This is a genomic window from Mangrovicoccus ximenensis, from assembly GCF_003056725.1.
In the GTDB taxonomy this organism is placed as follows: domain Bacteria; phylum Pseudomonadota; class Alphaproteobacteria; order Rhodobacterales; family Rhodobacteraceae; genus Mangrovicoccus; species Mangrovicoccus ximenensis.
Genome location: NZ_QBKZ01000015.1, coordinates 112,418 through 169,910, shown reverse-complemented (window position 1 = coordinate 169,910; position 57,493 = coordinate 112,418). Strand labels below are relative to the sequence as shown.

The 57,493-nt window shown below is 67.8% G+C and carries 48 protein-coding genes, 2 tRNA genes and 4 pseudogenes (2 of these 54 cut by a window edge); 27 read left to right on the top strand and 27 right to left on the bottom strand.

Annotated features, from left to right (window positions below; genetic code table 11):
* The 4 genes from C7T91_RS16780 to C7T91_RS16765 form a co-directional block, all read left to right on the top strand.
* On the top strand, positions 1–276 hold the end of the coding sequence (locus C7T91_RS16780; RefSeq protein WP_108260244.1) for a cell division protein FtsQ/DivIB. 489 nt of this gene lie to the left of the window's left edge; only the last 276 of its 765 coding nucleotides appear in the window; its start codon lies off the left edge, out of view; the stop codon is at positions 274–276.
* A 9-nt stretch (positions 277–285) separates the two neighbouring features.
* A complete protein-coding gene (locus C7T91_RS16775; RefSeq protein WP_108260243.1) occupies positions 286–915 on the top strand; it encodes a Yip1 family protein in 630 nt (209 codons plus the stop codon).
* Complete coding sequence (locus tag C7T91_RS16770; RefSeq protein ID WP_108260789.1) at positions 908–2,128, top strand: cysteine desulfurase; 1,221 nt, start codon at positions 908–910, stop codon at positions 2,126–2,128. Before C7T91_RS16775 ends, C7T91_RS16770 begins: the two co-directional genes overlap by 8 nt.
* 72 nt (positions 2,129–2,200) lie before the next feature.
* Positions 2,201–2,277: transfer RNA gene (locus C7T91_RS16765), tRNA-Arg, on the top strand.
* Positions 2,278–2,365: 88 nt separating this feature from the next.
* On the opposite strand, the gene C7T91_RS16760 is transcribed toward C7T91_RS16765, so the two are convergent.
* Both C7T91_RS16760 and C7T91_RS16755 read right to left on the bottom strand, forming a co-directional pair.
* The gene (locus C7T91_RS16760; protein WP_108260242.1) at positions 2,366–2,956 is read right to left on the bottom strand and encodes a site-specific integrase; all 591 of its coding nucleotides are present in this window, start codon (positions 2,954–2,956) and stop codon (positions 2,366–2,368) included.
* A 179-nt stretch (positions 2,957–3,135) separates the two neighbouring features.
* Positions 3,136–4,014, bottom strand: a complete 879-nt coding sequence (locus C7T91_RS16755; RefSeq protein ID WP_269101871.1) for a LysR substrate-binding domain-containing protein — start codon at positions 4,012–4,014, stop codon at positions 3,136–3,138.
* A gap of 204 nt (positions 4,015–4,218) precedes the next feature.
* On the opposite strand from C7T91_RS16755, the gene C7T91_RS16750 reads away from it, so the two are divergent.
* The 3 genes from C7T91_RS16750 to C7T91_RS16740 are packed head-to-tail and all read left to right on the top strand — an operon-like array spanning position 4,219 to position 6,316.
* Positions 4,219–5,229 (top strand): hydroxyacid dehydrogenase, encoded by a 1,011-nt coding sequence (locus C7T91_RS16750; protein ID WP_108260788.1) that lies wholly within the window; start codon positions 4,219–4,221, stop codon positions 5,227–5,229.
* A 2-nt stretch (positions 5,230–5,231) separates the two neighbouring features.
* Positions 5,232–5,981 carry an RraA family protein gene (locus C7T91_RS16745; RefSeq protein ID WP_201742134.1) on the top strand — a complete coding sequence of 250 codons (750 nt, stop codon included), beginning with the start codon at positions 5,232–5,234 and terminating at the stop codon, positions 5,979–5,981.
* A complete protein-coding gene (locus tag C7T91_RS16740) occupies positions 5,942–6,316 on the top strand; it encodes an acyl-CoA thioesterase (protein WP_145962916.1) in 375 nt (124 codons plus the stop codon). The genes C7T91_RS16745 and C7T91_RS16740 overlap by 40 nt, the downstream gene beginning before the upstream one ends.
* Before the next feature lie 9 nt (positions 6,317–6,325).
* Here the strand turns inward: C7T91_RS16740 and C7T91_RS16735 are convergent, their stop codons facing one another.
* The 4 genes and pseudogenes from C7T91_RS16735 to C7T91_RS16720 form a co-directional block, all read right to left on the bottom strand.
* Positions 6,326–7,798 (bottom strand): MFS transporter, encoded by a 1,473-nt coding sequence (locus C7T91_RS16735; RefSeq protein ID WP_145962915.1) that lies wholly within the window; start codon positions 7,796–7,798, stop codon positions 6,326–6,328.
* 14 nt (positions 7,799–7,812) lie between these two features.
* Positions 7,813–8,832: pseudogene (locus C7T91_RS16730) on the bottom strand (acetyl-CoA C-acyltransferase); the annotation flags it as partial.
* A gap of 795 nt (positions 8,833–9,627) precedes the next feature.
* Positions 9,628–9,801 carry a DUF1328 family protein gene (locus C7T91_RS16725; RefSeq protein WP_108260237.1) on the bottom strand — a complete coding sequence of 58 codons (174 nt, stop codon included), beginning with the start codon at positions 9,799–9,801 and terminating at the stop codon, positions 9,628–9,630.
* A gap of 77 nt (positions 9,802–9,878) precedes the next feature.
* A complete protein-coding gene (locus C7T91_RS16720; RefSeq protein ID WP_108260236.1) occupies positions 9,879–10,268 on the bottom strand; it encodes a hypothetical protein in 390 nt (129 codons plus the stop codon).
* 86 nt (positions 10,269–10,354) lie between these two features.
* On the opposite strand from C7T91_RS16720, the gene C7T91_RS16715 reads away from it, so the two are divergent.
* The 3 genes from C7T91_RS16715 to C7T91_RS16705 all read left to right on the top strand — a co-directional run bounded on the left by C7T91_RS16715 (position 10,355) and on the right by C7T91_RS16705 (position 12,325).
* The gene (locus tag C7T91_RS16715; protein ID WP_108260235.1) at positions 10,355–11,086 is read left to right on the top strand and encodes a Crp/Fnr family transcriptional regulator; all 732 of its coding nucleotides are present in this window, start codon (positions 10,355–10,357) and stop codon (positions 11,084–11,086) included.
* Positions 11,086–11,649: a YqaA family protein gene (locus C7T91_RS16710; RefSeq protein ID WP_108260234.1), complete on the top strand. Its 564-nt coding sequence runs from the start codon at positions 11,086–11,088 to the stop codon at positions 11,647–11,649. Before C7T91_RS16715 ends, C7T91_RS16710 begins: the two co-directional genes overlap by 1 nt.
* Positions 11,650–12,046: 397 nt before the next feature.
* Positions 12,047–12,325, top strand: a complete 279-nt coding sequence (locus C7T91_RS16705; RefSeq protein WP_108260233.1) for a hypothetical protein — start codon at positions 12,047–12,049, stop codon at positions 12,323–12,325.
* 181 nt (positions 12,326–12,506) lie between these two features.
* Here C7T91_RS16705 and eutC read toward each other — a convergent pair whose 3' ends face one another.
* The 3 genes and pseudogenes from eutC to C7T91_RS32660 form a co-directional block, all read right to left on the bottom strand.
* A complete protein-coding gene (eutC, locus tag C7T91_RS16700; RefSeq protein ID WP_108260232.1) occupies positions 12,507–13,268 on the bottom strand; it encodes an ethanolamine ammonia-lyase subunit EutC in 762 nt (253 codons plus the stop codon).
* Positions 13,265–14,719 carry an ethanolamine ammonia-lyase subunit EutB gene (locus C7T91_RS16695; RefSeq protein ID WP_108260231.1) on the bottom strand — a complete coding sequence of 485 codons (1,455 nt, stop codon included), beginning with the start codon at positions 14,717–14,719 and terminating at the stop codon, positions 13,265–13,267. Before C7T91_RS16695 ends, eutC begins: the two co-directional genes overlap by 4 nt.
* A gap of 209 nt (positions 14,720–14,928) precedes the next feature.
* Positions 14,929–15,066, bottom strand: a pseudogene (locus C7T91_RS32660) (LysR family transcriptional regulator); the annotation flags it as partial.
* Positions 15,067–15,163: 97 nt separating this feature from the next.
* Between C7T91_RS32660 and ilvD the strand changes: the two are divergent.
* From ilvD to C7T91_RS16630, 12 genes and pseudogenes are all read left to right on the top strand, one after another.
* A complete protein-coding gene (ilvD, locus tag C7T91_RS16685) occupies positions 15,164–17,014 on the top strand; it encodes a dihydroxy-acid dehydratase (protein WP_108260229.1) in 1,851 nt (616 codons plus the stop codon).
* A 167-nt stretch (positions 17,015–17,181) separates the two neighbouring features.
* Positions 17,182–17,257 (top strand) — tRNA-Trp (locus C7T91_RS16680).
* A gap of 76 nt (positions 17,258–17,333) precedes the next feature.
* Positions 17,334–18,176, top strand: coding sequence for a hypothetical protein (locus tag C7T91_RS16675; RefSeq protein ID WP_108260228.1), 843 nt, complete (start codon positions 17,334–17,336; stop codon positions 18,174–18,176).
* A gap of 51 nt (positions 18,177–18,227) precedes the next feature.
* Positions 18,228–18,428 (top strand): preprotein translocase subunit SecE, encoded by a 201-nt coding sequence (secE, locus tag C7T91_RS16670; protein WP_108260227.1) that lies wholly within the window; start codon positions 18,228–18,230, stop codon positions 18,426–18,428.
* A 156-nt stretch (positions 18,429–18,584) separates the two neighbouring features.
* Complete coding sequence (nusG, locus tag C7T91_RS16665) at positions 18,585–19,118, top strand: transcription termination/antitermination protein NusG (RefSeq protein WP_108260226.1); 534 nt, start codon at positions 18,585–18,587, stop codon at positions 19,116–19,118.
* Between the two features lie 125 nt (positions 19,119–19,243).
* Positions 19,244–19,696 (top strand): 50S ribosomal protein L11, encoded by a 453-nt coding sequence (gene rplK, locus C7T91_RS16660; RefSeq protein ID WP_108260225.1) that lies wholly within the window; start codon positions 19,244–19,246, stop codon positions 19,694–19,696.
* 3 nt (positions 19,697–19,699) lie between these two features.
* Positions 19,700–20,410 (top strand): 50S ribosomal protein L1, encoded by a 711-nt coding sequence (gene rplA, locus C7T91_RS16655; protein WP_108260224.1) that lies wholly within the window; start codon positions 19,700–19,702, stop codon positions 20,408–20,410.
* Between the two features lie 405 nt (positions 20,411–20,815).
* On the top strand, positions 20,816–21,334 hold the full coding sequence (gene rplJ / locus C7T91_RS16650; RefSeq protein WP_108260223.1) for a 50S ribosomal protein L10: 519 nt from the start codon (positions 20,816–20,818) through the stop codon (positions 21,332–21,334).
* 66 nt (positions 21,335–21,400) lie between these two features.
* Positions 21,401–21,781 carry a 50S ribosomal protein L7/L12 gene (gene rplL, locus C7T91_RS16645; protein WP_108260222.1) on the top strand — a complete coding sequence of 127 codons (381 nt, stop codon included), beginning with the start codon at positions 21,401–21,403 and terminating at the stop codon, positions 21,779–21,781.
* A gap of 246 nt (positions 21,782–22,027) precedes the next feature.
* Positions 22,028–26,163, top strand: a pseudogene (rpoB, locus tag C7T91_RS16640) (DNA-directed RNA polymerase subunit beta).
* A gap of 69 nt (positions 26,164–26,232) precedes the next feature.
* Positions 26,233–30,516 carry a DNA-directed RNA polymerase subunit beta' gene (gene rpoC, locus C7T91_RS16635; protein WP_108260221.1) on the top strand — a complete coding sequence of 1,428 codons (4,284 nt, stop codon included), beginning with the start codon at positions 26,233–26,235 and terminating at the stop codon, positions 30,514–30,516.
* A 547-nt stretch (positions 30,517–31,063) separates the two neighbouring features.
* Positions 31,064–31,485: pseudogene (locus C7T91_RS16630) on the top strand (transposase); the annotation flags it as partial.
* 259 nt (positions 31,486–31,744) lie between these two features.
* On the opposite strand, the gene C7T91_RS16625 reads toward C7T91_RS16630, so the two are convergent.
* From C7T91_RS16625 to hisN, 8 genes are all read right to left on the bottom strand, one after another.
* On the bottom strand, positions 31,745–32,773 hold the full coding sequence (locus tag C7T91_RS16625; RefSeq protein ID WP_108260220.1) for an IS110 family RNA-guided transposase: 1,029 nt from the start codon (positions 32,771–32,773) through the stop codon (positions 31,745–31,747).
* Positions 32,774–33,029: 256 nt separating this feature from the next.
* Entirely contained in the window at positions 33,030–34,298 is a 1,269-nt protein-coding gene (locus C7T91_RS16620) for a pectinesterase family protein (protein ID WP_108260219.1), read from the bottom strand.
* The gene (locus tag C7T91_RS16615) at positions 34,295–35,575 is read right to left on the bottom strand and encodes a Zn-dependent hydrolase (RefSeq protein WP_108260218.1); all 1,281 of its coding nucleotides are present in this window, start codon (positions 35,573–35,575) and stop codon (positions 34,295–34,297) included. Before C7T91_RS16615 ends, C7T91_RS16620 begins: the two co-directional genes overlap by 4 nt.
* Positions 35,568–37,424, bottom strand: a complete 1,857-nt coding sequence (locus tag C7T91_RS16610; protein WP_108260217.1) for an ABC transporter ATP-binding protein — start codon at positions 37,422–37,424, stop codon at positions 35,568–35,570. Before C7T91_RS16610 ends, C7T91_RS16615 begins: the two co-directional genes overlap by 8 nt.
* 1 nt (position 37,425) lies before the next feature.
* On the bottom strand, positions 37,426–38,340 hold the full coding sequence (locus C7T91_RS16605; protein WP_108260216.1) for an ABC transporter permease: 915 nt from the start codon (positions 38,338–38,340) through the stop codon (positions 37,426–37,428).
* The gene (locus C7T91_RS16600; protein WP_108260215.1) at positions 38,340–39,320 is read right to left on the bottom strand and encodes an ABC transporter permease; all 981 of its coding nucleotides are present in this window, start codon (positions 39,318–39,320) and stop codon (positions 38,340–38,342) included. The genes C7T91_RS16605 and C7T91_RS16600 overlap by 1 nt, the downstream gene beginning before the upstream one ends.
* Positions 39,321–39,379: 59 nt before the next feature.
* Positions 39,380–40,960 carry an ABC transporter substrate-binding protein gene (locus C7T91_RS16595; RefSeq protein WP_236638294.1) on the bottom strand — a complete coding sequence of 527 codons (1,581 nt, stop codon included), beginning with the start codon at positions 40,958–40,960 and terminating at the stop codon, positions 39,380–39,382.
* A gap of 52 nt (positions 40,961–41,012) precedes the next feature.
* Positions 41,013–41,804, bottom strand: a complete 792-nt coding sequence (gene hisN, locus C7T91_RS16590) for a histidinol-phosphatase (protein ID WP_108260214.1) — start codon at positions 41,802–41,804, stop codon at positions 41,013–41,015.
* Positions 41,805–42,079: 275 nt separating this feature from the next.
* Here hisN and C7T91_RS16585 point away from each other — a divergent pair, with 275 nt between their 5' ends.
* Together C7T91_RS16585 and C7T91_RS16580 are read left to right on the top strand one after the other, a co-directional pair.
* Positions 42,080–42,847, top strand: a complete 768-nt coding sequence (locus C7T91_RS16585; protein ID WP_108260213.1) for a DeoR/GlpR family DNA-binding transcription regulator — start codon at positions 42,080–42,082, stop codon at positions 42,845–42,847.
* 192 nt (positions 42,848–43,039) lie between these two features.
* Complete coding sequence (locus C7T91_RS16580; RefSeq protein ID WP_108260212.1) at positions 43,040–45,199, top strand: FAD-linked oxidase C-terminal domain-containing protein; 2,160 nt, start codon at positions 43,040–43,042, stop codon at positions 45,197–45,199.
* Positions 45,200–46,068: 869 nt separating this feature from the next.
* Here the strand turns inward: C7T91_RS16580 and C7T91_RS16575 are convergent.
* From C7T91_RS16575 to C7T91_RS16540, 8 genes are all read right to left on the bottom strand, one after another.
* On the bottom strand, positions 46,069–47,109 hold the full coding sequence (locus C7T91_RS16575) for an FG-GAP repeat domain-containing protein (protein WP_330848861.1): 1,041 nt from the start codon (positions 47,107–47,109) through the stop codon (positions 46,069–46,071).
* On the bottom strand, positions 47,049–47,420 hold the full coding sequence (locus tag C7T91_RS38535) for a precorrin-2 dehydrogenase/sirohydrochlorin ferrochelatase family protein (protein ID WP_330848853.1): 372 nt from the start codon (positions 47,418–47,420) through the stop codon (positions 47,049–47,051). The genes C7T91_RS16575 and C7T91_RS38535 overlap by 61 nt, the downstream gene beginning before the upstream one ends.
* Positions 47,421–47,474: 54 nt before the next feature.
* Complete coding sequence (locus C7T91_RS16565; protein ID WP_108260210.1) at positions 47,475–48,314, bottom strand: efflux RND transporter permease subunit; 840 nt, start codon at positions 48,312–48,314, stop codon at positions 47,475–47,477.
* A 63-nt stretch (positions 48,315–48,377) separates the two neighbouring features.
* Complete coding sequence (locus C7T91_RS16560) at positions 48,378–49,040, bottom strand: DNA-3-methyladenine glycosylase I (RefSeq protein WP_108260209.1); 663 nt, start codon at positions 49,038–49,040, stop codon at positions 48,378–48,380.
* An 18-nt stretch (positions 49,041–49,058) separates the two neighbouring features.
* On the bottom strand, positions 49,059–49,529 hold the full coding sequence (locus C7T91_RS16555) for a DUF302 domain-containing protein (RefSeq protein ID WP_108260208.1): 471 nt from the start codon (positions 49,527–49,529) through the stop codon (positions 49,059–49,061).
* A gap of 68 nt (positions 49,530–49,597) precedes the next feature.
* Positions 49,598–50,275 carry a hypothetical protein gene (locus C7T91_RS16550; protein WP_108260207.1) on the bottom strand — a complete coding sequence of 226 codons (678 nt, stop codon included), beginning with the start codon at positions 50,273–50,275 and terminating at the stop codon, positions 49,598–49,600.
* Positions 50,268–51,962, bottom strand: a complete 1,695-nt coding sequence (ade, locus tag C7T91_RS16545; RefSeq protein WP_108260206.1) for an adenine deaminase — start codon at positions 51,960–51,962, stop codon at positions 50,268–50,270. Before ade ends, C7T91_RS16550 begins: the two co-directional genes overlap by 8 nt.
* Before the next feature lie 86 nt (positions 51,963–52,048).
* Positions 52,049–52,759: a pYEATS domain-containing protein gene (locus C7T91_RS16540; protein ID WP_108260205.1), complete on the bottom strand. Its 711-nt coding sequence runs from the start codon at positions 52,757–52,759 to the stop codon at positions 52,049–52,051.
* 183 nt (positions 52,760–52,942) lie between these two features.
* Between C7T91_RS16540 and C7T91_RS16535 the strand changes: the two genes are divergently transcribed.
* Complete coding sequence (locus C7T91_RS16535; RefSeq protein ID WP_108260204.1) at positions 52,943–55,225, top strand: Tex family protein; 2,283 nt, start codon at positions 52,943–52,945, stop codon at positions 55,223–55,225.
* Positions 55,226–55,273: 48 nt separating this feature from the next.
* Here C7T91_RS16535 and C7T91_RS16530 read toward each other — a convergent pair whose 3' ends face one another.
* On the bottom strand, positions 55,274–56,011 hold the full coding sequence (locus tag C7T91_RS16530; RefSeq protein ID WP_236638293.1) for a DUF1194 domain-containing protein: 738 nt from the start codon (positions 56,009–56,011) through the stop codon (positions 55,274–55,276).
* Positions 56,012–56,165: 154 nt separating this feature from the next.
* Positions 56,166–56,540, bottom strand: coding sequence for an NUDIX-like domain-containing protein (locus C7T91_RS16525; RefSeq protein ID WP_161555942.1), 375 nt, complete (start codon positions 56,538–56,540; stop codon positions 56,166–56,168).
* Positions 56,541–56,589: 49 nt separating this feature from the next.
* Here C7T91_RS16525 and C7T91_RS16520 point away from each other — a divergent pair, with 49 nt between their 5' ends.
* Positions 56,590–57,270, top strand: a complete 681-nt coding sequence (locus C7T91_RS16520; RefSeq protein WP_161555941.1) for a metallophosphoesterase — start codon at positions 56,590–56,592, stop codon at positions 57,268–57,270.
* On the top strand, positions 57,270–57,493 hold the beginning of the coding sequence (locus tag C7T91_RS16515) for an N-acetylmuramoyl-L-alanine amidase family protein (RefSeq protein ID WP_108260202.1). It continues 430 nt past the right edge of the window; only the first 224 of its 654 coding nucleotides appear in the window; it begins with the start codon at positions 57,270–57,272; its stop codon lies off the right edge, out of view. The genes C7T91_RS16520 and C7T91_RS16515 overlap by 1 nt, the downstream gene beginning before the upstream one ends.

Below are 57,493 nucleotides of genomic sequence, written 5' to 3'. Positions count from 1 at the left end.
ATGCGGGTCGCGGTGGCCGAGACGCGCGATGCCGCGCCCGAGCTGCCGCTGAAGGCCGGCTGGTACGGCGCGCGCATCGCGACCTTCTGGGCATTCCTCGCCTCGAGCCCGATGTGGCTGTTCCGCGGGCTGGTGGCGGCGATGGCCGGACCTGGAACTGCGCTCGACCTCGTGACCACCGTGGCACTGGCCGGCTGGCTGGCGCTCTGGGTTCTGTCGATGCGTGCGGCGGCGCGTCCCGGGCCGGGCATTGCCGGCCGCGACGAGCTGGCGTAGGGGAGGCCCATGACACCGCGCCTTGACGATTTCACCCCCGGGGGCATCCTCGCCCTTGTCCTGGCCACGCTGCGCGATCCGCGCGGCACGGCCCGCCAGATTCTTGCGATGCAGCTGCCGCAGAACGTGCTGTGGCTGATCCTGTTCACCGTCGCCATCGTGTCCGCGCTGATCGGCCAGGTGGCGGCGCTGCTGTTCCTGCCCGGTCCGGTGCCGGGCGGCGATCCCGTCATCCTGGGTCCGCTGCTGATGGCGGGGCTGCAGCTCGGCGGCCTGGTGCTGACGGTGTTTGCCGTGCACCATATCGGCCGGATCATGGGCGGGCAGGGCACGCTCGAGCGCAGCCTGCTGCTGATGAGCTGGCTCGAGGTCGTGATGGTGGTGGTCCAGCTCGCCCAGCTGGTGCTGCTGTTCCTGCTGTCCTTCACCGGAGCCGGCTTTCCGGGCCTTCTGGTGATGGTGGCGAGCTTCGCGCTGGTCACCTGGGTCTTCACGGCCTTCGTCGCCGAGATCCACGGCTTCCGCAGCCTCTGGCTGGTCTTCCTGATGACCATTGCCTCGGTGCTGGCCTTCAGCTTCGCCCTGTCCCTCATCCTGTCCTTCATGGGGCTGACTTTCACAGGAGGTGCCGGTGCTTGACATCGACAAGATCCGTGCCGATTTCCCGATCCTCTCGCGCGAGGTGAACGGCAAGCCGCTGGTCTATCTCGACAACGGCGCTTCGGCGCAGAAGCCGCAGGCGGTGATCGACGCGGTCACCCGCGGCTATGCCGAGGAATATTCCAACGTCCATCGCGGGCTGCATTACCTGTCGAACCTTGCCACCGAGAAATACGAGGCGGTGCGCGGCAAGGTCGCCCGCTTCCTCGGCGCGAAAGACGAGCACGAGGTCGTTTTCACCACCGGCACGACCGAGGGGATCAACCTCGTCTCCTATGCCTGGGCGGCGCCGCGCTTCGAGCCGGGCGACGAGATCGTGCTCAGCGTGATGGAACACCATGCCAATATCGTGCCGTGGCATTTCCTGCGCGAACGCCAGGGCGCGGTGCTGAAATGGGTGGAGCCCGATGCCACCGGCGCGCTCGATCCGCAGAAGGTGATCGACGCGATCGGGCCGAAGACCAAGCTGGTCGCGGTCACCCAGGTCTCGAACGTGCTGGGCACCAAGGTCGACGTGCGGGCGATCTGCGAGGCAGCCCGCGCCAGGGGCGTTCCGGTGCTGGTCGACGGCTCGCAGGGTTCGGTTCACATGCCGGTGAATGTCGAGGAGCTGGGCTGCGATTTCTACGCGATCACCGGCCACAAGCTTTACGGTCCCTCGGGCTCGGGCGCGATCTGGATCCGCAAGGAGCGGCTCGCCGAGATGCGGCCCTTCCTGGGCGGCGGCGACATGATCCGCGAAGTGACCCGCGATCTGGTGACCTATGCCGATCCGCCGATGAAGTTCGAGGCCGGCACGCCCGGCATCGTCCAGACCATCGGTCTGGGCGCCGCGCTCGATTACCTGATGGATCTGGGCATGGAGAACATCGCGGCGCATGAGGACCGGCTCTGTGCCTATGCGCGCCAGCGGCTCGACGGGCTGAACTGGGTGAACGTGCAGGGGCAGGCGCCGGACAAGGCGGCGATCTTCTCCTTCACGCTCGAGGGCGCCGCCCATGCCCATGACATCTCGACGGTGCTCGACAAGAAGGGCGTTGCGGTGCGGGCGGGCCATCACTGCGCGCAGCCGCTGATGCAGCATCTGGGCGTTTCGGCGACCTGCCGGGCGTCTTTCGGCCTCTACAATACCGAGGCGGAAATCGACAAGCTGGTCGAGGCGCTGGAGCTCTGCCACGAGCTTTTCGCCTGAGCGCAAATTCCCGCCGGGGCAGTGATTTTTCCGATTGCATGTCCCGGCAGCGGCACCTATACAGCCGCTCACGCACCCATAGCTCAGCTGGATAGAGCGCTGCCCTCCGAAGGCAGAGGTCTGAGGTTCGAATCCTCATGGGTGCGCCATAAAATCAACGACTTGCAAGCCGAAATTGAAAGCGCGACCGTTTCGTAACTGTCGCGAGCGACTGATACATGCTCTTGACGGGCCATGTCATCGGCTCTCCATAGCGCGCACTGCTGATTCCTGAAATGCCGGATGGTGGTGGGCGTAGGTCCGCGTGAAGGTCTCGACGCTGGTCGAGAAGTAGGCCGCAGCTTGGTAGATGTCGGCGCCGCGCTGCATCGACCAAGTGCAGGCCGTGTGCTTCAGCGTGTGCGGGGTTACGCCGCTCAGGTCTATCTCTATGCCATCGCGCCTGGCCAGCTCGTGGGCCGCCTCGATCGCTCCGGCCCAGCCCTTCTTGATGTCGCCTATCTGGCAGCCGCGATTGTCCTGGACGAAGCAGCGGTGTCCCAGGCGCGCCTTGCGCCGTACATGGCCGAGCAGTTGGCGCGGCATGCGGCACGGGTTCCGTTCCTTCTTCGTCGCTCGCTCTCCTGCGCCGCGGCGGATGAACAGGCCGCTGACCGGGTCCAGGCGTCCGGAGTTCAGGACCGGCTCGGAGCTGATGCGGGTGGCCAGCATCGCCGCCTTCCGCCCGCCGGTGTAGATGCCGAGGATGATGAACCACTGCAGGCGCCGACCGTCCTTGCGCAGGCTGCGGGCGCCGCGCAGGAGATAGGCGACCTCGCGGCGGGTCATGAAGCGCTCCTTCGTAAGCACTCGGTTTGTACCGCCTTACCGGCTAGGCAGGACCCGCAGCAAGGCCGCCGCGGCGCTCCGCCAGGTTTGGCGGCCTTTGGAGGCGCTTCCGTCCCGGCTCGGTCCGAGCGCAATTCCCGGTCCTGCCCGCAGCGGATGACCGGATCGGACGGCCCGGATCAACCCGCCGGGCGGGGCATGCCGTGTTCCTCGGAGAGCCCGGCCAGCACCTCGTGCAGCCGCGCGATGATGCCGGCCCGCGGCGAGACCGCCCGCTCGATGATGCCGATATGGCGCTTGATCTGCGGGTCGCCGAAAGGTGCCTTGGTCAGGTCGTCGTCATCGGGATGCTGCAGCGCCGCATGCGGCACGACCGAGATCCCCAGCGCCTGGCGCACGCAGGTGACGATCGAGCCGACCGTGTCGAGTTCGGCGATGTCGTTGACGTCGGCGCCCATCCGCGACAGCTCGGTATCGATCAGGTTGGCCAGAGGCACGGCGCTGCGGAACCGGACATAGGGCAGGGTGTTCAGCGCCTTCATCGGATCGCTCAGGTCGGTCCCCTTCGGCGCGATCAGCCAGAGCGGTTCGCGCAGGAACGGGCTCCAGCGCAGCGAAGAGGGGAAGCCGACATGCTCGGCCACCACCGCCGCGTCGAGCCGCCCGGCCGCGACATCGGCGATCAGCGGCGCCGAGAGCGACACCCGCAGGTTGGTGCGCAGCTCGGGATAGTCGCGGTTCATCCGCACGATCGCCCGCGGCAGCAGGTTGAGCGCGCTCGAGCGCACCGAGCCCAGCATCAGCATCCCCGCCACCCGGTCGCCGCCGAGGCTGGCCTTGGTGTCCTCGGCGATGCGCAGGATGTCCTCGGCCATCTCCAGCACCTGCATGCCTTCGGAGGTGAGCTTCGGCGGCCGCGAGGTCCGTTCGAAGATCCGCACGCCCAGCTCGGCCTCCAGCGCCTGGATCTGCTGGCTGACCGCGGAGGGCGTCAGCCCCACGACATCTGCAGCATTTGCAAAGGTGCCATGCGCGCGGATCGCGAGCACAGTCTTCAATTGGCGGGTATCCATGGCTTCATCCAGTTTTTCTTAATTAGAGAACCAGAACTATTCGCTGTTGTGAAGAAGTTCTTTGGTATACCCCTCCCGCCAGGAGGATGCGCGGTCCGGGACGGAGCCCTTTCCGCGCAAACCATCGACAGCACAGACGAACAGGACGCCCGCATCGTGGTCGATGGCGGGCGCATGGAGACCTTTGCCATGACCAAGACCATCCTCGTGACCGGGCCGGATCTGCATCCCGCCGCTGCCAAGCTGGTGCAGGAGCATGGCTACGAGGCGGTGCACACGCCGCCCTATGCCGACAGCGCGGTCATCGCCGAATACCTGGGCAAGACCGGCGCGGTCGGGATCGTGTCGCGGATGGGCCGGATCGACGCCTCGGTGCTGGACGGCGCGGAAACGCTGAAGGTGATCTCGAAGCACGGCGTCGGCGTCGACAACATCGACCTGCCCGCCGCGGCCCGCCACGGCATTCCGGTGCTGGTCGCGACCGGCGCGAATGCCGTCTCGGTCGCCGAACATGCCATCGCGCTGATGATGACCTGCGTGAAGCGCATCCTGCCGCTCGACACCTCGCTGCGCGAAGGCCGCTGGGAAAAGCCGGGCTTCAAGGGCAAGGAAATCGCCGGGATGACGCTGGGCCTGATGGGCATGGGCGCGATCGCGCGGGCCACCGGCCATATCGCCAAGGGCCTGGGCATGGAGCTGATCGGCTTCGACCCCTATGCGCCCGACGCGGCCTTCGAGGAGATCGGCGCGCGCCGCTGCGACAGCTTCGAGGATCTGGCGCGCCAGTCGCAGGTGCTGAGCCTGCACTGCCCGCTGACCGACCAGACCCGCGGCATCCTCAATGCCGACACGCTCGCGCTGATGCCCGAGGGCAGCTATGTCGTGAACACCGCCCGCGGCGGGCTGATCGACGAGGCCGCGCTCCTGGACGCGGTCCGTTCGGGCCGCCTGGCAGGCGCCGGTCTCGACAGCTTCGCGGTGGAGCCGCCGGCCGCCGACCATCCGTTCTGGGACGAGCCGCGCATCGTCGTCACGCCGCATATCGGCGGCGTCACCGGCGAGGCCAATGCCCGCGTCGGCGTCGAGGCGGTGACCGGCATCTTCAAGTACCTCGCAGGCGAGGAACTGCCGCCGCAGCGCATCATCAACCGCGCGCTTCTCGCCGAAGCGCAAGAGACCTCCACCAAAGCAGGGGAATAACCATGCCCATCGGTTTCCGCGTCCTCGAACGCACCCAGGTCGCGCCGAAGGCGCTGGTCGACCGCTTCGCCAAGCTGCCGGTCGCCAATGTCTCCGACTCCATGTCCCGCCTCTCCGCGGCCGGTCCCGACCTGCGCCCGATGCACCGCGAAGGCGGCATGGCCGGCGTCGCGCTGACCGTGCGCTGCCGTCCGGGCGACAACCTGATGCTGCACAAGGCGATCGACATGGCCGTTCCCGGCGACGTGATCGTCGTCGATGCCGGCGGCGAGTGCACCAATGCGCTGATGGGCGAGCTGATGCTGGCCTATGCGATCAAGCGCGGCGTTGTCGGCTTCGTGCTGAACGGCGCGATCCGCGACCTCGACGCCTTCGTCGAGACCAACCTGCCGACCTTCGCGGTTGGCGTGACGCATCGCGGCCCGTACAAGGATGGTCCGGGCGAGGTGAACGTGCCGATCTGCCTTGGCGGCATGGTGATCAATCCCGGCGACATCGTGATCGGCGATGCCGATGGCGTTCTGTCGGTTCCTGTCGCGGAAGCCGAGGAAATCCTTGCCAAAACCGAGGCGAAACAGGATGCCGAAACGCGGCAGATGAAACAGATCGCGGAAGGCACCAACGACCGGACCTGGGTCGATGCCGCACTGAAGAAGCTCGGCTGCGAATTCGGCTCTGACTCAATGGGCGGGGCGTGCCGTCGCATGCCTCGGTGCTGCGGCCGACCGACTTCGACGCGGCCGGCAATCTGACGATGGAGGCGGTGCAGGGCAAGGTCGCCGAGGGCAATGCGCCCTTCTGGATGGCCTCCGGCCTGCCGCCCGACGCGTTCTACGGGCGCGGACTCGGCCGGGTGAATGTCGAGCTGAAGATCGAGCGCCTAGGGCCCGCCCGGCCCGGCATGCCGGTGCGGCTGGTGACGTGGTTCGGCCCGCCCGGTTCGAAGACGGTGGAGGTCTGCCACCAGCTCGAGGATCTGGCGACCGGCGCGGCGCTGGCCGCGGTGCGGGCGGTGTCGCTGATCATCGACCTCGACAGCCGCCGACCCATCGGACTTCCCGGAGAAATCCGGCGGCTTCTGGGCTGAGCCCGCGGCTCAGTCCTCCCGCCGCATGAAGAAGGTCAGCACCAGGCTGACCGCCGCGATCCCGGCCGCCGCCATGTAGAGCACCGAGAAGCCCGCGCCATAGGTCTGCATCACCTCGGCGCGCAGCGCGGGGGGCAGCCCGTCCATCATGCCGGGCGTCATCGCGGTGCCCGACAGCCCGCTGGTTGCCGGAAGCCCCTCGACCGCATGGGCGATGATCGTGCCATAGAGCGCGATGCCGATGGCGGCGCCGACCGTGCGCATCAGCGTGATGCTGCCGGTGGCCGATCCGACATTTTCGGGCGGCGACAGCAGCTGCGCGCCCAGCACCAGCGCATTCATCGCCAGCCCCATGCCGAGACCGAGGAGCACGAAGAGGCCGGGCAGCACCGGCACCGGGAAGCGGCCGGGCGCGACAGCGAGGCTGCCGAGCGCCAGCAGGAATACCACCAGCGACAGCCGCAGCGGCAGGGTGAAATGGCGGCCGCGGGACAGCAGCCGTCCGGTGGTCAGCGCGCCGGTCGACACGCCGATGGTCAGCGCGATGAAGAAGAGGCCGGCGGTCGCGGGCGAGAGCCCGACCCCCATCTGCAGGAAATAGGCATGATAGGTGATCAGCCCGATCGAGATGCCGCCATTGCCGAGCGCCAGCAGTGCCAAGAGCGCGAAGGAGCGCTGGCGCAGGAGGGGAACGGGCAGCACCGGCTCGGGGGCGTGGCGCTCGATGGAGAACAGCGCCGGCAGCAGAAGCACCACGAGCGCGCCGAGGAACAGGCTCTGCGGCGCCGCGAAGCTGCCGAAGAGCCGCCCGCTGTCCACCCAGATGACGATGGCGGTGACCGTGGCGGCCAGCGTCAGGGCGCCGGCATAGTCGATCGAGGGCGTCGGCCGGCTTTCGCGGACCGGCAGGAAGCGGCGGAAGCCGAGGATCGCGACCAGCGCGAAGGGCACGGTCACGAGGAAGATCGACCGCCAGCCCAGCCATTCGGTCATCAGACCGCCGAGCGCGGGGCCGACCACCGAGCCGAAGACGAAGACGAAGCTGAGATAGCCCTGGAAGCGCGCGCGGGTGCGCGGCTCGAAGATGTCGGCGCTGATCGCCAGCACCAGCACCAGCAGCCCGCCATTGCCCAGGCCCTGCAGCGTGCGCGCCACGATCAGCGCGGTCATCGAGCTGCTCATCGCGCAGAGCAGCGAGCCCGCCGAGAAGATCAGGAGCGCCGCCTGCATGATCCGCTTGCGCCCGAACAGGTCGCCGAGCTTGCCGTAGACCGGCATCACCACGCATTGCGCCAGCACGTAGGCCGAGACCAGCCAGCTGAAATGCTCCGCCTCGCCCAGATCGCCGACGATGGTCGGCAGCGCGGTCGCGACGATCTGGTTGTCGAGGGTCGCGATCAGCTGGGTCAGCATCAGGAAGACGAAGACGGCCAGCTCCCTCCGGCCGGGGCGGGGGACGGTTTCAGGTGGCTGGTGCTGCAATCGGATGCTCCGGCTCAGACGGCTTCGATGATCATGGCGGTTCCCTGCCCGACGCCGACGCACATGGTACACAGGGCATAGCGTCCGCCGCGGCGGCGCAGTTCGTAGGCGGCGGTCATCACCAGCCGCGCTCCCGACATGCCCAGTGGGTGGCCTAGCGCGATCGCGCCGCCATTGGGATTCACATGTTCGGCATCGTCGGGCAGGCCCAGCTCGCGCAGCGTCGCCAGCGCCTGGGAGGCGAAGGCCTCGTTCAGCTCGATCACGTCCATGTCGCCGATCGACAGTCCGGTGCGTTCCAGCACCTTGCGGGTTGCAGGCACGGGGCCGATGCCCATCACCCGCGGCGGCACGCCGGCGGCGGCCATCGCCACGATCCGCGCCATCGGCTTCAGCCCGTGGCGCTCCATCGCGGCCTTGTTGGCCAGGACCATCGCCGCCGCGCCGTCATTGACGCCCGAGGCATTGCCGGCGGTCACGGTCAGGTCGGGGCCGTTCACGCCCCGGAGCCCGCCGAGCTTCGCGGCAGTGGTGCCGGGGCGGGGATGTTCGTCGGTGTCGAAGATCACCGGGTCGCCCTTGCGCTGCGGGATGGCGACCGGGATCGTCTCCTCGGCGAAGATGCCCTTGGCCTGCGCGGCCTCCCAGCGTGCCTGTGACCGCGCTGCGAACACATCCTGGTCCTCGCGGCTGATATTGTAGTCGGCGGCGACATTGTCGGCGGTCTGCGGCATGGAGTCGGTGCCGTATTGCGCGTTCATCTTCGGATTGACGAACCGCCAGCCGATGGTGGTGTCATGGATCTCGGCGGCGCGCGAGAAGGCGGAGGTCGCCTTCGGCATGACGAAGGGGGCGCGGCTCATGCTTTCGACCCCGCCGGCGATGGCGAAGTCGTAATCGCCCGCGCGGATGCCGCGCGCCGCGGCGCCGACCGCGTCCATGCCGCTGGCGCAGAGCCGGTTCAGCGTCGTGCCCGAGACATTGACCGGCAGTCCGGCCAGCAGCGCGGCCATGCGCGCCACGTTACCCCCGCTCGCTCGAATGGCGCAAATAGGTCGATGACTCCCCTGCATTTGCGCAACTACGCTTGGCGCCGCCAGCCGATTTGCGCAACAGGGGCCGCCCTGGGCGCGTGCGGCATGCAGACGTGCATCGCGCGTCCGGGACGTTCCGGGAGGTCGTGATCCGGCGCGACAGGCAGTGCTCCGACCGCCGTCACCGGATCGCGCGCGCCGGTCCTATCTGCGTCTTTGGCAGTGGCGCTAGGTTGCACGCCTCCGTGGCAGGTGCTTGACATGCCTTCATGGCGCCATCGCCCTCGCAGTGCCCCTCGTCTTCCGGCGGCGGGCCCTGATCTGGAACATATGGAATTCAAGGTGTGAATGCAGGGGCTTGGCCCGATACGACACCCCCCTTTCCGTCTGAGGCCTGCCCTGGCAGCCCGGACGCCGCAGATGCCGGAAGAAGAGAGGGCCGGGCGTCGCCGCCCGGCCCTACAACCCCACCTGTAACAAGGGTCGTTCCGTGTTGCGCCGGGAATGTCCCGTCTGCGCTGAATCTCGGTGATCCGTTGCCGGATCATGATGGGCGTTTGCAACCTTTTCATGACCTTTTGCAAGGTCTCCGGTTATGCCCTTTGGTCATGCCGCTCATGCAGCAGGAGCAGCCCGCACCTCATGACGTCCGGACTTGCGATGTTCAATGCTTCGGATGGAAAAACGTTCCGGCGGCCGGCGGATTTTCCGCGGATCTTTCCGCACCGCGGCGGCCGCCGGGATAGGTGGACGGGCGCGAGTGCGGACGCCCGCCCCGTGCCGTGCCGAAGGGCGTCAGCGCGGCACGTTTCCGCGGAGCGCCCGGGCGATGAGGGCGATCACGAACAGGACGAGGAATACGAAGAACAGGATTTGCGCGATGCCGGCGGATGCGGATGCGATGCCGCCGAAGCCGAACAGGCCGGCAACCAGGGCGACGACAAGGAACACTACGGCCCAGTAAAGCATGGTCTCTCTCCTATGGTTGCGCCTCCGGTGGAAGCGATTGACCTGACAACCCCGGGGGGCGGAGAGAGTTCCGCCGGTCACGAAAAAGCGCGGAAACCCAGCCCGGCGAGCGCGTCGCGGAAGGTGGAGCCGGAAAACGGCACCGGCAGCACCGCGACCAGGTCTTCGGGCAGGTTGCCGCCCTTCAGGTCGACGGTGTCGCCGAGCAGCAGGACGCGCGCGCCGCGCCCGGCCGCACGCGCCGCCAGCCCCGCATCCATCGGATCATGGCGCATCATCTTGAGCACGCAGAGCGTCAGGTCGGCGAGTCCCGCGGCCAGCCGGTCGGCGGCGTCGGTATCGCGGCACATGTGGATCACCGCGTCGGGGATCACCTCGCGCAGGATCATGCCGATATCGGACTGAATGAACGGATCGCGCTCCATTACCAGCACGACCGGCGGCTTGGGTGGCGTGGCTTCGGTCATGGGATGCTGCCTTCTGGTCAAAGGCCCGATATGGAACATTCCCGGGCAGGGCGCATTTAACTGTGACATAGTCCGAGGATCATGACATGACCGTGAAATGCCGTACCTGTCCGATCCGGCGCCGCGACTGCTTCATTCCGATGACGGAGGGCGAGGTCGCCGCGATGGAGCGGTTCAAGACCGGCGAACTGACCGTCGACGGACGCAGCTCGATCCTGATGGAGGGCTCCAACAGCCCGCAGCTTTTCACAGTTCTCGAAGGCCAGGGCTTGCGCTACAAGACACTTCCGGACGGACGGCGGCAGGTGATCAGCTTCGTCTTTCCCGGCGATTTCGTGGGGTTGCAGGCAGGGGTGATGGCCGAGATGCGCCATTCGGTGGAAAGTTCGACGCGGATGCGGCTCTGCGTCTTCGAGCGTGCCAATCTCTGGGCGTTCTTCCGCGACAATCCGGAACGGGCCTTCGACCTGACCTGGCTGTCCGCGGTCGAGGAGCATTTCCTCGGCGAGAACGTCCTGACGCTGGGCCAGCGCAGCGCGGCCGAACGCATCGCCTGGGCCTTCCTGCGCATCTGGGAACGGCTCGATGCGCTGGGGCTGCGGACCAACGGCTCGGTGCCCTTCCCGCACCGCCAGCAGGATCTGGCCGATGCGCTGGGGCTGTCGCTGGTGCATACCAACAAGACGCTGGCCAAGCTGCGCCGCGAGCAGATCGCCGGCTGGAGCGACGGGCGGCTGACGGTCCTCGACACCGCGCGGCTCGCCGAATTGGCGCAGGCCGAAGAGGGCGAGGGCGCCCACAGGCGCCCGCTGCTCTGATGAAGCTTTCCCCCTGGATGATCCGCATGGCGGAGGGCCGCACCGGCATCACCGTGCTCTCGGCCATGGAGGCCACCTTCCTGCCGATCCCGCTCGAGGCGGTTCTGGTGCCCTTGATGATCGCCCGGCCGCGCAACGCGCTGGCCCTGGGATTCTGGTCTCTGGTCGGCTGCCTGATCGGCACCGCGATCCTCTATGTCATGGGACTTCTGCTCGCCGATCCGGTGGTGCTGCCGCTTCTCGACTGGCTGGGGCTCTCGGCACAGTTCGGGACGGTGCAGGACCGGCTCGGCGGCGGGCAGCTTTTCGTCACCGTGCTGATCCTGTCGGTCTCGCCCTTCCCGATCCAGCTGGCCTCGGTCGGGTCGGGGATGCTCGGCAGCTCCTTCGCGATCCTGATGGCGGCGGTCACGGTGGCGCGCGGCGGGCGCTACATGGGCTTGGGCGTGCTGGCGCATTTCCTCGGTCCCCGGCTGCGCGGGCTGCGCATCCCCCGCTGGGTCTGGGTGCCGGTCCTCGGCCTTCTGCTGGCGCTGTTCTGGTGGACCTCGCGCGGGCTCTGACGCCCCGGCCTCCGGTTCCGCGGCAAGCAAGCTGCGCCGTCCGGCCAGACCGTGCCGGCACGGAGAGGCGGACAATGGCGCGTTTCTCGAGACCGGCAACGACAGCCACCGCTTCAAGGCCAGCTCCGAGGCGGCAAGCACCAGGAAGGAGAAATGACCGGCATTGACCGCCGCATGAACCGGGCACAATAGTCTGCAGGCGGGTCAATTCTCGATGGAAAGCCCGGGTCAGTTCTCAACGGAAATCAACAACCCTGAGACTAAATACCTGGCACGCGGCGCCGCCGCCGCCTTGATCCGGGTCTGCCCGGCAATGCTGATCTGAATCATGGCCGGCATCGCCCCTTCCGGCCTAAAGTTGCGCAAGGTCAACCTGCATTCTGGGGAGGATTGCGCAATGATCAGCGTTCAGGACATCATCGACATGACGGATCTCACGCCGGACGAGATCGAGGCCGTCGCCGAGCACGAACATCTCTGCAGCGTCAATGCCGCCGCTCTGGCGCAATACATGCTGGAGCACCACAACGGCGCGGCCAAGGTGCAGGACATGATCTGCGACGACATCCGCGAAGCGCTGCACAAGGGCGACCTGCCCCATGCCCGCGACCTCTTCGCGACGCTGCGCCATTTCATGGCCGAGCATCCCGAGGCCGCACACGGCATCCGGCAATAGCCGGATCTGCCTGCCGCAATTCCGCTGCGGACCCAGCCGGGGAGCGCCCCGCGCGCGCCCTTCTGCCGCCCTGCCCGAAGGCTGGAAAAGGGGCATCGCCGCATGGCGGACAGACCCCGGGGCCGGGCGTTCCCCGTCCCCGCAGCTCGCGGAGCGCCAAGGTCTCAAGACATCCGGACGGTCAGTCCTCCGGCAGCCTGCCGGTCCCTTCGATGGCGGCGGCCAGCACCGGCGCCTCGTCCTTCAGGCCGATGCCCGTCAGCCCGCGCTTCAGCGCCTCCCGCGCCAGCCAGCCGATCTTCGCCGCGGCCTGGTCATAGCTCTGCCCGCCCTTGAGATGGATGTTGGAGATGCAGTTGCGCTCGCTGTCGCGCCGTCCCCGTTCCGGTCCCCAGGTCAGATAGGCGCCGAGCGAATCCGCGACGGTCAGCCCGGGCCGCTCGCCCACCAGCACCACGACCAGCTTCGCCCCGAGCGCCGCGCCGATCTCGTCGCCGATCGCCACCCGCCCCTGCCGCGCCAGAACCACCGGCCCGAGCCGCAGCCCCCCCAGGACATCGTCGCAGGCGCGGATCACCTCCGCGGCATGTTCCTGCACAGCATCCGCCGACAGGCCATCAGCCACCACGAAGGCAATGTCGCAGCCCGTGGCAGGCAGGCGCTCCGCCCCCTCGTCCAGCCGCCGTCCCAGATCGGGGCGGCGCAGATAGGTCGCACGGTCGGGCGCCTGGCTGGCCACCTCGACCACAGCGCGCGGCGCCAGCTGCGCCTTCAGTGCCTCCCAGTCGACGGAACGATGCACGGCATCGCGGGCGCGGGCATGGGCATACTGGAATTCGAGATTGGCCTTCACCGGCAGCCCGGCGCCGCTGCGGCCCAGCCCGATCCGAGCCGGTGTCGCCGCGCGCAGCTTCGCCCAGGGGTCCTTCGCCACGCCGGTCATGCCACCGCTCCGATCAGCTTCTGCTGGCCCGAGCCGCTGTCGATCAGTTGCCCTGCCGGGTCGATCAGGCCGATGCCTTCCAGCCAGGCCTCGAATTCCGGCGCCGCCCTGAGCCCGAAGGAATTCCGCAAATAGGCGATGTCATGGAAGCTCAGGGATTGGTAGTTCAGCATGATGTCATCCGCCCCCGGCACCGCGATCAGGAAGGTCGCGCCGGCATCGGCCAGGAGCGTCATCAGCACGTCCATGTCGTTCTGGTCCGCCTCGGCATGGTTGGTGTAGCAGACATCCACCCCCATCGGCAGGCCGAGCATCTTGCCGCAGAAATGGTCCTCGAGCCCGGCGCGGATGATCTGCTTGCCGTCATAGAGGTATTCCGGCCCGATGAAGCCGACCACCGTGTTGACCAGAAGCGGCCGGTAGCGGCGGCAGACGGCATAGGCGCGGGTTTCCAGCGTCTGCTGATCCACCCCGTGATGGGCATCTGCCGACAGCGCCGAGCCCTGCCCGGTCTCGAAATACATCACGTTGTCGCCGACCGTGCCGCGGCCCAGCGACAGCCCGGCGGCATGGGCCTCGTCCAAAAGCTTCAGATCGACGCCGAAGCCCCGGTTCGCCGCCTCGGTTCCCGCCACCGACTGGAAGATCAGGTCGATCGGCGCGCCGCGGTTCACGATCTCGACCGAGTTGGTCACATGGGTCAGCACGCAGCTCTGGGTCGGGATGGCATAGCGCAGCCGCAGCTCCTCGAGCATCTTGATCAGCGCAATCGCGTTCGGGATGTTGTCGGTCGCCGGGTTGATGCCGATCACCGCATCGCCGACGCCGTAGCTCAGCCCGTCGAGCACCGAGGCGGCGATGCCCTTCAGGTCGTCCGACGGATGGTTCGGCTGCAGCCGCGAGCCGATCCGCCCGGGCTGGCCCAGCGAATTGCGGAACCCCGCCTCGACGCGGATCTTGCGCGCCACGGCAATCAGGTCGCGGTTCCTCATCAGCTTCGAGGCGGCGGCGACCATCTCGGGCGTCAGCCCGGGCGACAGCCGCGCCAGAACCGCGCCGGTCGCCGCCTCCGACAGCAGCCAGTCGCGGAACGCCCCGACGGTCATGTGCGCGACCGGAGCGAAGGCGGCGGCGTCATGCGTGTCGACGATCAGCCGCGTCACCTCGTCGGTCTCGTAGGGCACCACCTGCTCGCTGAGGAAGGTCGTCAGCGGCAGGTCGGCCAGAACGGCCTGGGCGGCGACCCGCTCCAGATCGCGGCGCGCTGGCACGGCTTCGCGGCGCTGCGCTCGGACCGGGCGCGGGCGATCCTGGCGCGGCTGCTGCCGGACCTGCTGCAGCGCTTCGAGAAGGCGGCGAAGCCCGAGGAGGCGCTCCTGCAGTTCGAGCGCTTCCTGCAGCGGCTGCCTGCCGGGGTGCAGGTCTTCTCGCTCTTCGAGGCCAATCCGCATCTGATCGACCTGATGGTGGACATCGCGTCTTCCTCGCCGATGCTGGCGGAGTACCTGTCGCGCCATGCCCAGGTGCTGGACGCGGTGATCGGCGGCAGCTTCTTCGAGCCCTGGCCGGGGCGCGCGGCGCTGGCGGCCGAGCTGTCGGAGGCGCTGGCCCATGATGCCGAGGACTACGAGCAGCAGCTCGACGCCACCCGGCGCTGGCACACCCCGAGCTGCCGCTCCAGCGCCTGGATCGACTGGCTGAGCGGCGGCTGGGTCATGCCCAGCCGGTCGGCGGCACGGCCGAAATGCAGCTCTTCGGCCACCGCCGCGAAATGCCGGAGCTGCCGGACCTCGATCATTCATATCCTCCGCGACCCAATGGGCGCACAATAATATATTTCACCCCGGGTTCACAGGCTGATACAAGGCGCCGACAGTTTCCAANGGGAGGGTTCGATGCCCCTGTACCGCTCGAGAACCAGTACCCATGGCCGCAACATGGCGGGGGCCCGCGGCCTCTGGCGCGCCACGGGGATGAAAGACGACGATTTCGGCAAGCCGATCATCGCCATCGTCAACAGCTTCACCCAGTTCGTGCCCGGCCACGTCCACCTGAAGGACCTGGGCCAGATGGTCGCCCGCGAGGTCGAGAAGGCCGGCGGCGTCGCCAAGGAATTCAACACGATCGCGGTCGATGACGGCATCGCCATGGGCCATGACGGGATGCTCTATTCGCTGCCGTCGCGCGAGATCATCGCCGACAGCGTGGAATACATGGTGAACGCGCATTGCGCCGACGCGATGGTCTGCATCTCCAATTGCGACAAGATCACCCCCGGCATGCTGATGGCCGCGATGCGCCTGAACATCCCGGTGGTCTTCGTCTCCGGCGGCCCGATGGAGGCCGGCAAGGTCGTCTGGGAAGACGGCAAGGAGCAGGCGCTCGACCTCGTCGACGCGATGGTCGCCGCCGCCGATGACCGCATCTCTGACGCCGATGTCGCCACGATCGAGCGGTCCGCCTGCCCGACCTGCGGATCGTGCTCGGGGATGTTCACGGCGAACTCGATGAACTGCCTGACCGAGGCGCTCGGCCTGTCGCTTCCGGGCAACGGCTCGACGCTGGCCACGCATGCGGACCGCCAGCGCCTGTTCGTCGAGGCCGGCCACCTGATCGTCGACCTCGCCCGCCGCTACTACGAGCAGGACGATGCCTCCGTGCTGCCGCGCTCGATCGCGACGGTCCCGGCCTTCAAGAACGCCATGACGCTCGACATCGCGATGGGCGGATCGACCAACACCGTGCTGCACCTGCTGGCCGCCGCGGTCGAGGGCGAAGTCGATTTCGACATGTCGACGATCGACCAGCTCAGCCGCAACGTGCCGGTGCTCTGCAAGGTCGCGCCGGCGAAATCCGACGTTCACATGGAAGATGTCCACCGCGCCGGCGGGATCATGTCGATCCTGGGCGAGCTGGACCGCGCCGGCCTGCTCGACACCAGCGTCGGCTCGGTCCATGCCGAAAGCCTCGCCCATGCGCTCGACCGCTGGGACGTGGTGCGCACCACCTCCGAGACCGTGCATGACTTCTTCCGCGCAGCGCCGGGCGGCGTGCCGACCCAGGTCGCGTTCAGCCAGGACCGCCGCTTCGAGACGCTCGATCTCGACCGCGAAGGCGGCGTGATCCGCAATGCCGAACACGCGTTCTCGAAGGATGGCGGGCTCGCGGTTCTCTACGGCAACCTCGCCGAGGACGGCTGCATCGTGAAGACGGCCGGCGTCGACGAGTCGATCCTGGTCTTCCACGGCCCGGCCCGCATCTTCGAATCGCAGGACACCGCCGTTTCGGCGATCCTGACGAACAAGGTGAAGGAAGGCGACGTGGTGCTGATCCGCTACGAAGGTCCGCGCGGCGGCCCGGGCATGCAGGAAATGCTCTACCCGACCTCCTACCTGAAGTCGAAGGGCCTCGGCAAAGCCTGCGCGCTGGTCACCGACGGCCGCTTCTCGGGCGGCTCCTCGGGGCTCTCCATCGGCCATGTCTCGCCCGAGGCAGCCGAGGGCGGCACGATCGGCCTCGTCGAGGAAGGCGACATGATCGAGATCGACATCCCGAACCGCAAGATTCACCTGGCGGTCGACGACGCGACCCTGGCGGCCCGCCGCCTCGCCCGCGACGAAGCCGGCTGGAAGCCGGAAGAGAAGCGCGCCCGCAAGGTGTCCTCGGCGCTGAAGGCCTATGCCGCGCTGACCACCTCCGCCGCCAAGGGCGCGGTCCGCGACGTCAGCCAGCTGGAGAAGCGCTGACCCGAACTTCCGCCGGGCGGCCGACGCCCGGCGGCGCACGGAAAGCGGGCGGATTTTTTCGGTTTTCCGGAAGAATCCGCTTGCACTCCCCCGCCGCCTGCACCAGATAAGGCCACCACAGGCGGGGCTCATGCACCGCCGGTGCGCAGGTCACAGGCCTGCCGGATAGGGGTATAGCTCAGCTGGTAGAGCGACGGTCTCCAAAACCGTAGGTCGCGGGTTCGAACCCTGCTGCCCCTGCCATCATCCTCCACACAGACGCGCAGACACTTCCTTAAGGCTTCTAGCCTAGGCCTCTTCCGCATTGCCGGAGACCGCCATGCCGGAAACGCGACCGCGCCGCGTCCATATCCATCTGGGACTGCACAAGACCGCCAGCACGCATCTGCAGGCCGCGATCACCCGCGCCGAACCGGAACTGCGCGCCGCGGGCACCGCCTGGCTTGCCCCCGCCCCGATCCGCAAGGGCAAGACCGGGATTCTCGAGGCCATCGACGGCACCGCGGCCCCGGGCCGGGCAAGGCGCTGGCTCGGACGGCTGGCACAGGATTGCCCGCTCCTGGTGATCTCCGAGGAAAACATTCCCGGCACCATGGAGGACAATTTCCTCGGCCCCAGCCCCGGCCCCTACCGCAGCGGCGCCGCCCGGCTCGGCGCGCTGCTCGGGGCGCTCGACCTCAAGGACGTGCAACTCTTCCTCTGCCTGCGCCACCCGGCCGATTACTACGCCTCCTGCTACCGGTTCCACGTGATGCGGAACCCGTTCCTGCCCTGGAAAGCCTATTCCCGGCAGGTCCGGCTGGCCGATCTGCGCTGGCAGCCGCTGGTTGCCGCCCTCGTCGCCCTGCCCCGCGTCGCCGGAATCACGCTCTGGCGCTACGAGGACTATCCCGCCTGCGGCGCGCAGCTCCTCGCCGCCCTCCTCGGAACCGGCCATCCGCCGGTCGACCTGTCGGGGCGCCTCAACGAAAGTCCGGACGGCATGCAGATCCGCGACCTCTACCGCGCCGAAGGACTGCGTCCGGACTTCCGCGGCCCGGGCTTCCGCCCCTTCGGCCCGCTCGCCCGGCTGCGCGCCGATGCCCGCCACGCCCGCGAGTTGGCGGTCCTCGCGCGGCATCCGGGCGTCACCCTGCTGGACGGTCCGAGCCGCGGGACTTGAACAATCTGTCCACAGGCAGTATCAGCCCGTGGATTCAGAGAGGTTCCGGACATGGCGACAACCAACCCCGTTCAGTTCATCCAGCAGGTGCGCGGCGAGATTTCGAAGATCGCCTGGCCCACCCGCCGCGAGGTTGTGATCACCAGCCTCATGGTGCTGGTGCTGACCGCCATCTTCGCGGCCTTCTTCTCGGTGATCGACATGATCATCCGCTTCGGACTGCAATCCGTCCTCACCGCCTTCGGCAGCTGACGGAGGCCCCGCGGGGCCGGAAAACGGCTCTTGCCATTTTGCATGGCGGGGGCTAGCACGCACACTCACTCAAAACGTGGCGTGCCGCGATTCGCGGCGTGCTCTGCTGTTCCACAACGGGACGAGCCGCCGCGGGCGGGACAAGGATAAGGCAAGATGGCGAAACGGTGGTACTCGGTCAGCGTCCTCTCGAATTTCGAGAAGAAGATCGCGGAACAGATCCGCCACGAAGTCGCCGAGAAGGGACTTGAGGACCAGATCGAAGAGGTTCTCGTCCCGGAAGAGGAAGTGATCGAGATCCGCCGCGGCAAGAAGGTCTCGGTCCCGCGCCGCTTCATGCCGGGCTATGTGCTCGTGCGGATGGAAATGACCGATCAGGGCTATCACCTGATCAACTCGATCAACCGGGTCACCGGGTTCCTCGGCCCGCAGGGCAAGCCGATGCCGATGCGCGATGCCGAAGTGAACCAGATCCTGAACCGGGTCGAGGAAGGGGTCGAGCAGCCCCGCACGCTCATCCATTTCGAGGTGGGCGAGAAGGTCAAGGTCGCCGACGGCCCGTTCGAGGATTTCGAAGGCCTCGTGGGCGAGGTGGACGAGGAGAACCAGCGCCTGAAGGTGACGGTCTCCATCTTCGGCCGCGAAACGCCGGTCGAGCTGGAATACACGCAGGTCACGAAACTGATCTGACGTGCAAGGCGTGGGAGGTGCCCCGGACGCGTCCGGGACCCTGACCACGGCAACGAGTGGCTGCCGGCGCGCCGGACAGCCGTTGGAGGCGGAGCGATCCGCCGCTTGTCAGAAGGAGAGGCCTCATGGCCAAGAAACTGATCGGCACCCTGAAGCTTCAGGTGAAAGCCGGCCAAGCGAACCCGTCCCCGCCCGTCGGCCCGGCCCTGGGTCAGCGCGGCATCAACATCATGGAATTCTGCAAGGCGTTCAACGCCAAGACGCAGGACATGGAGCCGGGTGCGCCCTGCCCGACCGTGATCAGCTACTATCAGGACAAGTCCTTCACGATGGACATCAAGACGCCGCCCGCGTCTTACTACCTGAAGAAAGCTGCAGGCCTGAAGCCGGTTGGCAAGCGCAACCGTCCGAAGGGTGCCGAGAAGCCCGGCCGCGAAACCATCGCGACCGTCACCGTTGCACAGGTGCGCGAGATCGCCGAGGCCAAGATGAAGGACCTCAGCGCGAACGACATCGACGGCGCAATGAAGATCATCCTTGGTTCCGCGCGGACCATGGGCATCGAGGTGAAAGGCTAAGTCATGGCAAAGCTCGGTAAGCGTACCAAAGCCGCCCGCGAAGCCTTCGTCGGCAAGGAAAACCTCTCGGTCGAGGAAGCTGTCGCCCTGGTCAAGGGTTCGGCCTCCGCGAAATTCGACGAGACCCTCGAGATCGCGATGAACCTCGGCGTCGACCCGCGCCACGCAGACCAGATGGTCCGCGGCGTGGTCACCCTGCCGAACGGCACCGGCAAGACCGTGCGCGTCGCTGTCTTCGCACGCGGCGCCAAGGCTGACGAAGCTGCGGCTGCAGGCGCGGACATCGTCGGCGCAGAGGACCTGATGGAAACCATCCAGTCCGGCACCATCGAGTTCGACCGCTGCATCGCGACCCCGGACATGATGCCGATCGTCGGCCGCCTGGGCAAGATCCTCGGCCCGCGCAACCTGATGCCGAACCCCAAGGTCGGCACCGTGACCATGGATGTCGCGCAGGCCGTGGCGAACGCCAAGGGCGGCGAAGTCCAGTTCAAGGTCGAAAAAGCCGGCGTCATCCACGCAGGCATCGGCAAGTGCTCCTTCGACGACGCCAAGCTGGCTGAAAACGTCCGCGCCTTCGTCGAGGCCGTGTCGCGCGCCAAGCCGGCCGGCGCGAAAGGTGCCTACCTGAAGAAGATCTCGCTCAGCTCCACCATGGGCCCGGGCGTGTCGGTTGCCGTCGAAGACGCGGCAACGGCAGCAGCCGCCGTCTGATCCGGCACTGCATCTGATCACGGAGGGCAGCACCGGCCGGTGCTGCCCTTCTGCGTTTCCCGAAAGGTCCCGCAGCAGCGGAATTCCGGACAATCTGCGTCAATTCGCAACTGCCCCCTTCCCTCCGGCGCCAAAGACCGCTAATGGACAGCCTCCTGCGGGAATCGGCATTTGTCGATTCTCACAGTCTGTCCGAGACGGAGGGTGCGTCGAGGGAAGCCGCCAGGGGCTGACCGAAGGCGCTTAATGTCCTTCCCGAGATGGGGATCGAGACGTTTCTCTGGGACCAGGAATTTCCTGTTCTCTGGCGATCTGGCCTCGGGACCATCAGCGGACCCGAACGTCGGGCCCTGTGCCCGGCAGACATGAGCCGAGGGGGCGACTCCTCAAACTTGGAGCAAAACTGTGGATAGAGCCCAGAAAGAGAAAGTGGTCGAGGAACTCGGCCAGATCTTCGCAAGCTCTGGCGTCGTGGTGGTTGCACACTACGCGGGTCTCACGGTTGCCGAGATGCAGGATCTCCGGTCGCGCATGCGCGAAGCCGGCGGGTCCGTGCGTGTTGCCAAGAACAGGCTCGCCAAGATCGCCCTGCAGGGCCACCCGGCGGAAGCCATGGGTGACCTCCTGACGGGCATGACCGTGCTGTCCTATTCCGAGGATCCTGTGGCTGCCGCCAAGGCCGCCGAGGATTACGCCAAGGGGAACGACAAGTTCCAGATCCTTGGCGGTGCAATGGGCGACACGGTGCTGGACCGGAACGGTGTGAAGACCGTGTCCCAGATGCCGTCGCGCGAGGAGCTCATCGCTTCCATCGTCGGCTGCATCGGTGCACCTGCTTCGAACATCGCCGGTGCCATTGGCGCGCCCGCAAGCAACATCGCAAGCATCCTTTCGACAATCGAGGAGCGCGGCGAGGCCGCGTGACGTGGGAACCGCGTGGAGTACGAACACTTCGCGTTGGAACACATCTAGATATACGGAACCAGAGAAATGGCTGATCTGAAAGCACTCGCCGAGCAAATCGTCAACCTGACCCTGCTCGAAGCACAAGAACTGAAAACCATCCTGAAGGATGAGTACGGCATCGAGCCCGCAGCTGGCGGCGCCGTGATGGTTGCAGGCCCGGCAGGCGACGCCGGCGCAGCAGCTGCCGAAGAGCAGACCGAATTCGACGTGATCCTGAAAGAAGCAGGCGCCGAGAAAATCAAGGTCATCAAAGAAGTCCGCGGCATCACCGGCCTGGGCCTGAAAGAAGCGAAAGAGCTGGTCGAAGCCGGCGGCAAGCCCGTCAAAGAAGGCGTCGACAAAGCCGAAGCAGAAGACATCAAGGCGAAGCTGGAAGCAGTCGGCGCCGTGATCGAGCTCAAGTAATCTCGTACGCGGATGTCGCGTACCTGATTGCACTATTCGGTGGCTGGATCCGGATTTTTCCGGGTCCAGCTATCCGCGTCTTGGAGAGGGGCACACCTGCCCTGCCCCTCTCCAGGGTGCGGACCGGTCGAGCGGCTCCCTTTGGGACGGGAGCCAGGAATGGACCGATCCCCCTGATTTCATCGGCGTGCGGCCGGCCACCCCACCGGCCTGCGCGTTGGCGAAACACGAAAGGTGACGACGCGCATGGCTCAGTCCTTCCTCGGCCAGAAACGACTCCGCAAATATTACGGTCGCATCCGTGAAGTTCTGGAGATGCCGAACCTCATCGAGGTTCAGAAAAGCTCCTACGAATTGTTCCTCAAGTCGGGCGATGCCCCGCAGCCGCTGGACGGCGAAGGCATCATGGGCGTGTTCCAGTCCGTTTTCCCCATCAAGGATTTCAACGAGACCGCTGTCCTCGAATTCGTGAAATACGAGCTCGAGAAGCCGAAATACGACGTCGAAGAGTGCATGCAGCGCGACATGACCTACAGCGCGCCGCTGAAGGTCACCCTGCGCCTGATCGTGTTCGATGTCGACGAAGACACCGGCGCCAAGTCCGTGAAGGACATCAAGGAGCAGGACGTGTTCATGGGCGACATGCCGCTCATGACGCCGAACGGCACCTTCATCGTCAACGGCACCGAGCGCGTGATCGTGTCCCAGATGCACCGCTCGCCGGGCGTGTTCTTCGACCATGACAAGGGCAAGACCCACGCATCGGGCAAGCTGCTCTTCGCCTGCCGCATCATTCCCTACCGCGGCTCCTGGCTCGATTTCGAGTTTGACGCCAAGGACATCGTGTTCGCCCGCATCGACCGCCGCCGCAAGCTGCCGGTCACGACGCTGCTCTATGCCCTGGGCCTTGACCAGGAAGGCATCTGCGACGCCTATTACGATACGGTCAACTTCCGGATCGACGGCTCGCGCGGCTGGGTGACCAAGTTCTTCCCCGAGCGCGTGCGCGGCACCCGCCCGACCTACGACCTCGTGGATGCCGCCACCGGCGAGATCATCTGCGAAGCAGGCCAGAAGATGACCCCGCGCAAGGTCAAGCAGCTGATCGACGAAGCCACCGTCACCGAGCTGCTGGTGCCCTTCGACCACATCATCGGCCGCTATGTCGCCAAGGACATCATCAACGAAGAGAACGGCGCGATCTATGTCGAGGCCGGCGACGAGCTGACCTGGGAACTCGACAAGGACGGCGAGATCTCCGGCGGCACGCTGAAGACCCTGCTCGATGCCGGCGTCTTCGAGATCCCGGTTCTGGACATCGACAACATCAATGTCGGTCCCTACATCCGCAACACCATGGCGGCGGACAAGAACATGGGCCGCGACACCGCGCTCATGGACATCTACCGCGTCATGCGCCCGGGCGAACCGCCGACCGTCGAGGCCGCGTCGACCCTGTTCGACAGCCTGTTCTTCGACAGCGAACGCTATGACCTCTCGGCCGTCGGCCGCGTGAAGATGAACATGCGCCTCGCGCTCGACGCTGCGGACACGCAGCGCACCCTGCGCAAGGAAGACATCATCTCCTGCATCAAGGCGCTGGTCGACCTGCGCGACGGCAAGGGCGACGTCGACGACATCGACCACCTCGGCAACCGCCGCGTCCGCTCGGTCGGCGAGCTGATGGAGAACCAGTACCGCGTGGGTCTCCTGCGGATGGAGCGCGCCATCAAGGAGCGCATGTCCTCCGTCGAGATCGACACGGTCATGCCGCAGGACCTGATCAACGCGAAGCCCGCGGCAGCCGCCGTGCGCGAGTTCTTCGGCTCCTCGCAGCTCTCGCAGTTCATGGACCAGACCAACCCGCTGTCGGAAGTCACCCACAAACGCCGTCTCTCGGCGCTTGGCCCGGGCGGCCTGACGCGCGAGCGCGCCGGCTTCGAGGTCCGCGACGTCCACACGACCCACTATGGCCGGATGTGCCCGATCGAAACGCCGGAAGGCCCGAACATCGGTCTGATCAACTCGCTGGCGACCTTCGCCCGCGTGAACAAGTACGGCTTCATCGAGACCCCGTACCGGGTGGTGAAGGGCGCGCAGGTGACCGACGAGGTCCACTACATGTCCGCCACCGAGGAACAGCGCCACGTGATCGCCCAGGCGAACGCGTCGCTGGATGACGAGGGCCGCCTGACCAACGAGATGGTCAACACCCGCCAGTCGGGCGACTACACGCTGAACCCGCGCGAGAGCGTCGACCTGATCGACGTGTCGCCGAAACAGCTGGTCTCGGTCGCGGCCTCGCTGATTCCGTTCCTGGAAAACGACGACGCCAACCGCGCACTGATGGGCTCGAACATGCAGCGCCAGGCGGTTCCGCTCCTGCAGGCCACCGCGCCTCTGGTCGGCACCGGCATCGAGCAGGTCGTCGCCCGCGACTCCGGCGCGGCGATCATGGCCAAGCGCGGCGGGATCATCGACCAGGTCGACGCGACCCGGATCGTGATCCGCGCCACCGAGGATCTCGAGCTCGGCGATGCCGGCGTCGACATCTACCGGATGCGCAAGTTCCAGCGTTCGAACCAGAACACCTGCATCAACCAGCGTCCGCAGGTGAAGGTGGGCGATCTGGTCGTGAAGGGCGAGGTCATCGCGGACGGCCCGTCCACCGACATGGGGGAACTGGCGCTCGGCAAGAACGTCATCGTCGCCTTCATGCCGTGGAACGGCTACAACTACGAGGACTCCATCCTCATCTCCGAGCGCATCGTGCGTGACGACGTCTTCACCTCGATCCACATCGAGGAATTCGAAGTCGCCGCCCGCGACACGAAGCTGGGCCCGGAAGAGATCACCCGCGACATCCCGAACGTCGGCGAGGAAGCCCTGCGCAACCTCGACGAGGCAGGCATCGTCTATATCGGCGCCGAAGTCGGTCCGGGCGACATCCTCGTGGGCAAGATCACGCCGAAGGGCGAAAGCCCGATGACGCCGGAAGAGAAGCTCCTCCGCGCCATCTTCGGCGAGAAGGCGTCCGACGTGCGCGACACCTCGCTGCGCCTGCCCCCGGGCGATTACGGCACCATCGTCGAGGTCCGGGTGTTCAACCGCCACGGCGTCGACAAGGACGAGCGCGCGATCCAGATCGAGCGCGAGGAAGTGGAGCGCCTGTCGCGCGACCGCGATGACGAGCTCGTCATCCTGGAGCGCAACATCTACGCCCGCCTCAAGGACATGATCCTCGGCAAGACCGCGGTGAAGGGTCCGAAGGGCATCCGTCCGGGCACCGAGATCACCGAAGAGGTCCTCTCCGGCCTGAGCCGCGGCCAGTGGTGGCAGCTCGCGCTGGAAGACGAAGCCGAAGCGCAGATGATCGAGGCGCTGAACGCCCAGTACGAAGCCCAGAAGCGCGCGCTCGACGCACGGTTCGAGGACAAGGTCGAGAAGGTCCGCCGCGGCGACGACCTGCCTCCGGGCGTGATGAAGATGGTCAAGGTCTTCGTCGCGGTGAAGCGCAAGCTGCAGCCGGGCGACAAGATGGCAGGCCGCCACGGCAACAAGGGCGTGATCTCGCGCGTGGTGCCGATGGAGGACATGCCGTTCCTCGAGGACGGCACTCCGGTCGACTTCGTGCTGAACCCGCTGGGCGTGCCGTCGCGGATGAACGTCGGGCAGATCCTGGAAACCCACATGGGCTGGGCATCGCGCGGCCTCGGCATCCAGATCGACGAGGCGCTGCAGTCCTACAAGCATAACGGCGACCTGACCCCGGTCCGCGACGCGATGAAGATCGCCTATGGCGACGACGTCTGGGAAGAAGGCATCGCCGGGATGGACGAGGGCCAGCTTCTCGAAGCCGCCGGAAACTCACGGGCGGTGTCCCGATCGCGACTCCGGTCTTCGACGGCGCGAAAGAGCACGACATCAACGATGCGCTGACCCGCGCGGGCTTCTCCACCTCCGGCCAGAGCCGCCTGTTCGACGGCCGCACCGGCGAGGAGTTCTCCCGCAAGGTCACCGTGGGCGTGAAGTACCTGCTCAAGCTGCACCACCTCGTGGACGACAAGATCCACGCGCGTTCGACCGGCCCGTACTCGCTGGTCACCCAGCAGCCGCTGGGCGGCAAGGCGCAGTTCGGCGGCCAGCGCTTCGGGGAGATGGAGGTCTGGGCCCTGGAAGCCTACGGCGCCGCCTACACCCTGCAGGAAATGCTGACGGTGAAGTCGGACGACGTGGCAGGCCGGACCAAGGTCTACGAAAGCATCGTCAAGGGCGAGGACAACTTCGAGGCCGGCGTGCCGGAATCGTTCAACGTTCTCGTCAAGGAGGTCCGGGGTCTGGGCCTCAACATGGAACTCCTGGACGCGGAGGGATCGGAGTAACCGGGTTTCCCCCCGGGCGGGCCTCCGGGCCCGCCGCTCCATTTTCCGCGCAATTTCAAGGATAGCCCAATGAACCAGGAACTCGTGAACAACCCGTTCAATCCCCTGACCCCGCCGAAGCAGTTCGACGAGATCAAGGTCTCCCTCGCCTCCCCCGAACGGATCCTGTCGTGGTCCTATGGCGAGATCAAGAAGCCCGAGACGATCAACTACCGCACGTTCAAGCCGGAACGTGACGGCCTGTTCTGCGCGCGCATCTTCGGTCCGATCAAGGACTACGAATGCCTCTGCGGCAAGTACAAGCGCATGAAGTACCGCGGCGTCGTCTGCGAAAAGTGCGGCGTCGAAGTCACCCTGCAGAAAGTGCGCCGCGAGCGCATGGGCCATATCGAGCTGGCCTCGCCGGTCGCGCATATCTGGTTCCTGAAGTCCCTCCCCTCCCGGATCGGCCTCATGCTCGACATGACGCTGCGCGATCTGGAGCGGATCCTCTATTTCGAACAGTACGTGGTCATCGAGCCGGGTCTGACCGACCTGACCCAGGGCCAGATGCTGTCCGAAGAAGAGTACATGGACGCGCAGGACGCCTATGGCGTTGACGCCTTCACCGCCAATATCGGCGCCGAAGCGATCCGCGAAATGCTGTCGATGATCGACCTCGAAGCCGAGGCCGAGCAGCTGCGCGCCGATCTCGCCGAGGCCACCGGCGAGCTGAAGCCGAAGAAGATCATCAAGCGCCTGAAGATCGTCGAGTCCTTCATCGAATCCGGCAACCGCCCGGAATGGATGATCATGACCGTGATCCCGGTCATCCCGCCGGAACTGCGCCCGCTGGTGCCGCTGGATGGCGGCCGCTTCGCGACCTCGGACCTGAACGACCTGTACCGCCGCGTCATCAACCGGAACAACCGCCTCAAGCGGCTGATCGAACTGCGCGCGCCGGACATCATCATCCGCAACGAAAAGCGGATGCTGCAGGAATCCGTCGACGCGCTGTTCGACAACGGCCGCCGCGGCCGCGTCATCACCGGCGCCAACAAACGTCCGCTGAAGTCGCTGTCGGACATGCTCAAGGGCAAGCAGGGCCGCTTCCGCCAGAACCTTCTGGGCAAGCGGGTCGACTTCTCCGGCCGTTCGGTCATCGTGACCGGTCCCGAGTTGAAGCTGCAGCAATGCGGCCTGCCGAAGAAGATGGCGCTCGAGCTGTTCAAGCCGTTCATCTACTCGCGCCTCGAGGCCAAGGGCCTGTCGAGCACCGTGAAGCAGGCGAAGAAGCTGGTCGAAAAAGAGCGTCCGGAAGTCTGGGACATCCTCGACGAGGTGATCCGCGAGCACCCGGTGATGCTGAACCGCGCACCGACGCTGCACCGCCTCGGCATCCAGGCCTTTGAGCCGGTCCTGATCGAGGGCAAGGCGATCCAGCTGCACCCGCTGGTCTGCTCCGCGTTCAACGCCGACTTCGACGGCGACCAGATGGCCGTGCACGTTCCGCTGAGCCTCGAGGCCCAGCTGGAAGCGCGCGTCCTGATGATGTCGACGAACAACGTCCTGTCGCCCGCCAACGGCGCGCCGATCATCGTTCCGTCGCAGGACATGATCCTGGGTCTCTACTACGTGACCCTCGAGCGGAAGGGCATGGTCGGCGAAGGCATGGTCTTCGCGAACATGGAAGAGGTCGAGCACGCGCTTGCCTCCGGTGCCGTCCACCTGCACGCCTCCGTCACTGCGCGGGTCAAGCAGATCGACGACAACGGCCTTGAAATCGTCAAGCGCTACCAGACCACGCCCGGCCGCCTGAAGGTCGGCGCGCTCTTGCCGCTGAACGCCAAGGCGCCGTTCGAGCTGGTCAACCGCCTGCTCAAGAAGGGCGAAGTCCAGCAGGTCATCGACACCGTCTACCGCTATTGCGGCCAGAAGGAGTCAGTCATCTTCTGCGACCAGATCATGACGCTCGGCTTCCGCGAGGCCTTCAAGGCCGGCATCTCCTTCGGCAAGGACGACATGGTGATCCCCGACAACAAGTGGGAGATCGTCAACGGCGTGCGCGACCAGGTCAAGGAGTTCGAGCAGCAGTACATGGACGGCCTGATCACCCAGGGCGAAAAGTACAACAAGGTGGTGGACGCCTGGTCGAAGTGCAACGACAAGGTGACGGACGCCATGATGGCGACCATCAAGAAGCTGCCGATCAACGAGGACGGCTCCGAGGGCGAACCGAACTCGGTCTACATGATGTCGGACTCGAAGGCGCGGGGCTCCGTGACCCAGATGAAGCAGCTGGGCGGGATGCGCGGCCTGATGAACAAGCCGAACGGCGAGATCATCGAGACGCCGATCATCTCGAACTTCAAGGAAGGCCTCACCGTTCTCGAGTACTTCAACTCGACCCACGGCGCCCGGAAGGGCCTGTCGGATACGGCACTGAAGACTGCGAACTCGGGCTACCTGACCCGCCGTCTCGTCGACGTCGCGCAGGACTGCATCGTCCGCCAGGACGATTGCGGCGGCTCGCGCTCGATCACCGCGCAAGCGGCGGTCAATGACGGCGAAATCGTCTCCTCGCTCGGCGAGCGCATCCTGGGCCGCACCGCGGCAGAAGACGTGTTCCGCCCGGGCACCGAGGAGCTGCTGGTCGCGGAGAACGAGCTGATCGACGAGCGCAAGGCCGACCTGATCGAGGCCGCGCGCATCCAGACCATGCAGATCCGCTCGCCGCTGACCTGCGATACCGAAGACGGCGTCTGCGCCAAGTGCTACGGCCGTGACCTGGCCCGCGGCACCCCGGTGAATATCGGCGAAGCCGTCGGCATCATCGCGGCCCAGTCGATCGGCGAACCCGGCACCCAGCTGACGATGCGGACCTTCCACATCGGCGGCGTGGCGCAGGGCGGCGGCCAGCAGTCCTTCCAGGAATCCAGCCAGGCCGGCCGTGTCGAGCTGCGCAACCCGAACCTGATGACCGCCGCCAATGGCGACATCCTGGTGATGGGCCGCAACCTCGTGCTGGCGATCGTCGGCGAGACCGGCGAGGATCTGGTGACCCACAAGGTCGGCTACGGCTCCAAGCTCTGGGTCAAGGACGGCCAGGAGATCCAGCGCGGCGAACGCCTGTTCGAATGGGACCCCTTCACCCTTCCGATGATCGCGGAAGCGGCGGGCAAGCTGAAATTCGTCGATCTGACCGCGGGCATCTCGGTGCGCGAGGATGTCGACGATGCCACCGGCATGTCGCAGAAGATCGTGATGGACTGGCGGACCGCGCCCAAGGGCAACGAGCTCAAGCCGGAGATCATCATCGTCGGCGAAGACGGGCAGCCCATGCGCAACGACCAGGGCCGGCCGATCACCTATCCGATGTCGGTGGACGCGATCCTGTCCCTCGAGGACGGCGCCGAAGTGCAGCCGGGAGACATCGTCGCGCGGATCCCGCGCGAAGGCGGCGGCACCAAGGACATCACCGGCGGTCTGCCGCGGGTTGCGGAACTGTTCGAAGCCCGTCGTCCGAAGGACCACGCAATCATCGCGGAACTCGATGGCTACGTGAAATTCGGCCGCGACTACAAGAACAAGCGCCGCATCACCATCGAGCCGGCCGACGATACCATGGACGCGGTCGAGTACATGGTGCCGAAGGGCAAGCACATCCCGGTGGCCGAGGGCGACTTCGTGCAGAAGGGCGACTACATCCTCGACGGCAACCCTGCTCCGCATGACATCCTGCGGATCATGGGCATCGAGGCGCTTGCCGACTACATGATCGACGAGGTCCAGGCGGTCTACCGGCTGCAGGGCGTGAAGATCAACGACAAGCACATCGAGGTGATCGTCCGCCAGATGCTGCAGAAGTGGGAGATCCTCGACTCCGGCGACACGACGCTCCTCAAGGGCGAACATGTCGACAAGGTCGAGTTCGACGAAGCCAATGCCAAGGCGGAGTCGAAAGGCGGCCGTCCGGCATCGGGCGAGCCGATCCTGCTCGGCATCACCAAGGCGTCGCTGCAGACGCGCTCCTTCATCTCGGCGGCCTCCTTCCAGGAGACCACCCGCGTGCTCACCGAGGCTTCGGTCCAGGGCAAGCGCGACAAGCTCGTCGGCCTGAAGGAAAACGTCATCGTCGGCCGCCTGATCCCCGCAGGCACCGGCGGCGCGACCCAGCGGATCCGCCGGATCGCATCCGACCGCGACGCCAAGGTCATCGAGGCGCGCCAGGAAGAGGCGGAAGCAGCGCTGGCACTGGCAGCTCCGGAATCCGACGACATGTCGGGCGGCTTCGGCCAGGTCCTCGGCGACGACATCTTCGGCGGCGGCGATGACAGCGGTCTCGTCGACCTGCCCGAGCGCAACGAAGACTGACGCGCTCCGAGAACCACAGCCCCCCGCTTCGGCGGGGGGTTTTCTTTTGGGCCATGCGGATTTTCCGGCCGCCCACTTCCCCCTCCGGGCACCGGCAGCAGCAGCCGGGTCCGCTTGCCCCAAGGGTTCCGGCCCGGGACTTCCCTTGGTTCCGGCGTGAGGGAGCCGGACCCGCAGACAGCCGCTCCGCCCCTTCCCCGTATTCAGGTAACCGGCCGTTGCGCGGCTTTCCGGCCAGGGCTTCGGCCAGCACCGCGCGCGTTCCATGCAACGCCCTTGCAGCCGAAAGCCGCAACGGCCTTCGCTCAAGCAATTGCCGCGATGGCCGTCACGGTGTTTTTCAAGGTTGTTGTCACCTGTGTCTAGTTTCAGGCTGCGCACTCTCCCGGTCCGGCCATGGGGCCGCCGACTGCTTCCCCCGGGAGCGCGTCGGCGGCCCTATGGCCTCTCGGCATCTCGTCGGGCCTGTCCGGGTTGAGCGGCATTGTTGCAGAAGTCATTGGCCTAGGGGATTCATCTCTTGAATCCGGTAAGTTAATGGCCTCGCATGACGAAGCCTGAACCTGCCCGGTACCGCCCCACCAACTGGAAATCCTACAGTGAGCCGTTGCCGCGCCATCGGTCCGAGCGCAACGGCGAACGCACTGAAACGGCGCGGCTCGCTCTTGGTCTGGCTGGACAAGGACATGACTTGGCTCGCGCCGAAGGCGGACAAGACGGGACGTCCGCCCTTGTTCTCTGAATGAGGAGGATGAGCAGACAGTCCGGGGGACTGTCCGCCCGACGAATGCGATCCAGTTCTGCCTGATGATCAAGGTGCTCTTCGGCCCGCCGCTTCGTCAAACGACCGGAATGGTCGCCAGCATCCTCGAGATCGCTGATCCGGACTGGCCGGTCCCGGACGTCTCCACGCTCAGCCGTCGTCAGAAGACAATCAACGTCAATCTTTTTGCCCGCCGCGCTCCGGGCTGTCAACGTATGGCCCACCCTGTCTGCAAGTGGTTTGACATTCAGGTTTCACAGTCTGCGTCAACGTATCCGGCCTCGGAGCGAACTCCCTGCCAAGATGGAGATACGCGCGATGTGGTCCTCGTAATCGGCTCGGCCATGTTGGCCGTTGACAACGCTCAGGTTTCCACGCCGCCGTTCGACTGTTTTGCCATCTGTCCTTTTCTTCGCAGACATCGTGGACAGTCGCCTTCAATACACTGAGGACGACGGCCTCATCTCAGTGTGCAGGCTTGGCCTCGTGCGTAAAAGCCTGCTGTCCAGTAAGTACCGCCCAACAGATCCGGGCGAGTTTGTTCGCCAGCGCCACCACGACAACGTTCTTGTGGTTTCGGGCCAGCATCCCGCGCAACCAGTCCCCGATGCGTGTATCCTGTGCGGCGAGCCTGGGCAGGACTGCCCTCGCGCCGTGGACGAGGTTCTTTCGCAGGTAGCGGTTCCCACGTTTGGTGATGCCAAGTAACCGCGGCTTGCCACCGGTTGTTGCTTGTTTCGGAACCAGGCCAAGCCAGGCAGACAAGTCTCGCCCCTTGGTGAAGGCACTGGCATCACCGATCGCGGCGACCAGCGCTGTCGCGTTGATCGGTCCGATGCCCGGGATCGAGGTAAGACGGCGCATCGCTTCGTCGGCACGGGCAACCGCAACGATTTCCTTGTCAAAAGCCGCGATGCGCGCGTCGAGGCGGTTCCAGTCGTCTACAAGGTCCTCAATCAGGAGAAGGATGCGAGAGCTCAGCTCTGGAGCAGGGTTTGATAGGACATCGCTGAGCTCCCGGGCCAATTTGGCGCGCCCCTTTGCAACGATCACCCCGCGCTCGAGAAGCAGCGCTCGAAGGTGATTGATCAGGGCAGTGCGATCTCCCACGAGACGCTCACGTGCTCGGTGCAGGGACTGGAGGTCTGATTGTGCCTGTGTCTTCACCGGCACGAAGCGCATAGTCGGACGCGTCGCAGCTTCAGCGATCGCCTCTGCATCACGGTCATCGTTCTTCTGAGCTTTTACGTAGGGCTGGACATATTCAGGTGACATCAGGCGCACCTCGTGCCCAAGCTCCGCGAAGACCCGGCCGAGATGATGCGCCCCGCAACAAGCCTCCATCGCGACCATACAGCCGGGATGCTTCCCAACTGTCTCGACGAGACCAGAACGGCTTGCCCGCTTTCGAAAGACCAGGCGCCCTGTTTCATCCATTCCTGCCAAGCTGCAGGAGTTCTTGCCGAGATCAATTCCGATGACCGATACCTTCATTGCTTTCTCCCTCTCCTTCGATGCCAGGAGGATACCTCAAGGGCGGTGAAGGGTGGGCCATCCTATAATCGGCTCTGAAAGGGGGCTCTGACTCAATTTTGATGCAGGCCGGCCTCCGGGCATTCCCGCCCCGGCAGCCTGCATCGGCATGATCCGGACCACGCGTCCTGCGCGCCTTGCGGTGCGGTCGTCCACAGCAGGCCGGACGCCGGGACCGGAGACGCCTGCCGGGGATGCGCCGCGAGGTCAGGCCCTCTCAGCCACGGCAGGCATGTTCGCCGAGCCAGGGCTCGTCCCGGTCGAGACCGGAATACTCCAGCCCCTGCTCCGCCAGCCAGGGTCCGAGCAGCCGCAGGAAGGCATCCGGACCGGTCTGGACCGGGCGGAAGCGCGGGTGCCAGGGCGCGGGGCGGTAATTGCCATGCGGGTCGCGGTCGCCGCCGTTCCAGTCCCCCCAGGGCGCGGCGGCGTTCAGGTGGCCGCCCAGCCGGGAGCGGAGGATCACGCATTTGCCGACCGATTCCAGCGTCTCGCGGCTGATCGTGCCATGGGGCGGCTCGTAACCGGAGGCGGCGCCTAGGCGGCAGGAAAAGCCCGCGACAGGCGATGTCCCGTAGGGCGTGGCGCGCACGCCCTCGAACCACTGGCGGCCCAGCTGGAACCGGCCCGCAAGCGCCCGCTCGCTGCCGTCATGTGTGAAATCGCAGCCCTCGAAGACAAGCCCGTATTCCGCACGGATATTCGTCGAGGGCGCGGTGGCCCAGGCCATCTCGGCGCGGCTGCCGCGCGAGCGGATGGTGCAGCCCTCGAACCAGGCGGTGGCCTGGCCGAAGATGAAATCGACGTCGCCCTCGATCTCGCAATCGCGCAGGAAGGCGCGGACGGTGCGGTCCTTCGGTCCCTGCAGGTAGAGCGTGTCCTGGAAGCTCGACAGCCGCAGCCCTTCGCCATGGAGCCGGTCGGCCGAAGCCGACAGCAGCGCCACCGCCTGGTGCTGGCCGCTGCCCGCCTGCCCCGCCTCGTTGAACGAGGTCGGCTTGTCCATCGCCTCTGGACGGTCGCAATTGTAGCTGTTGACGACGCCGAAGCCGCCCAGCCGCGTTCCGTCCGCCTCGACCCGCAGGACCGAGGCATTGGCGGTGGTGATCGTGCCGCGCGCCGCGATCCGCTCGAAGATCGCGCGGGTCTCGTCCGAGCAGCCCTCGAACTGGGCTGCGAAGCGGCGGCGGTATTCGGCGCCGGTCATCTCGGCGTCGACAGAATCCTCCAGAACCGCGCCGGAGCCGCGCAGCGTGAAGCAGAGCCAGCCCATGCCGATGCGGACGCGCGGCAGATAGACCAGCCCCTCGTGCCGCCCCGGGGCCAGCCCGATCACCACGCGGCGGGGACTGCCTGCGGCCTTTGCCGCCGCGACCGCCGCCTCCGCGGCGGGGCCGGGCGCGGCGGTGTCCGCGTCGCAGCCCGGCAGGGCGGCGGCGAGGACCGCGGCGAAATCCGTGTCGGAAACCAGTCCTGCCTGCATCATGCCTCCACCGCCTTGTCGAGATCGCCGCCCGCCGCATCGATCCGCCGGATCATCTGCAGCAGCACGTCGCCGCCCGCCGCCAGGTCCTCGGGCTTGGTGAATTCGTCATGGCGGTGGATGACGCCGCCGACCGACGGCACGGCGACCACGATGGCCGGGCAGCGGGTCAGCACCGGAATGGCGTCATGGCCGCCGATCGTGTCGAGATCCATCCGCGGCAGGGCGAAACCGTCCGCGGCCTCTTCGGCGAGCCGGATCAGCCGCGGGTCGAACTTGCCCGCCGGGCGGCGGTCGATGGAGACGATCTCGGCCTCGGTGAAGGCCTTTTCGGCGAGGCCCGGCAGCGCGTCTTTCAGGCCGCTCTCTGCCCAGTCGAGCGTTGCCGCTTCGGGCGCGCGCAGTTCGGCGAAGAGCACGGCCTTGCCCGGCACGATGTTGGGCGAGTTCGGCGAGATGTCGACGCGGGCGACCGAGGTGAAGAGCGTGTCGGGCGCGGTGTCGGCCAGGCGGCGCACTTCGGCGATGATGTAGGCGGCGCCGAGCACGGCGTCGCGGCGGTCCTCCATCGGCGTCGGGCCGGTGTGGTTCTGCTGGCCGGTCACCTCGATCTTCACCTTCAGCGCGCCCCAGTGGCGGCGGAAGGGCGCGATGCGGGCGCCGGATGTCTCCATCTTGTCATCGCCCTCGATGTGGAATTCCAGATAGACGTCCGGGATGCCGACCTTGTCGGTGCCGTCATAGCCGATGCGCTTCAGCTCGTCCCCGACGCTGCGGCCGTCGCGGTCCTGCCGCGCCAGCGCGAAATCCAGATCCAGCATCTCCGCGAAGACCGAGGAGCCCAGCAGCGAGGGCTGGAACCGCGCGCCTTCCTCGTTCATCCAGTCGGCGATGACGAAGTTGCATTGCGGCTCGGTGCCTGTTGCCGCGCACTCCGCCCGGTAGCTTTCGACCGCCGCCAGCGCCGCGATCACGCCATAGGCGCCGTCGAAGCGCCCGCCCAGCGGCTGGCTGTCGAGATGCGAGCCGACCATGACGGTGCGGGCATTGCCGCCCGCCAGCTCGATCCGGCCGAAGAGGTTGCCGATGGGATCGACCAGAACCTCGTAGCCGCGGGCCTTCATTTCGGCGGCGAACCAGTCGCGCGCCGCCTTGTGGTCGTCGGTCAGCGCCATCCGGTCGACCCCGCCCATCGGCGTCGCGCCGAAGTCCGAGACCTTGGCCATCAGCTGCTCGAACAGCGCGGCGTCGAAGCCGGTGCGGTGGAAAGTGTCAGGCATGGGTCGTCTCCGGTGTCGTCTGCGCGGTCTCTTCGCCGCGGCGCGGGTTCAGGAAGCAGGCGGCCAGCGCGCGGCCGCCGCGGGCGGTGAGGCCCGGATTCTCGCTGCGGCAGCGGTCGAAGGCCTGCGGGCAGCGGCTGGCGAAGGCGCAGCCGGGGGGCAGGTCGATGGGCGAGGGCGGTTCGCCTTCGAGCAGGCAGTCCTCGGGGCGGTAGCGGCGCTCCTCCAGCGTCGGCGCGGCCGAGAGCAGCGCGCGGCTGTAGGGATGGCCGGGATCGAAGAACAGCCGGTCGTTCGGCGCCACCTCGACGGTTTCGCCCAGATACATCACCGCGATGCGAGAACAGACGCGGCGCACCATGGCGAGGTCATGCGAGATGAAGATGTAGGTGAAGCCGTGCTGAGCCTGCAGCCGCTCGAACAGGTCGAGCATCTTGTGCTGCTCGGTCTGGTCCAGCGCCGAGAGGGTTTCGTCCATGATCAGCAGCCGCGGCTCCAGCGTCATGGCGCGGGCGACGTTCAGGCGCTGGCGCTGCCCGGCCGACAGGCCGTTCGGCAGCTCCTCGTAGAGCGTCTCGGAAAGCCCCACTTCGGACATGACCGACCGGGCGCGCTCGCGGCGCTCCCTGCGGTCGCCGATGCGGTGGATCTTCAAGGGCTCTTCCAGGATCGCGCCGATGGATTTCTGCGGCGGCAGAGAGCCGTAGGGGTCCTGGAGGACCAGCTGGAACTTGCGGCGCAGCTCGCGGATGCGGGCCGGGCGGGCGGAGCCGATGTCTTCGCCCTCGAACAGGATCGTGCCCGCATCGGGGCGTTCCAGCCCGGTCAGCAGCCGCATCAGCGAGGACTTGCCGCAGCCGGATTCTCCCACCAGCCCGAAATTGTCGCCCTGGAAGACGTCGAACTCGACATTGCGCACCGCCTGCACCACGTTCGTGCCGCCCTGCGCGCGGTTCTTGGCGGTGTAGTGCTTGGCGACGCCGCGAACCGACATGATCGGCCGGGGTTCCCCGCGTTCCTCGGCGGGGGCGGCCTCGGTGCCGTCCCAGAGCTTCGGCAGCTCGCGGATCAGCTGGGCGGTGTAGGTATGCTGGGGGGCGGAAATCAGGCGTTCCGGGACCTGGCGCTCGACCACGCGGCCCTTGTTCAGCACCAGCACCTCGTCGGAGGCATCGCAGGCCACCGGCAGCGACGAGCAGATGAAGAGCACGGCGGTGTCGAAGCGCCCCGTGAGGTCGCGCATCAGCTTGAGGATCTGCGCGGCGACGGTCACGTCGAGCGGCTGGGTGATGTTGTCGGCGATCAGCAGTGCAGGGTCGGAGATCAGTGCGTCGACGATCATGGCCCGCTGCATCATGCCGCCCGAATACTGGAACGGGTATTCGTGGAAGCGCTGCGCGGCGGAGGGGATGCGGACGGCGTCCAGAAGCTCGATGGCCTTCTGCTTTGCCTCTGCCGCCGGGATCTCGGGGCGCACGGCGCGGAGTTTCTCGACGAGCTGCGCGCCCACCGTCATGGTCGGATCGAGCGCTCCGGCCGGGTTGCCGCCGACATAGGCGATCTCGCGTCCGGCGAGCTTGCGGGCCGCGGCCGGGTCCTTGATCAGGTCGGTGCCGCGGAACTTCGCGCTGCCGCCGGTGACCTTCAGCGGATCGGCAAGCCAGCTGGCGAGCGTGCGGGCCAGCACGGTTTTCCCTGCGCCGCTTTCGCCGATCACCGAGAGGATCTCGCGCGGGCGGAGGCTGAAGGAGACATCCTGCAGGATCGGCTTCATGCCCTCGGGAAGGTCGGCGCCGACGCAGAGGCCCTCGACCTCGAGCACCGGCGGAAGCCCTGTCTGGTCGTACATCTCACGCCCCTCCGTAGGTCTTGTTGCGGGCCCGTTCCAGCGAGGCGCCCATCAGGTTGATGCTGGTCAGCGTCAGGCAGAGGAAGACGCCGGGCATGGTGGCGATCCACCAGGCATTCAGCAGGTATTTGCGGCCATCGGCGATGATGTTGCCGAAGGTGGGGGTCGGCGGCTGAACGCCGAGGCCGAGGAAGCCGAGGACGCTTTCGAAGATCATCATCCGGGCGACGTCGAGCACGGCGACGAAGGCGATGGGCGGCAGCACCAGCGGCAGCAGGAGCAGGAACATGATGCGGAAATCGGTGGCGCCCAGCACCATCGCGCCGCGGACATATTCCTTTTTCCGTTCGGCCATGACGGTCGAGCGCATGACGCGGGCATAGACCGGCCAGCCGGCCAGGCCGAGCACCAGGATGATCGACGGGATCGTCGGCCGCGAGACGCCGAGGATGGTGATCGCGAGGATGATCATCGGGATCGACAGCTGCGCGTCGGTGAGGCGCATCAGCACCGTGTCGATGGATTTGCCGTAATAGCCCGCGACCAGCCCGATCAGCGCTCCGACCGCCAGCATCAGCACCGTCGTCGTGACGCCGATCAGGATCGAATAGCGCAACCCGACCAGGCTGCGGGCCAGCATGTCGCGCCCGAGCTGGTCGGTGCCGAGCGGATGCGCCCAGCTCCAGCCCTCGCCCATGAAGACCGGCGGGGTCATCTTGGCGCGGATGTTCATCTTGGTCGGGTCGATGCCCGAAAGCTCGGGATAGAGGAGCGCGGCGAAGAGCAGGACCGAGAAGACGGCAAGGCCGATGCGGAACTCGGTCGAGGCGAAGGCGAGGCGCCAGATCCGCGAGGAGATCGAGCGCGCCTCGGCGCGGCGGGTGGCCGAGGGAACGGAGGTGTCTATGCTGGCCATCAGTATTCGAGCCTCGGATCGATGAGGGTGGACAGGAGGTCGACCACGATGTTGATCAGGACGAAGGCGGCGGCGGTGACGATGGCGATGCCCTGGATCAGCGGGAAGTCGCGCTGCATCACGGCGTTGATGGTCAGAAGGCCGAGCCCGGGATAGTCGAAGATGAACTCGACCACGAGCACGCCGCCCAGCAGCATGGAGAACTGCACGCCGAGGAGGTTCAGGAGCGGCACCGCCGCGTTCTTCGCGCCGTGGCGGAAGATGATCTGGCTGCGCGACAGGCCGCGGACGCCGGCGATCTCGATGAAGTTCTGCCCCATGATCTGCGCCACCGACACGGTCAGCGAGCGGATGATGAAGGGCGCGATCTCGATGGCCAGCACCAGCGCGGGCAGGATCGTCCAGGCAAAGCCGCCATAGCCGATGGCCGGGAGCAGCTTCAGCTTCACCGACAAGAGCAGCGCCAGGATGATGCCGAGCCAGAAATTCGGCAGCGAGACGAAGACCGAGGAGGTGTAGAGCGCGATCCGGTCGGGCCAGCCGCCCGGATGCAGCCCGCCCCAGACCCCGATGGGAATGGCGATCATCAGCGCGAAGACCATGGCGAGGCAGGCGAGCTGGATCGTCTTCGGCGCGGTATCGGCGATCAGGTCCCAGACCTCGGCGCGGGCCGAGCGGGTGCTGTCGTCGAAGCTGGCGCCGCCGACCGCGGCGCCGTTGGCCGGGCGGACGAAGGACTGGCCCAGATCGCCCTGGACGACGCCCGACATGTAGCGGGTGAACTGCACCGGGATCGGGTCGCGCAGGCCCATGTCGGTGGCGATCTCTTCGATCAGCGCCTCGGGGGCCATGCCGCCGGCCATCAGCCGCACCGGGTCGCCGGGCACGACGCGCAGCAGGGTGAAGATCAGCGCGGAGACGAGGAAGATGATCAGCGCGCCCTGGGCGAGGCGGCGCAGCAGGAATCGGAGGATGAACATGGCGGTCCCTTCCGGGGCAGGGGCTGCGGGGCGGCGCGGACGCCGCCCCTGTCAGGGGATCAGGAAGCTTCGGTCACCTGCGAGGCGTCCGACAACCCGTCGGGATAGATGAACAGCCCGTCGAGATCGGCGCGCATCGCGTGGATCAGCACCGAGGTGAACAGCGACAGCGCCGGCACCTTGTCGGCGAGCATCGGCATCAGGTTGCCCTGCAGCGAGGCCTGGCGCTCCTCCAGCGAGGCGGCGTTGCGCTCCTCGTCGAGTGCCGCGTCGATTTCCGGGTCCTCGATGCCGCAGATCCGCTTCGAGGTGGAATGGAAATGCGTGCGCAGCACCAGGTCGGGCTCGGGCGAGCCGGTGGACCAGCCGCAATCGACCATGTGGCCCGGACCGCCGCCGGGACGGTCATAGAGCCGTTCGTTCCAGGCCGCGACTTCCATGACGTTCAGCGTCACCGGGAAGCCCTGCTCCTGCATCAGCGCGGCGATCACCTCGCCATATTCCTTGGTCTTCGGATAGAAGCCGGTCGAGGTGATGTACTCGATCTCGGGCAGACCCTGGCCGCCGGGATAGCCCGCCTCCGCGAGCAGGCGCTGGCATTCCTCGGGATCGTATTCGGGGTAGTTGTCGAGATCGACATAGCCGAACTTGATCGGAGAGACGAAGTTCGCCGAGGCGTGGCCCGCGGTGCCCATGACCTCCATGATCAGCTCGCGGTCGATCGCGTGGGCGGCTGCCTTGCGCAGCAGCGGGTTGTCGAAGGGCGGCTTCGAGCAGCGGAACCACAGGTACTTGTTCTCGACCGACACGAGCTTCGAGATCTTGATCTCGTCATTGCCTTCGAGCGTCTCCAGCTGTTCCGGCTCCAGGCGCTCGATCACGTCGGCCTGGCCGTTCATCAGCGACAGCATCCGCGTGGTGGCGTCGCCGACGAAGGAGAAGGTGACGCCCGGGATGGTCGGCGTGCCCTTGAAGTAGTCGGGATAGGCCTCCATCACCGTGTCGTTGCCGCGCTGTTCGACGAACTTGAACGGGCCGGTGCCGTTCAGGCGCTGGCTGAGGATGCCCTGCGGACCCTCGGCGATGTCCTTGGCCGACAGCATCGGCAGGTAGGAGGCGAGGAAAATGAACAGGCTGGCGCCGTAGCCGCCCTTCGAGGTGTCGACGATCACGGTGTAGTCGTCGGGGGTCTCGACCTCGAACGTGTCGGTGGCGCCGGGATAAACCTGCTTCGGACGGTCGAGGCCCGAGCCGTAGACGAAGGTCGCCTTCACGTCCTCGGAGGTGAAGGGCTTGCCGTCATGGAAGGTCACGCCTTCGCGCAGCTTGATCTCCAGCCGCGTCGCCGAGAGCTCGTTGATCTCGGTGGCGAGCTCGTAGATCACCTCGTCGGGGTTTTCCGGGCGCATCGGGGCGCGGGTCAGGAAGCCCATGACGAAGCCTTCGATATTCGACTGCGACAGCGTGGTATGCGCGGTCGGATCCCAGTTGCCGGTGATGTTCTCGGCCGAGAGGAAGACCAGCGGGCGGTCGATGGCGGCATGGGCGGTGCCGAGGAAGAAATCCGGGTTGACGCGGTGGAGCGCGACGCCCGCGCCGGCCATGGCGGCGTAGTTCAGGAAGGACCGTCTGTTCAGCACTTTAACTCTCCTGTCGGGAACTGTTGTTGTTGCTTGGTTTTTCTTGGTTTTGTCAGGCGGGGACGGTGGCGCGGAGCTGCGCCAGCCGGTCGAGCATCTTGCCGTGCAGCTCGGGCGTGGCCGAGGCCAGCACGTCGCCGCGCGATCCCAGCCCGAGCGGCTTGCCGTCCCAGTCGCTGATCACGCCGCCCGCGCCCTCGATCACCTGCACCACCGGCAGGTAGTCATAGGGCTGCAGGCCGATCTCGAGCACCAGGTCGCAATGGCCGGAGGCCAGGAGCCCGTAATTGTAGCAGTCGCCGCCGAAGCGCAGCAGCCGCACCGAGCGGCGCAGCAGCTCATAGGCCGCGAGGTCGTCCCCCTCGAACAGCATCGGGTCGGTCGTGTAGGCCAGCGCGGCGGAGAGCTCGGTGCAGCCGCTGGTGCGGCAGGGCGCGCCGTTGAAGGTCGTGGCCCGGCCGGTCCAGCCCTGCCAGCGCTCGCCGAGCGCGGGCATTTCGATCTGCCCCAGCACCGGGCGGCCGCCGCGGAGGAGCGCCATCAGGTTGCCGAACAGCGGATGGCCGGTGACGAAGGACTTCGTGCCGTCGATCGGATCGACCACCCAGATCTCGGCGGCGTCGAGCCGCTCCGGGTCCTGTTCCTCGCCGAAGATGCCGTGGCCGGGGAAGGCTTCGGCGATGCGGGCCCGCATGAAGGCCTCGATCTGCCGGTCGGCCACGGTCACGGGCGAGCTGTCTTCCTTGTCGTCGACCTCGAGCGGACGGCGGAAATAGCTCAGCGCCATTTCGCGCGCGCCGTCGGCGACGGCATTTGCCAGGGCGATCTCCGGAGGGATTGTCATCGTGTGTCGTATCCTGCGCTTTTGGGGAAGTCTTGGCGGCTGCCGGGCAGTGTGGCAGCAGAAAACACGCAGATACACACGCATTCCCACTTAAAGACACAGAATGACACGAATTTCAGCAGATTTTCCGGCGGATTGCCAAGCAAACGGGCGCAAAGCCACGCGAAGCCGGGGCTTTACCGCGATCTGGCCGGGGAATCTCCACGCAAGGCCACATGCGATGTGGACTTTCCCGGACCCGGCCGGCAATGAGGTGGCAAGAGAAGGAGAGCCCGATGTGGTCACATGAACGCCAGGCGGAGATTCTCGCGCTGATCGGCCAGGACGGAAAAGTTTCGGCCAACGGCCTCGCCGCGCGGTTCAACGTCTCGCGCGAGACCGTGCGGCGCGACCTCCTTGAGATGGAGGAAGCGGGGCTCTTGCAGCGGGTGCATGGCGGCGCGGTCGGCTCTGCCGCGATGGAACCGGAGCCCGCCTTTGCCGCCCGTGCCTCGCAGTTTTCCGGGCAGAAGCACGCGATCGGGCGCAAGGCGTTGGAGCTGATCCCGGCGGGCGCGACCTGTTTCGTCGATGCCGGCACCACGACCTCGGCCTTCGCCACCGCTCTGGCGGCCCGGGGCAACATCCGCGTGATCACGAATTCCCTCGAGATCGCCACGATCATGACAAGGGGCCAGGAGTGCGACACGCTGCTGCTCGGCGGGCGGCCGCATGCCGACGTCCCGGCGGTGCATGGCGAGCTGACCCTGTCCGAGATCGACCGGTTCCGGGCCGATTTCGCGGTGATCTCGCCGGTGGCCATCGACCGGCAGCGCGGGCCGACGGATTACGAGCTGCACGAGGCCGAGGTGGCGCGCGCGATGATCCGCTGCTCGGCCAGCTGCATCATGCTGTGCCATTCCGAGAAGCTCGAGACCGAGAGCCGGGTCTCGATCTGCCGGCTCGACGAGATCGACCATCTGGTGACCGACGCGCTGGCCGAACCGTTCGATCTGCCGCGCGGCCTCACCCATTACGCCGAGATCGCCTCCGCCCGCGCCTGAGCCCGCGCGGGCCGGTTTCCCGGCCGACATTGGCGCCGCGGGCCTTGAAACTCCGGGACTTCCGGCGCCTGCGGGCGCGGGCGGGGATCGCAAGGCCGTGAGCGCGCGGCCCGGGCTCTGGCCATTCCCCTGCAGGAGCGTATATCGCAGCCTATCGGGAGGAGCGTCCGAAACGACCCGAAAGACAAAATCATGGAACAGAAACATCGCGTTGTCGTGGTCGGCGGCGGGTTCGCCGGGATCTCCTGCGTGCGGAGCCTGAAGAAGATGAAGGGCGCCGAGATCACCCTGGTCGACCAGCGCAACCACCATCTCTTCCAGCCGCTGCTCTACCAGGTGGCGACCACAATCCTGCCGACCTCGGAAATCGCCTGGCCGATCCGCTCGCTGCTGCGCGACGTGCCGAATGCCCGCACGCTGCTGGCCGAGGTGCAGTCGGTCGATCCCGCCGCCCGCCGCGTCCGCTTCGCCGATGGCGGCGAGATCGGCTACGACACGCTGGTCCTCGCCACCGGCGCCCGCCACAGCTATTTCGGCAACGATGCCTGGGAGGATTGGGCGCCGGGGCTGAAGACGCTGGGCGACGCGACCGCCATCCGCAGCCGCATCCTGTCGGCCTTCGAGGCCGCCGAACGCAGCGAAGACCCCGAAGAGCAGGCGGCGCTGCTGACCTTCGCGGTGATCGGCGCGGGGCCGACCGGGGTGGAACTGGCGGGCATCATCGCCGAGCTCGCCCGCAGCACGCTGGTCGGCGAATTCCGCCGGATCGATACGCGCAAGGCCCGGGTCCTGCTGGTCGAGGCCGGGCCGCGCGTCCTGCCGGTCTTCCGCGAGGGACTGTCGGACTATGCCGAGGCCTCGCTGGAGCGGCTCGGGGTGGAGGTGCGCAAGGGCGTGCCGGTGGCGGACTGCGACGGAGGCGGGCTGACCATCGGCGAAGAGCGCATCGCGCTGCGCACGGCGATCTGGGCGGCCGGGGTGAAGGCCTCGCATGCCGCCCGCTCCTTCGTCGAGTTCAACGGTGACGATCCCGGGGACCTGGCCCAGCAGATCGCGGCCTGCGAGGCGCGGCTCGGCGGCCTGCCGGGCATCCGCGCCGTGCATGTCGCCCGCGATCCCGAGGAGATCCGAGAGCTCTGGGCGGTGCGCTCGGCCGGGGTCGGGCTCTTGGGCAAGGTCGAGGGCCGCGCCCGTCCGGTCGCCTTCGTCGAGGATTGCGTCGTGCCGCCCGAAGAGCTGCCCGCGTTCCTCGATGGCTTCCTCGGCATCCTCAAAAGCCATGGGCTGGGCTTCGGCATCTACGGCCATGTCGATGTCGGCTGCCTGCATATCCGCCCCGCGCTCGACATCGACAGCGAGGCCGACCGGGAGCGGCTCAAACAGGTGTCGGACGAGATCTTCGCGCTGGTGAACCGCCATGGCGGCATCTTCTGGGGCGAGCACGGCAAGGGCGTGCGCGGCGCCTATCTGGAGGGCTGGATCGGGGCCGGGGCCTATCGCGCGCTGCAAGGGGTGAAGGCGGCCTTCGACCCCGCGGGGCGGTTCAACCCGGGCAAGCTGGTGTCGAATGGCGGACCGGTCATGGGGATCGCGACCACGCCGTTCCGGCCGTTCAACGCGCCCGAGGGCGATCCGCTGGAGAAGGCCTTCCGCTGCAACGGCAATGCGCAATGCCTGAGTTACGCCGCGGCGACGCCGATGTGCCCGTCCTTCAAGGCGACCGGCGATCTGCGCCACTCGCCGAAGGGTCGGGCGGATGCGCTCAGGGCCTGGCATGAGGACCGGCGGCTGGGGACGCAGACGGTGGACGAGGCCGAGATCCTCGGCGTGCTCGACACCTGTCTCGGCTGCAAGGCCTGCGCCTCGACCTGCCCGGTGCAGGTCGACATCCCGGCGATGCGCGCGGCCTTCCTCGAAGACTACCATTCCCGCCATGCCCGCCCGCTGGCCGACCGGCTGGCGCTGATCGGCGAGCGGTTCAGCCCGTGGATGGTCCGTGCCGCATCCGTGCTGCGGCCGCTCTGGCCGCTGGTCTCGGGGCTGGCGGGGAAGGCGATGGGGGTGACCGACCTGCCGCGCGAGCTGGGCCTCAACGCCGCCGTCCGCAAGGATCCGTCGGCACCCCAGGAAGGCCGTCCGGCTGCCCAGCCCGCCGCGCCCCAGGCCGACAAGTCGCGCTTCGGCATCAACTCGCTGATCAACCGCATGACCGGCCACGGCCATGCGCCTGCCGATCACGGCCGCCCGGCCGCCGCGGCAGGTCCGAAGCTGGTTGCCGACGAGGCCGCGGAAGCGGATGACGAACTCGACCGGATCGAAATCCCGGCTTTCCTGCGCCGCCAGGCCAACTGACGCCCCGGAAAACCGACCGGACCCAAGGGTCGGCCTTCGGGCCGGCCCTTTTTCGTTGCCGCCAGCCTTGGCGCCGCTGGGCAGACCCGGCCGGATGCTCTGCCACGCCCCGGAGCTGGAGCTAGCCTCCGCACGATCTCAGGCCTGCCATGGCGAGGTGCGCCCCTCCCCTTCCCCGCCGCCAGCTGCCCCGCGCGCCCGAGCGGCGCCAGCCCCCGGGCAAGCTGGCTGGAGCGGAACATGAATTGACCGGCATCCCGGGTCCCCTGCCCGACGCTCGGGGCCAGGACGGCCCGGCAGACAATCCGGCGGCTCCACGGGGCTCTCCGCCATCATCTGGCAGGACTGCATTTCTGGGTGCCATCCGTCCCGCTTTCCGGCGTCCGCCGGGAGGATTTTCGGCAGGGCGCAGCGGTCGGGGGGCCGGCAAACCATGCCGGAGCGCGATAGCGACCGGCATCCAGCCTATGGGGGAACAGGACGGTCCAGCCCCCGAGACGCAGGCGCCGGGCCGCCGCGCGCGTCCTGCCCAAGCCCCCCCGACAGAGGTCCCGTCCCGCTTTGCCTCTGCCCCCCTCAGCCGGAGCGCCAAGCCGGATGCAGCGGGGCCCATGCATCAGCGGCTGGTCCAGCGGCCTGTTTCATGCCTTGGCGGACTGACGTTCCGTCTGGCCTGCTGGCGGAAAATTCGGCGCAGGCGCGGCCGGTCCCGTCACCCCAGGAAGGAAACCGGGCCTTCCGCCGACAGCGCCGCAAACGCCCGGCCGACCGGCGCCGTCCATGTCCCGCAGGATGCCCGGTCCGGCGGGCCAGCTCGCAAAGCGCGGGGCATGAGCGCCATAGGTCCGGGGCACTGCACCGAATGGCATTTACGTCCGCGCCGAAAGCCGCCGGACCGTGGCGCCGGTGAAGCCGTGCAGGCGCAGCGCATGAATGGTTGCCGGGAAGCGCGGCGTCGGGCCCAGCGCCGCGCCGCGGCTGCGCGCCGGGCTGGCGACGCCCGCCGCCACCGAAACCTCGCGGAACGTGCCGTCCGGAGCCTGGAGCAGCAGCGAATTCGGGTCCTCCATCGCCGTGTCCGGCATCTGGTCGACATTGCCTTTGGCGATGAAGATGTCGTCCAGCCCGTCATTGTCTGCGTCGCCGAACTCGACATGCCAGCCGGTCGAGGGCCGTCCGTCCGCCCCGGCATGGGGCCGGTGCGCGGTGGTGCCGCGCTCATAGGGCACGTCCTCATAGGCGGGACCGGCGGCGCCCGGCACCGGCTGCTGCAGCCGCTGGTCGCCCATCGAGGTCATCATCACCTCGGGCCGCCCGTCGCCGTCGAGATCGCGCGAGGCGATGCCCATGCCCCAGAGCTGGAAGCTCTGCCAGCCATCCGCGGGCCCGTAGAGCCGGGGCACGGCCTCCATCGCCCACATCTGTTCCTCGCCGCCGCGGACATAGTAGTGCCGGTCGTTCGAGATGCGCAGGTCGGCCCGTCCGCCGCCCCAGTCGGAGAACAGCATCGAGAGCGCGCAGAATCCGGGCTCCAGCGGCAGGGGCGGGGGATAGCGGCCGCCCTCGGGGCGGTAGAGGACATTGCGGTCGCAGGCCCCGAACGGCCCGTCGGGATCGGCGCGGTCGACATAGGAGCCGAAGGCCAGCGTGGGCAGCGCTTCGCCCGGTTCCCAGGTGGCGGAGAAGGCGGTGCTCCAATGGTCGCCGCCCGCGAAGCCTAGCTCCGCGAAGGGTGCGAAGCTGCAGTCCGGACCGCCTTTCAGCAGCAGGTCCGGCCCGGCGCGCAGCATCGCCAGATCGGCCTGCCCGTCGCTGTCGATGTCGAGCGGATAGAGCCCGGTCGCCCCGGTCACGGCCAAAGCCGCGCGGGTCTCCGCCTCGAAGCGCATCGCGCCGCGGTTCCTGAGCAGCAGGACCGGATTGGCGCCCCCGGCGGCGGCGATCTCGGGCAGGCCGTCGCCGTCGCAGTCGAAGACCAGCCGGTGCCGATGAAAGTGATCGCCGCGCGCCCGCAGGCGGCTGCCGTCGGCGGCGCGGGATCATGGGCGATGCGGCCCTGGGCGACCAGCCCCTGCAGCTCCTCCTCGATCTCGGGGGCCTGCACGGTGATCCGCGCCGAGGTCTTCAGCAGCAGGCGGCATTTCTGGGCGGCCTGCTCGCCGCCGCCGAGGATCAGGACGGTGCGTCCGCCCACCTGGAGGAACATCGGAAAGGTCTGCATGTGGTCTCCCGCGCGTTTCCGCCAGACATAGCGCGCGGGAGGCGCGAGAGGAACTCATTCGGCGGCGAGCTTCAGCCCGGGCGGCACGGCCCCGGCGTCGCGCCGGGTCTCGCGGCGGCCGCGCGGCGGGTAGACCAGCGCGAACATCTGCGGGGTGAAGTAGAAGCTGACCACGGTGGAGAGCAGCACGCCGCCGGCGATCGACATGGCGAAGGGCGGCCAGAACCCGCCGCCGCCGAGGATCAGCGGCAGGAAGCCGCCGAAGGTGGTGACGGTGGTCGAGAGGATATGGCGCGAGCTGTCCATCACGACGCGGGCCATCGCGCCGGTGTCGCCGGTGCGGGCGGCGGGATCGGCCTGCAGCCCCGAGAGGATGATCAGCGCGGCGTTGATCGACACGCCGATCGAGCCGATCACGCCGATGATCGCGGTGATGCCGAACGGGTAGTTGAAGACCGCCAGCGACAGGAAGCTCAGACCCGCTGACAGGATCGCCACGACGAAGGTCACCGCGGTCAGGCGGAAGGACGAGAATGTCAGCACCACGGTGGCGATCGACAGCGTCACGATCAGTCCGAGCGGCGCGATCAGGTTCGTCACCACGTCGCTGCGCGCATCCGAGTCGCCGCCGACCTCCAGCCGGTAGCCGGGCGGCAGCGCCAGATCGAGCCGCGACAGGGCCTCGGCCAGCACCTCCTCGGGCAGGGCCTGCGGCTGGACGAAGGCCTGCAGCGTGTTGGTGCGTTCGCCGTTGCGGCGGGTGATCTCGGGCTTGGCCGGCTCCAGGCGGATATCGGCCACGGCCGAGAGCGGCAGGCCGGGGAAGCTGTGGCCGGCGCGGCGCTCGGCGCGCTGGTCTGGCAGGGGCTGGAGGACAGCTACGGCGCCTCGCATCCCGCCGGGTGAGCCCGTCAGCGGGCCGGGAGCCGCCGGATCAGGTCCGGCGGGGGACCGGGCTCAGATGCTGGCGGCGAGGATTCGGCTGACCTGGCTCAGCCCGCGTCCCGACTGCGCGGTCCAGGCGTTGAACGCCGCCTGGACCTTCTCCATCGCGGATTTCGACGTGGCTGGCCCGTCGATCACCCCTTCGGCGACGAGCCGCGCGGTGACGTCCTTCGACAGCACCCAGCCGTCGCGCCCGAGCGTGCGCAGCGCATAGGGGCCGGTGCTGCCGCCGAGCCGCGATCCGCGCGCCTTCAGCAGGGCCACGAGCTTGTGGTACTCGGTCCCCGGCCAGTCCGCGACCACCCGGCCGATCCCGCCCTCGGCGCGCAGCTCGCGGATCAGCACGGCGTTTTCCTGCACCGCGCGGATCTTGGCGCCGTGGCGGACGATGCGGGTGTCGGAGACCAGCGCGTCGAGACGCTCGCCGGCGATCATCGCGCAGGCATCCGGGTCGAAGCCCCGGAAGGCCTCTTCGAAGCCGGGCCATTTCGCTTCGATCACCGTCCAGCTCAGCCCGGTGGCGAAGAGGTGCCGGGCGAAGGCGGCGAGCCAGCGGTGCTCGGGGAGGGCGGCCAGCGCTTCGGGGGGCAGCGGCACCGGCAGCAGCGCCTCCAGCGCCGCCGCGCCGCCTTTCCGGCCGGCGGCAATCGCGTAGATCTCGTCGAAATGGCGCATCGGTTCCCTCCTCGCGGGCTAGTCTGCGGCGGCCTCCCGCGCGATGGCGGCGAAAACCGCGTCGAGATCGGCGGCGGCCTCGGCCAGCGCCTCGCCGCCTTCATCCGCATAGGGAGCGAAAACGGCACTCGGCAGCTTCCAGGACAGGGTGGCGGTGCCGTCTGGATTTTCGGTCACGTACATCCGCAGCGGCGCCTCGATCATCGCCGCGGTCGAGAGCCGCAGGATGCGCAGCGCGTGGTCGTTGCTGAAGAGGCCGATCACCCGGTTGCCGGGGATGACGACGCCGCGCGCCTTCGCCGCCTCGGTGGGGCCGGCTTCGGTGACGACGCCCATGCCCTCGGCGGTGGCAGCGGATTTCACCGCCGCGACCAGCGCCGGATAGCTCTTGGCGGTGTCGAGGCTGCCCCAGCCGGGGCGGTCGATCTCCGCCGCCGCGGGCGTGGCGGCGGCGAGGGCGAGGACGAAGAGGGACGCGGGGCGCAGCATGGGGGACTCCTTCCTGGCGGCGATCCTGCCATGGCCGGGCGCTCCGGACCAGTCACGCCCCGGTGCGCTCAGCTGCAGATCCCCCGCGTTTCGGCCTTGCTCCAGGGGATTCGCACCTGTCCGGCAGCCTCCTCGCCGGCCATGCCGGGGAAATAGGGATCGAGCAGCGCCCGCAGCCGCCCGGTGCGGGCGCCCTCGGGATCGAGCGCGCGGCAGCAGACATATTCCTCGACCAAGCTGGCCTGCTGCTCGTAGGCGTAATCGAGGAAGTCCCTGTCGCCGGCGATGTCGAACAGATAGGGGTCCTCGCTGACGCCATGCTCGGCCGCGGCCTTCCAGGGGGCGTAGCCGGTCAGCTTGCGCTGCTGCCACTGCCAGACATGGGTGGCCTCGTGCGCCAGGAACATGGCGCGCGCCAGCGGCAGGGTTTCGGGATAGCCGCCGAGGAAGTCGGTGTCGTAGATCCGCCTTGCGATCATGATCCGGTCGAAGGCGGTCACGCCGCCGACATAGCCGGTGACGGTGCCCTGTTCGGGCGGCCAGATCTTCTCGCGGCAGGTGACCGAGGGCCGCGCCGGGCGGGTCATCGGCCAGGTGCCGATGAAGGCGCCCTTGGCCAGCGTGATCTGCCCGGCATCGAGCCCCGGCCCGAGCGCGGTGCCGAGGAACGATTTCTCGGTTTCGGTCAGCGGCCGCGTCGCGCAGCCCGCAAGCAGCACGAGCGCGCAGAGCAGGACCTTACGCAATGATTTCGAACTTCGTGACATCGACCATGCCCCGGTCGGTGATCTTCAGCGCCGGGATCACCGGCAGGGCGAGGAAGGCGAGCTGCAGGAAGGGTTCCTCCAGCACGACGCCGAGGCCGGTGGCGGCGGCGCGCAGATCGACCAGCCGGTCCTTGACCTCTTCGAAGGGCAGAAGGCTCATCAGCCCGGCCACCGGCAGCGCCAGCTCGGCGAGGATCTCGCCGTCCCTTGCCACCACGAAGCCGCCCTCGATCTCGGAAAGCCGGTTCGCCGCCAGCGCCATGTCGGCATAGTCGGCGCCCACCACGGCGATGTTGTGGTGGTCGTGGCAGACCGTGGAGGCGATCGCCCCGGCGGTCATCCCGAAGCCCTTGACGAAGCCGTTGGCGATGTTGCCGTTCTTGCCGTGGCGCTCGATCACGGTGATGCGCATCAGGTCGCGCTTGGCGTCGGGCTTCTTGTCTCCGTCGGCGATGGCGACGGTCTCGTGCAGGTGGTCGGTCAGGATCTGCCCCTCGCGGATGCCGATCACGTCGGTCGCCTCGGCATTGCCGGCCAGGCGGAAGCTCTCGGCCTCGACCTCGGGGGCACGGACCGAGTTGCGGCCGATCGGCTGCACCGGCGTGCGCGCGGCAAAGGCGGCTTCGGTCACCTCGACGCCCGCGGCCAGCACCAGCTGCGCATGGCAGCCCTCGAGGCTGTCGATGGCGACGATGTCGGCGCGCTTGCCGGGCGCGATCATGCCGCGGTCCTTCAGCCCGAAGGCCTCCGCCGCCGAGAGGGTCGCGGCGCGGTAGGCGGCCAGCGGCGGGGTGCCGAGGGCGATCAGCGTGCGGATCATGTAGTCGAGATGGCCGTGCTCGGCGATGTCCAGAGGGTTCCGGTCATCGGTGCAGAGGCACATGTAGGGCGAGGTCCGCTCGGTCAGCAGCGGCTGCAGCGCATGCAGGTCCTTCGAGACCGAGCCTTCGCGGATCAGGATGCGCATGCCCTTGCGGAGCTTCTCGAGCGCCTCCTCGGGGTTGGTCGCCTCGTGCTCGGTGCGGATGCCGGCCGAGACATAGGCGTTCAGGTCCTTGCCCGACAGCAAGGGCGCGTGCCCGTCGATATGGCCGCGCTGGTAGAGGCGCAGCTTGGCCAGCGCCGCCGGATCGCGGTGGATCACGCCGGGGTAGTTCATGAACTCCGCCAGCCCGATCCCCGACGGGTGCCCCATCAGCGGGCGAAGGTCCGAGGCCTCGAGCTTCGCCCCGGCGGTTTCCATATGGGTCGAGGGCACGCAGGAGCTGATCTGGACGCGCAGGTCCATCAGCGTGTGGCGCGAGCATTCCTGGAACCAGCGGATGCCCTTGGCGCCCAGCACGTTGGCGATCTCGTGCGGGTCGCAGATCGCGGTGGTGACGCCGCGCGGCGTGACGCAGCGGTCGAATTCCATCGGCGTGACCAGCGAGCTTTCGACATGCAGGTGCGTGTCGATGAAGCCCGGCACCAGGATCTGGCCGGTGACGTCGATCACCCGCTCGGCCTCGTACTCCGCGCAGATGCCGACGATGGTGTCGCCGCAGATCGCCACGTCGCCGTCCAGCAGGTCGCCGGTGACGAGGTCGAGGAGCTTGCCGCCCCTCAGCACCAGGTCGGCAGGCTGGTCGCCGCGACCCTGGGCGATGCGGTTTTCAAGATCGGACATGGGGGAGACTCCGTCACGTTCACAGGCCGTTCGGCGCGATTATGGCGGAGCGCGCGGCGCTTGGAAAGCGGTGCCGGGCGGGGCGGCTAAAGCTCGCGGACGATGCGCGGCGCGTCGGGCTGGGCGGCCAGGTCCAGCTCCAGCTCGACGCCCGCATCCGGGATCCAGACGCCCACGGTGAAGCCGCCCCAGGCCATCAGCTTCATTTCCGCCGTGCCGTCTCGGAACAGCACCGGCACGACCTGCGGATCGAAGGTCTGGTGCAGGTGGAACTCCGCCACGGCGCCGGGCGGCGTGGCCATGCCCGCAGGGGCGTCGACCCGCAGGAGGATGTCGCAGATCCGCTCCGACACCAGGTGGAACCCGGCCGACAGCCGGTAGCCCGCCACCTTGGCCGCGCCGCCGAACCGGCCCTTCTGCGGGTCCTGCGGATACTGCACCGGCAGATCCAGCGCGGGGGCGTGCATCGCGCCGCTCCCGGCGGCTTCCGCCAGGACCGGCACTTCTGCCGCGCGCGCGGCCTCGAGCCTTGCCAGCCGCGCCTCCAGCTTGTTGAGCTTGCCCGAGACCGCGTCGCCGAATTCGACCTCCAGCCCGCCGGCCTTGAGGCTGCTGATCCAGGGGCCGAGCTCGGCGATAAGAACCAGCCCGATGCCGATGGCCAGCGTCCCGGCGATGGCGCTGTCGAAGCGCGCCAGCTCGCCCGCGACCGAGGGCAGCCAGACCAGACCGAGGCTGACGGCGATCACGCCGTAGCCGATCCGCCTGAGACGTTTCGCTGCGCCTTCGTCCAGCATGCGCGCGCCACCCTGCCGTTCCGTTATGCCCAGGTTCACAGAACACCGGCGCCGGGCGCTCTGGCAACGGAAATCCGCGCTGCTGCGGGCGGGGCCGGGCCATTTCGTCCCCGCCAGCGCGGCGGCTCTTGGCGGCGGCGGGGCGCGGGGCTAGAACGGCGGTCCGCAACAGGAGGATCCCCCTTGGACCAGACCGCCGACCGCATCGCCCGCTCCATTGCCTCGGAAATCAGCGCCACGCCGAAGCAGGTCTCGGCGGCGGTGGAGCTGCTCGACGACGGCGCGACCGTGCCCTTCGTCGCCCGCTACCGCAAGGAAGTCACCGGCGGGCTCGACGACACCCAGCTCCGGACCCTGTCGGAACGGCTCGACTACCTGCGCGAGCTCGAAGCCCGCCGCGCCGCGATCCTGAGCAGCATCGACGGGCAGGGCAAGCTGACCGCCGAGCTGGCCCGCGCCGTGGCCGGGGCCGAGACCAAGGCCGCGCTCGAGGACATCTACCTGCCCTACAAGCCCAAGCGCCGCACCAAGGCGATGATCGCTCGGGAAAACGGGCTGGAACCGCTCCTGGACGCGATCCGCGGCAACCGCGGCGCCGATCCCGAACAGCTCGCGGCGAAATTCGTCACCGAAGCCGTGCCGGGCACCAAGGAGGCGCTGAACGGCGCCCGCGACATCATCGTCGAGGAGCTCAGCGAGAACGCCAACCTGCTGGGCCGGCTGCGCGATTTCATGCGCGCCGAGGCGGATATCTCCGCGGCGGTGGTGCCGGGCAAGGAGGCCGAGGGCGCCAAGTTCTCCGACTATTTCGACCATCGCGAGAAGTGGAAGGACATCCCCTCGCACCGCGCGCTGGCGATCCTGCGCGCCGCCGCCGAGGAAGTGGTGACGCTTTCCATCGCACCCGATCCCGAAACCGGCGCCGAGCGCGCCACCGGCATCATCGCCTCCGAGATCGGCATCAAGGGCGATGCGCCTGGCGACAAGTGGCTGCAGAAGGCGGCGGGCTGGACCTGGCGGGTCAAGCTGGGGCTCTCCATGTACATGGACCTGCTCGGCGAGGTCCGCACCCGCGCCCATGACGAGGCGATCCAGGTCTTCGCCCGCAACCTCAAGGACCTGCTTCTGGCTGCCCCCGCCGGGCCGAAGGCGGTTCTGGGCCTCGATCCGGGCATCCGCACCGGCGTCAAGGCCGCCGTGGTGGACGCGACCGGCAAGCTTCTCGACACCGCCACGATCTATCCGTTCCAGCCGAAGAACGACGTCCGCGGCGCGCAGACCGCGGTTCTCGACCTGATCAGCCGCCATGGCGTCCAGCTGATTGCCGTCGGCAACGGCACGGCGAGCCGCGAGACCGAGCGGCTGGTCGCCGACACGCTGCGCATCCTGCCCGAGCGGCTGGCGAAGCCAACCAAGGTGGTGGTCTCCGAAGCCGGGGCGTCGGTCTATTCGGCATCCGAACTGGCGGCGAAGGAATTCCCGCAGCTCGACGTGTCGCTCCGCGGCGCGGTGTCGATTGCGCGCCGCCTGCAGGACCCGCTGGCCGAGCTGGTGAAGATCGAACCGAAGGCGATCGGCGTCGGCCAGTACCAGCATGACGTGGACCAGCGCAGGCTCGCGAAGACGCTCGAGGCGGTGGTCGAGGATGCGGTGAACGCGGTCGGGGTCGACCTGAACACGGCCTCCGCGCCGCTGCTGTCGCATGTCGCCGGTCTCGGCCCGCGCCTCGCCGAGGCGATCGTGGCGCATCGCGATGCCAACGGGGCGTTTGCCTCGCGCAAGGCGCTCCTGAAGGTTGCCGGTCTCGGTCCGAAGGCCTTCGAGCAATGCGCGGGCTTCCTGCGCATCCAGGGCGGGACCGAGCCGCTCGATGCCTCCGCCGTGCACCCCGAAGCCTATGGCCTGGCGCGCAAGATCGTCGCCGCCTGCGGCCGCGACCTGAGGTCGATCATGGCCGACCCGGCGGCGCTGAAGGGGCTGCGCGCGCAGGATTTCGCCGATGCGGAATTCGGCCTGCCGACGGTGCAGGACATCCTTGCGGAACTGGAGAAGCCCGGCCGCGACCCGCGCCCCAGCTTCAAGACCGCGAGCTTCGCCGACGGGGTGGAAGACATAAAGGACCTCAAGCCCGGCATGCGGCTCGAAGGCACGGTGACCAACGTGGCGGCCTTCGGCGCCTTCGTCGATATCGGCGTGCACCAGGACGGGCTCGTCCATGTCAGCCAGCTGGCCGACCGTTTCGTCAAGGACCCGCATGAGGTGGTGAAGGCCGGGCAGATCGTCCAGGTGACGGTGACCGAAGTCGACGTCCCCCGCAAGCGCATCGGCCTGTCGATGAAGAAGGATGGCGGTGCCTCGGCGCGCGAGGACCGCAATGCCCGCGGTCCGGGCGGCCCGCGCGGCAACGGTCCCCGCGGCAATGGCCCGAAGGGCGGGGGGCCCGCGGACGCCCCGCAGCACGGCTAGGGGCTCCGGCCCGGAGCGCTGCCATGCGGGCGAGCGGGACTCAGGTGGCTACCGCGCAGAGTCCCCGGCATAGGCCGGGCCGCCATGGATCCCGCCGATCTCGAGGATCAGCTTGCGGCGCACGGCCATGGCAAAGGTGTCGCGGCTCTCGGCGGCGACGACGAAGGCGCCCGGCCCGCCGATGATCCGGTCGCGGTACTGGCTTTCGAGGTCGCGGCTTGCGGGTCGGCCGTTGCAGCTGCGGCAGAGGATGGCCAGCCCGTTGATGGTCACGCCGGCGGCCAGAACCTCGGCCCGCGCCGCCTCGACCGGCGGGCCGTTCCAGCTGTTGGCGCTGTCGCCGGAGAAATCGATCACCTTGCGCCAGCCGTCATACTCGTTGCTCTCGATCAGCGCGAGCCCGGTCAGCAGCGCCGAGCCGATCGCGTTGCGCCCGAAGGCGCGGCGCGGCGGCTCCATCACGGCCTCGGCGAAGCGGGCGGCGCTTTCGGGGCCGTCGACCAGCATCCAGGGGACGACGATGTCCTCCTCTCCGGCGCTGGCCCATTCGACATAGGTGACCGCGATCACGCCATAGGCGGTCTTGGCGATCGCATCGAGCACCTCGTCGGAGGTCATCGCATCGGCGTAGCCCTGCCTCTGGAACTGGGTTTCGGAACGGTCGATGGAGCCCGAGGCATCGGCGAGCAGAACCAGCTCGAGTTCGACATCCTGAGCGGCGGCGGGGGCGGCGAGTCCGGCGGCGAGCCAGAGGCACAGGCCCGGCATGATCGAGGTCAGACGCATAGGTACGGCTCCTTCCTTCGTTCGGCACTCCATGGTCTGACGCCGAGCTTACCCCACCAAGAGGCTTGCACGGCCACACGAAGAAGTGATTAACGAGGACGCGCCGCTGCGCAGGCAGGTGCCCAAAGCGGCACCGCCTGCCCGGAAGACGGGCTCAGGCCGCGCGCCGCCGGACCAGGGCCAGCAGCGCCGCCGCCCCCGCGCCGTCCTCGAGCCCGAGGAAGACCGTGTCCTCCGCGCGCCCGCCCAGACCCGGCTGGCCCGGCTCCAGCCAGGCCACGCGATCGGCGGGATCGCCCGCCACGAGGATCTTGCCGCGCCAGATTGGCAGGATGCGCGCATCCGCACGGCCCAGCAGCTCCGCCGTCTGCAGGCGCAGATGCGCCGCCCGGTCCAGATCGCTGCCCTGAAAACAATAGCTGTCCATTTGCGCCATGCTATCCGCCGCCTCTCCGGGTTTCACCGGTGGCCGAATGACACAGCCCCCCGGACCATGCAATCCGCGCCGGAGCGCGGCCGCGATGGACAAGCGGCCGCTCCCCTTGCTAGCTGTGATGCCAAGGCCAGCAGGAGACGCCGTGACGCAGAATCCCCCTCCGCCCTCCCCGGGCGACGCCCCGCGCATCCATCTGCGGCTGCTCGGCATTTCCGATCTCCATGCCCATCTGCGCGGCCATGACTACGATACCGGCCGCGCGCTGCCTGCCGCCGGGCTGACCCGGCTGGCCACGCTGATCCGCGCGGCCCGGGCGGAGGCGGCAAACTGCCTGCTCTTCGACAATGGCGACACGCTTCAGGGCACCGCGCTCGGAGACTGGGCGGCGGCCGGCGAGGGCGGCGGCGCGCCCCATCCGATGATCGACGCGCTGAATCGGCTGGGCGTCGATGCCGCCGTGCCGGGCAACCATGATTTCAACTACGGCCTGCCCTTCCTGCAGGCTGCGGCGGCCGCGGCCGCCTATCCGCTGGTCTGCGCCAACGTGGCGACGCGGCAAGGCACGGCACCGCAGGAGGACGAGACGCTGCTGCCGCCCTGGACCCTGCTGGAGCGTGACCTGGCCGACAGCACCGGCCGGATCCGGCGGCTGCGGATCGGCGTGACCGGCGCGGTGCCGCCGCAGATCATGGACTGGGACCGCCGCATCCTGGCGGGCCGGGAGCCGACCAGGCGACCTTCGACCGGGCGGCGGCGCGCTGGAAGGCCGCGCCCGAGCCGATCGCCGAGGAGCGCCCGGGCGCCGGGTACAAGCTGCATGTGATGATCGATCCGGGCCATGGCGGCCAGGATCCGGGGGCCCAGTATGACGGCATCCGCGAGGCCGACATCGTGCTGCGGCTGGCGCGGCAGATGAAGGACGAGCTGGAGGCGCGCGGCTTTGAGGCCAGCCTGACCCGCGAGGACGACAGCTTCGTGCCGCTCTCGGAACGGGTGGCCAAGGCGACGCGCGAGGGCGCCGACCTTTTCGTGTCGCTGCATGCGGA

Coding starts and splice junctions, on each gene's coding strand:
- C7T91_RS16775 (WP_108260243.1), top strand. CDS start 286: ATGACACCGCGCCTTGACGATTTCACCCCCGGGGGCATCCTCGCCCTT.
- C7T91_RS16760 (WP_108260242.1), bottom strand. CDS start 2,956: ATGACCCGCCGCGAGGTCGCCTATCTCCTGCGCGGCGCCCGCAGCCTG.
- C7T91_RS16750 (WP_108260788.1), top strand. CDS start 4,219: ATGACCAAGACCATCCTCGTGACCGGGCCGGATCTGCATCCCGCCGCT.
- C7T91_RS16745 (WP_201742134.1), top strand. CDS start 5,232: ATGCCCATCGGTTTCCGCGTCCTCGAACGCACCCAGGTCGCGCCGAAG.
- C7T91_RS16725 (WP_108260237.1), bottom strand. CDS start 9,801: ATGCTTTACTGGGCCGTAGTGTTCCTTGTCGTCGCCCTGGTTGCCGGC.
- C7T91_RS16720 (WP_108260236.1), bottom strand. CDS start 10,268: ATGACCGAAGCCACGCCACCCAAGCCGCCGGTCGTGCTGGTAATGGAG.
- C7T91_RS16715 (WP_108260235.1), top strand. CDS start 10,355: ATGACCGTGAAATGCCGTACCTGTCCGATCCGGCGCCGCGACTGCTTC.
- C7T91_RS16710 (WP_108260234.1), top strand. CDS start 11,086: ATGAAGCTTTCCCCCTGGATGATCCGCATGGCGGAGGGCCGCACCGGC.
- C7T91_RS16705 (WP_108260233.1), top strand. CDS start 12,047: ATGATCAGCGTTCAGGACATCATCGACATGACGGATCTCACGCCGGAC.
- eutC (WP_108260232.1), bottom strand. CDS start 13,268: ATGACCGGCGTGGCGAAGGACCCCTGGGCGAAGCTGCGCGCGGCGACA.
- C7T91_RS16695 (WP_108260231.1), bottom strand. CDS start 14,719: ATGCGGATTGGCCTCGAAGAGCGAGAAGACCTGCACCCCGGCAGGCAG.
- ilvD (WP_108260229.1), top strand. CDS start 15,164: ATGCCCCTGTACCGCTCGAGAACCAGTACCCATGGCCGCAACATGGCG.
- C7T91_RS16675 (WP_108260228.1), top strand. CDS start 17,334: ATGCCGGAAACGCGACCGCGCCGCGTCCATATCCATCTGGGACTGCAC.
- secE (WP_108260227.1), top strand. CDS start 18,228: ATGGCGACAACCAACCCCGTTCAGTTCATCCAGCAGGTGCGCGGCGAG.
- nusG (WP_108260226.1), top strand. CDS start 18,585: ATGGCGAAACGGTGGTACTCGGTCAGCGTCCTCTCGAATTTCGAGAAG.
- rplK (WP_108260225.1), top strand. CDS start 19,244: ATGGCCAAGAAACTGATCGGCACCCTGAAGCTTCAGGTGAAAGCCGGC.
- rplA (WP_108260224.1), top strand. CDS start 19,700: ATGGCAAAGCTCGGTAAGCGTACCAAAGCCGCCCGCGAAGCCTTCGTC.
- rplL (WP_108260222.1), top strand. CDS start 21,401: ATGGCTGATCTGAAAGCACTCGCCGAGCAAATCGTCAACCTGACCCTG.
- rpoC (WP_108260221.1), top strand. CDS start 26,233: ATGAACCAGGAACTCGTGAACAACCCGTTCAATCCCCTGACCCCGCCG.
- C7T91_RS16625 (WP_108260220.1), bottom strand. CDS start 32,773: ATGAAGGTATCGGTCATCGGAATTGATCTCGGCAAGAACTCCTGCAGC.
- C7T91_RS16620 (WP_108260219.1), bottom strand. CDS start 34,298: ATGATGCAGGCAGGACTGGTTTCCGACACGGATTTCGCCGCGGTCCTC.
- C7T91_RS16615 (WP_108260218.1), bottom strand. CDS start 35,575: ATGCCTGACACTTTCCACCGCACCGGCTTCGACGCCGCGCTGTTCGAG.
- C7T91_RS16610 (WP_108260217.1), bottom strand. CDS start 37,424: ATGTACGACCAGACAGGGCTTCCGCCGGTGCTCGAGGTCGAGGGCCTC.
- C7T91_RS16605 (WP_108260216.1), bottom strand. CDS start 38,340: ATGGCCAGCATAGACACCTCCGTTCCCTCGGCCACCCGCCGCGCCGAG.
- C7T91_RS16600 (WP_108260215.1), bottom strand. CDS start 39,320: ATGTTCATCCTCCGATTCCTGCTGCGCCGCCTCGCCCAGGGCGCGCTG.
- hisN (WP_108260214.1), bottom strand. CDS start 41,804: ATGACAATCCCTCCGGAGATCGCCCTGGCAAATGCCGTCGCCGACGGC.
- C7T91_RS16585 (WP_108260213.1), top strand. CDS start 42,080: ATGTGGTCACATGAACGCCAGGCGGAGATTCTCGCGCTGATCGGCCAG.
- C7T91_RS16580 (WP_108260212.1), top strand. CDS start 43,040: ATGGAACAGAAACATCGCGTTGTCGTGGTCGGCGGCGGGTTCGCCGGG.
- C7T91_RS38535 (WP_330848853.1), bottom strand. CDS start 47,420: ATGCAGACCTTTCCGATGTTCCTCCAGGTGGGCGGACGCACCGTCCTG.
- C7T91_RS16565 (WP_108260210.1), bottom strand. CDS start 48,314: ATGCGAGGCGCCGTAGCTGTCCTCCAGCCCCTGCCAGACCAGCGCGCC.
- C7T91_RS16560 (WP_108260209.1), bottom strand. CDS start 49,040: ATGCGCCATTTCGACGAGATCTACGCGATTGCCGCCGGCCGGAAAGGC.
- C7T91_RS16555 (WP_108260208.1), bottom strand. CDS start 49,529: ATGCTGCGCCCCGCGTCCCTCTTCGTCCTCGCCCTCGCCGCCGCCACG.
- ade (WP_108260206.1), bottom strand. CDS start 51,962: ATGTCCGATCTTGAAAACCGCATCGCCCAGGGTCGCGGCGACCAGCCT.
- C7T91_RS16540 (WP_108260205.1), bottom strand. CDS start 52,759: ATGCTGGACGAAGGCGCAGCGAAACGTCTCAGGCGGATCGGCTACGGC.
- C7T91_RS16530 (WP_236638293.1), bottom strand. CDS start 56,011: ATGCGTCTGACCTCGATCATGCCGGGCCTGTGCCTCTGGCTCGCCGCC.